52 protein-coding genes and 3 tRNA genes (1 of these 55 cut by a window edge) are annotated in these 56,392 nt (G+C 65.3%); 28 read left to right on the top strand and 27 right to left on the bottom strand.

Going from position 1 to position 56,392, the window contains the following annotated elements; translation table 11 throughout:
* The first annotated feature begins 47 nt into the window (after positions 1-47).
* Together FJQ54_RS06210 and FJQ54_RS06215 are read left to right on the top strand one after the other, a co-directional pair.
* Positions 48-2,126, top strand: a complete 2,079-nt coding sequence (locus tag FJQ54_RS06210) for a protein-disulfide reductase DsbD family protein (protein ID WP_140927554.1) — start codon at positions 48-50, stop codon at positions 2,124-2,126.
* Positions 2,127-2,155: 29 nt separating this feature from the next.
* Positions 2,156-2,752 carry a thioredoxin family protein gene (locus tag FJQ54_RS06215; RefSeq protein WP_207790376.1) on the top strand — a complete coding sequence of 199 codons (597 nt, stop codon included), beginning with the start codon at positions 2,156-2,158 and terminating at the stop codon, positions 2,750-2,752.
* Positions 2,753-3,084: 332 nt separating this feature from the next.
* On the opposite strand, the gene aspS is transcribed toward FJQ54_RS06215, so the two are convergent.
* The gene (gene aspS / locus FJQ54_RS06220) at positions 3,085-4,887 is read right to left on the bottom strand and encodes an aspartate--tRNA ligase (RefSeq protein WP_140927555.1); all 1,803 of its coding nucleotides are present in this window, start codon (positions 4,885-4,887) and stop codon (positions 3,085-3,087) included.
* Positions 4,888-4,954: 67 nt separating this feature from the next.
* Between aspS and rnd the strand changes: the two genes are divergently transcribed.
* Positions 4,955-6,274: a ribonuclease D gene (gene rnd / locus FJQ54_RS06225; RefSeq protein ID WP_140927556.1), complete on the top strand. Its 1,320-nt coding sequence runs from the start codon at positions 4,955-4,957 to the stop codon at positions 6,272-6,274.
* Here rnd and FJQ54_RS06230 read toward each other — a convergent pair.
* Positions 6,168-7,697, bottom strand: a complete 1,530-nt coding sequence (locus FJQ54_RS06230) for a Ppx/GppA family phosphatase (protein ID WP_140927557.1) — start codon at positions 7,695-7,697, stop codon at positions 6,168-6,170. The two genes, rnd and FJQ54_RS06230, sit on opposite strands and share 107 nt — an antisense overlap.
* Positions 7,698-7,699: 2 nt before the next feature.
* Positions 7,700-10,363: an alanine--tRNA ligase gene (gene alaS, locus FJQ54_RS06235; RefSeq protein ID WP_140927558.1), complete on the bottom strand. Its 2,664-nt coding sequence runs from the start codon at positions 10,361-10,363 to the stop codon at positions 7,700-7,702.
* A 243-nt stretch (positions 10,364-10,606) separates the two neighbouring features.
* Here alaS and FJQ54_RS06240 point away from each other — a divergent pair, with 243 nt between their 5' ends.
* Positions 10,607-11,071: an Hsp20 family protein gene (locus FJQ54_RS06240; RefSeq protein ID WP_140927559.1), complete on the top strand. Its 465-nt coding sequence runs from the start codon at positions 10,607-10,609 to the stop codon at positions 11,069-11,071.
* A 78-nt stretch (positions 11,072-11,149) separates the two neighbouring features.
* On the opposite strand, the gene FJQ54_RS06245 is transcribed toward FJQ54_RS06240, so the two are convergent.
* The gene (locus FJQ54_RS06245; protein WP_140927560.1) at positions 11,150-11,521 is read right to left on the bottom strand and encodes a SnoaL-like domain-containing protein; all 372 of its coding nucleotides are present in this window, start codon (positions 11,519-11,521) and stop codon (positions 11,150-11,152) included.
* A gap of 107 nt (positions 11,522-11,628) precedes the next feature.
* Here FJQ54_RS06245 and FJQ54_RS06250 point away from each other — a divergent pair, with 107 nt between their 5' ends.
* Entirely contained in the window at positions 11,629-12,690 is a 1,062-nt protein-coding gene (locus FJQ54_RS06250; protein ID WP_181160010.1) for a DUF2855 family protein, read from the top strand.
* Between the two features lie 210 nt (positions 12,691-12,900).
* On the opposite strand, the gene FJQ54_RS06255 is transcribed toward FJQ54_RS06250, so the two are convergent.
* The 5 genes from FJQ54_RS06255 to FJQ54_RS06275 are packed head-to-tail and all read right to left on the bottom strand — an operon-like array spanning position 12,901 to position 16,976.
* The gene (locus FJQ54_RS06255) at positions 12,901-13,491 is read right to left on the bottom strand and encodes a tetratricopeptide repeat protein (protein ID WP_140927562.1); all 591 of its coding nucleotides are present in this window, start codon (positions 13,489-13,491) and stop codon (positions 12,901-12,903) included.
* A gap of 46 nt (positions 13,492-13,537) precedes the next feature.
* Positions 13,538-14,611, bottom strand: a complete 1,074-nt coding sequence (locus FJQ54_RS06260) for a 5-(carboxyamino)imidazole ribonucleotide synthase (protein WP_140927563.1) — start codon at positions 14,609-14,611, stop codon at positions 13,538-13,540.
* Positions 14,611-15,090, bottom strand: a complete 480-nt coding sequence (gene purE / locus FJQ54_RS06265) for a 5-(carboxyamino)imidazole ribonucleotide mutase (RefSeq protein ID WP_140927564.1) — start codon at positions 15,088-15,090, stop codon at positions 14,611-14,613. Before purE ends, FJQ54_RS06260 begins: the two co-directional genes overlap by 1 nt.
* 56 nt (positions 15,091-15,146) lie before the next feature.
* Positions 15,147-15,830, bottom strand: a complete 684-nt coding sequence (gene gpmA, locus FJQ54_RS06270; RefSeq protein ID WP_140927565.1) for a 2,3-diphosphoglycerate-dependent phosphoglycerate mutase — start codon at positions 15,828-15,830, stop codon at positions 15,147-15,149.
* A gap of 9 nt (positions 15,831-15,839) precedes the next feature.
* Positions 15,840-16,976: a M14 family metallopeptidase gene (locus tag FJQ54_RS06275; RefSeq protein WP_140927566.1), complete on the bottom strand. Its 1,137-nt coding sequence runs from the start codon at positions 16,974-16,976 to the stop codon at positions 15,840-15,842.
* Positions 16,977-17,095: 119 nt separating this feature from the next.
* Here FJQ54_RS06275 and ykgO point away from each other — a divergent pair, with 119 nt between their 5' ends.
* On the top strand, positions 17,096-17,221 hold the full coding sequence (gene ykgO, locus FJQ54_RS06280) for a type B 50S ribosomal protein L36 (protein WP_004210176.1): 126 nt from the start codon (positions 17,096-17,098) through the stop codon (positions 17,219-17,221).
* 2 nt (positions 17,222-17,223) lie between these two features.
* Positions 17,224-17,835 (top strand): HAD family hydrolase, encoded by a 612-nt coding sequence (locus FJQ54_RS06285; RefSeq protein ID WP_140927567.1) that lies wholly within the window; start codon positions 17,224-17,226, stop codon positions 17,833-17,835.
* Positions 17,836-18,360: 525 nt separating this feature from the next.
* On the opposite strand, the gene pgi is transcribed toward FJQ54_RS06285, so the two are convergent.
* A complete protein-coding gene (gene pgi / locus FJQ54_RS06290; protein ID WP_140927568.1) occupies positions 18,361-19,884 on the bottom strand; it encodes a glucose-6-phosphate isomerase in 1,524 nt (507 codons plus the stop codon).
* Between the two features lie 123 nt (positions 19,885-20,007).
* Between pgi and lepB the strand changes: the two genes are divergently transcribed.
* Genes lepB through FJQ54_RS06335 form a run of 9 tightly spaced genes read left to right on the top strand, consistent with a single transcriptional unit; the run spans position 20,008 to position 29,757 of the window.
* Positions 20,008-20,748 (top strand): signal peptidase I, encoded by a 741-nt coding sequence (lepB, locus tag FJQ54_RS06295; protein ID WP_181160011.1) that lies wholly within the window; start codon positions 20,008-20,010, stop codon positions 20,746-20,748.
* Complete coding sequence (gene rnc, locus FJQ54_RS06300; protein ID WP_408006015.1) at positions 20,741-21,409, top strand: ribonuclease III; 669 nt, start codon at positions 20,741-20,743, stop codon at positions 21,407-21,409. Before lepB ends, rnc begins: the two co-directional genes overlap by 8 nt.
* The gene (era, locus tag FJQ54_RS06305) at positions 21,399-22,316 is read left to right on the top strand and encodes a GTPase Era (RefSeq protein WP_140927571.1); all 918 of its coding nucleotides are present in this window, start codon (positions 21,399-21,401) and stop codon (positions 22,314-22,316) included. The genes rnc and era overlap by 11 nt, the downstream gene beginning before the upstream one ends.
* A 13-nt stretch (positions 22,317-22,329) precedes the next feature.
* Positions 22,330-23,061 carry a DNA repair protein RecO gene (recO, locus tag FJQ54_RS06310; RefSeq protein ID WP_181160012.1) on the top strand — a complete coding sequence of 244 codons (732 nt, stop codon included), beginning with the start codon at positions 22,330-22,332 and terminating at the stop codon, positions 23,059-23,061.
* A gap of 9 nt (positions 23,062-23,070) precedes the next feature.
* Positions 23,071-25,311 carry a DNA topoisomerase IV subunit A gene (gene parC, locus FJQ54_RS06315; RefSeq protein ID WP_140927573.1) on the top strand — a complete coding sequence of 747 codons (2,241 nt, stop codon included), beginning with the start codon at positions 23,071-23,073 and terminating at the stop codon, positions 25,309-25,311.
* 42 nt (positions 25,312-25,353) lie between these two features.
* Positions 25,354-26,112 (top strand): hypothetical protein, encoded by a 759-nt coding sequence (locus FJQ54_RS06320; protein WP_140927574.1) that lies wholly within the window; start codon positions 25,354-25,356, stop codon positions 26,110-26,112.
* A 26-nt stretch (positions 26,113-26,138) separates the two neighbouring features.
* Positions 26,139-27,467 (top strand): metal-dependent hydrolase family protein, encoded by a 1,329-nt coding sequence (locus FJQ54_RS06325; RefSeq protein WP_207790377.1) that lies wholly within the window; start codon positions 26,139-26,141, stop codon positions 27,465-27,467.
* A complete protein-coding gene (locus FJQ54_RS06330) occupies positions 27,464-28,774 on the top strand; it encodes a metal-dependent hydrolase family protein (RefSeq protein ID WP_207790378.1) in 1,311 nt (436 codons plus the stop codon). Before FJQ54_RS06325 ends, FJQ54_RS06330 begins: the two co-directional genes overlap by 4 nt.
* The gene (locus FJQ54_RS06335; protein WP_140927576.1) at positions 28,771-29,757 is read left to right on the top strand and encodes an alpha/beta hydrolase; all 987 of its coding nucleotides are present in this window, start codon (positions 28,771-28,773) and stop codon (positions 29,755-29,757) included. Before FJQ54_RS06330 ends, FJQ54_RS06335 begins: the two co-directional genes overlap by 4 nt.
* 38 nt (positions 29,758-29,795) lie before the next feature.
* On the opposite strand, the gene FJQ54_RS06340 is transcribed toward FJQ54_RS06335, so the two are convergent.
* From FJQ54_RS06340 to FJQ54_RS06350, 3 genes are all read right to left on the bottom strand, one after another.
* Positions 29,796-29,869, bottom strand: a tRNA-Gly gene (locus FJQ54_RS06340).
* A gap of 128 nt (positions 29,870-29,997) precedes the next feature.
* Positions 29,998-30,083, bottom strand: a tRNA-Tyr gene (locus FJQ54_RS06345).
* 97 nt (positions 30,084-30,180) lie between these two features.
* On the bottom strand, positions 30,181-30,963 hold the full coding sequence (locus tag FJQ54_RS06350) for an acyl-CoA thioesterase (protein WP_181160013.1): 783 nt from the start codon (positions 30,961-30,963) through the stop codon (positions 30,181-30,183).
* An 83-nt stretch (positions 30,964-31,046) separates the two neighbouring features.
* On the opposite strand from FJQ54_RS06350, the gene rlmB reads away from it, so the two are divergent.
* Positions 31,047-31,802, top strand: coding sequence for a 23S rRNA (guanosine(2251)-2'-O)-methyltransferase RlmB (rlmB, locus tag FJQ54_RS06355; protein WP_140927578.1), 756 nt, complete (start codon positions 31,047-31,049; stop codon positions 31,800-31,802).
* Positions 31,803-31,825: 23 nt separating this feature from the next.
* Here the strand turns inward: rlmB and FJQ54_RS06360 are convergent, their stop codons facing one another.
* Genes FJQ54_RS06360 through FJQ54_RS06370 form a run of 3 tightly spaced genes read right to left on the bottom strand, consistent with a single transcriptional unit; the run spans position 31,826 to position 34,230 of the window.
* Positions 31,826-32,047, bottom strand: coding sequence for a DUF4287 domain-containing protein (locus FJQ54_RS06360; RefSeq protein ID WP_140927579.1), 222 nt, complete (start codon positions 32,045-32,047; stop codon positions 31,826-31,828).
* A 43-nt stretch (positions 32,048-32,090) separates the two neighbouring features.
* Positions 32,091-33,464 (bottom strand): glutamate--cysteine ligase, encoded by a 1,374-nt coding sequence (locus FJQ54_RS06365; protein ID WP_140927580.1) that lies wholly within the window; start codon positions 33,462-33,464, stop codon positions 32,091-32,093.
* 55 nt (positions 33,465-33,519) lie between these two features.
* Positions 33,520-34,230: a 16S rRNA (uracil(1498)-N(3))-methyltransferase gene (locus tag FJQ54_RS06370; protein ID WP_140927581.1), complete on the bottom strand. Its 711-nt coding sequence runs from the start codon at positions 34,228-34,230 to the stop codon at positions 33,520-33,522.
* A 34-nt stretch (positions 34,231-34,264) separates the two neighbouring features.
* Between FJQ54_RS06370 and FJQ54_RS06375 the strand changes: the two genes are divergently transcribed.
* The 10 genes from FJQ54_RS06375 (at position 34,265) to FJQ54_RS06420 (ending at position 43,561) form a co-directional block, all read left to right on the top strand.
* Positions 34,265-35,188 (top strand): NAD-dependent epimerase/dehydratase family protein, encoded by a 924-nt coding sequence (locus FJQ54_RS06375; RefSeq protein WP_140927582.1) that lies wholly within the window; start codon positions 34,265-34,267, stop codon positions 35,186-35,188.
* 72 nt (positions 35,189-35,260) lie between these two features.
* On the top strand, positions 35,261-35,503 hold the full coding sequence (locus FJQ54_RS06380; protein ID WP_181160014.1) for an acyl carrier protein: 243 nt from the start codon (positions 35,261-35,263) through the stop codon (positions 35,501-35,503).
* 5 nt (positions 35,504-35,508) lie between these two features.
* Positions 35,509-36,717, top strand: a complete 1,209-nt coding sequence (spt, locus tag FJQ54_RS06385) for a serine palmitoyltransferase (protein ID WP_140927583.1) — start codon at positions 35,509-35,511, stop codon at positions 36,715-36,717.
* Positions 36,718-36,809: 92 nt separating this feature from the next.
* Positions 36,810-37,211 carry an MAPEG family protein gene (locus FJQ54_RS06390; protein WP_140927584.1) on the top strand — a complete coding sequence of 134 codons (402 nt, stop codon included), beginning with the start codon at positions 36,810-36,812 and terminating at the stop codon, positions 37,209-37,211.
* Between the two features lie 7 nt (positions 37,212-37,218).
* The gene (locus FJQ54_RS06395; RefSeq protein WP_140927585.1) at positions 37,219-37,737 is read left to right on the top strand and encodes an HD domain-containing protein; all 519 of its coding nucleotides are present in this window, start codon (positions 37,219-37,221) and stop codon (positions 37,735-37,737) included.
* 64 nt (positions 37,738-37,801) lie between these two features.
* A complete protein-coding gene (locus FJQ54_RS06400) occupies positions 37,802-39,385 on the top strand; it encodes an MFS transporter (protein ID WP_140927586.1) in 1,584 nt (527 codons plus the stop codon).
* A 95-nt stretch (positions 39,386-39,480) separates the two neighbouring features.
* Entirely contained in the window at positions 39,481-41,889 is a 2,409-nt protein-coding gene (gene lon / locus FJQ54_RS06405) for an endopeptidase La (RefSeq protein WP_140927587.1), read from the top strand.
* A 54-nt stretch (positions 41,890-41,943) separates the two neighbouring features.
* Positions 41,944-42,018: transfer RNA gene (locus FJQ54_RS06410), tRNA-Val, on the top strand.
* A 296-nt stretch (positions 42,019-42,314) separates the two neighbouring features.
* Positions 42,315-42,827, top strand: coding sequence for a glycine cleavage system protein R (locus FJQ54_RS06415; protein ID WP_140927588.1), 513 nt, complete (start codon positions 42,315-42,317; stop codon positions 42,825-42,827).
* Between the two features lie 14 nt (positions 42,828-42,841).
* Complete coding sequence (locus FJQ54_RS06420; RefSeq protein ID WP_181160015.1) at positions 42,842-43,561, top strand: energy transducer TonB; 720 nt, start codon at positions 42,842-42,844, stop codon at positions 43,559-43,561.
* Here the strand turns inward: FJQ54_RS06420 and FJQ54_RS06425 are convergent.
* From FJQ54_RS06425 to groES, 7 genes are all read right to left on the bottom strand, one after another.
* Complete coding sequence (locus FJQ54_RS06425; RefSeq protein ID WP_140927590.1) at positions 43,558-44,208, bottom strand: DUF4386 domain-containing protein; 651 nt, start codon at positions 44,206-44,208, stop codon at positions 43,558-43,560. The genes FJQ54_RS06420 and FJQ54_RS06425 overlap by 4 nt on opposite strands.
* A complete protein-coding gene (locus FJQ54_RS06430; protein ID WP_140927591.1) occupies positions 44,205-46,220 on the bottom strand; it encodes a S9 family peptidase in 2,016 nt (671 codons plus the stop codon). Before FJQ54_RS06430 ends, FJQ54_RS06425 begins: the two co-directional genes overlap by 4 nt.
* Positions 46,221-46,311: 91 nt before the next feature.
* Positions 46,312-46,695 carry a VOC family protein gene (locus tag FJQ54_RS06435; RefSeq protein ID WP_235890341.1) on the bottom strand — a complete coding sequence of 128 codons (384 nt, stop codon included), beginning with the start codon at positions 46,693-46,695 and terminating at the stop codon, positions 46,312-46,314.
* 12 nt (positions 46,696-46,707) lie between these two features.
* Complete coding sequence (locus FJQ54_RS06440; protein WP_140927593.1) at positions 46,708-48,708, bottom strand: M13 family metallopeptidase; 2,001 nt, start codon at positions 48,706-48,708, stop codon at positions 46,708-46,710.
* A gap of 155 nt (positions 48,709-48,863) precedes the next feature.
* Positions 48,864-49,454: a PEPxxWA-CTERM sorting domain-containing protein gene (locus FJQ54_RS17765; RefSeq protein WP_235890342.1), complete on the bottom strand. Its 591-nt coding sequence runs from the start codon at positions 49,452-49,454 to the stop codon at positions 48,864-48,866.
* Positions 49,455-49,604: 150 nt separating this feature from the next.
* Positions 49,605-51,248: a chaperonin GroEL gene (gene groL, locus FJQ54_RS06450; RefSeq protein ID WP_140927594.1), complete on the bottom strand. Its 1,644-nt coding sequence runs from the start codon at positions 51,246-51,248 to the stop codon at positions 49,605-49,607.
* Positions 51,249-51,313: 65 nt separating this feature from the next.
* Positions 51,314-51,601 carry a co-chaperone GroES gene (gene groES, locus FJQ54_RS06455; RefSeq protein WP_140927743.1) on the bottom strand — a complete coding sequence of 96 codons (288 nt, stop codon included), beginning with the start codon at positions 51,599-51,601 and terminating at the stop codon, positions 51,314-51,316.
* A 273-nt stretch (positions 51,602-51,874) separates the two neighbouring features.
* Between groES and FJQ54_RS06460 the strand changes: the two genes are divergently transcribed.
* Complete coding sequence (locus tag FJQ54_RS06460; RefSeq protein ID WP_181160017.1) at positions 51,875-53,791, top strand: alpha/beta hydrolase family protein; 1,917 nt, start codon at positions 51,875-51,877, stop codon at positions 53,789-53,791.
* Positions 53,792-53,798: 7 nt separating this feature from the next.
* On the opposite strand, the gene FJQ54_RS06465 is transcribed toward FJQ54_RS06460, so the two are convergent.
* From FJQ54_RS06465 to pstB, 4 genes are all read right to left on the bottom strand, one after another.
* Positions 53,799-54,695: an SDR family NAD(P)-dependent oxidoreductase gene (locus FJQ54_RS06465; RefSeq protein WP_140927596.1), complete on the bottom strand. Its 897-nt coding sequence runs from the start codon at positions 54,693-54,695 to the stop codon at positions 53,799-53,801.
* Between the two features lie 70 nt (positions 54,696-54,765).
* Positions 54,766-55,473 (bottom strand): phosphate regulon transcriptional regulator PhoB, encoded by a 708-nt coding sequence (gene phoB, locus FJQ54_RS06470; RefSeq protein WP_140927597.1) that lies wholly within the window; start codon positions 55,471-55,473, stop codon positions 54,766-54,768.
* Positions 55,474-55,525: 52 nt separating this feature from the next.
* Complete coding sequence (gene phoU / locus FJQ54_RS06475) at positions 55,526-56,233, bottom strand: phosphate signaling complex protein PhoU (protein WP_140927598.1); 708 nt, start codon at positions 56,231-56,233, stop codon at positions 55,526-55,528.
* Positions 56,234-56,244: 11 nt separating this feature from the next.
* Positions 56,245-56,392: the final stretch of a phosphate ABC transporter ATP-binding protein PstB gene (gene pstB / locus FJQ54_RS06480; RefSeq protein WP_140927744.1), read on the bottom strand. Its footprint extends 599 nt past the window's final position; 148 of the gene's 747 nt are visible here — the last part of the coding sequence; the start codon falls outside the window, past its right edge; it ends in the stop codon at positions 56,245-56,247.

Raw genomic sequence — 56,392 nt, forward strand, 5'->3', positions numbered from 1 at the left:
CCGCAACACCCTTCCCCCACCGCGCCCCCTCCCCTAAACAGGCCCGGATGCTCACTCGCCTGTTCCTCGCGCTCTCCGCCCTGATCCTCGCCGGCCCGGCGCTCGCCGCCAGCAGCGCGAAACTCCCCAACACGGAAGTCGCGCTCATCAGCGAGGCGAAGGCCCCCGCCCCGGGCCAGCGCTTCACCATCGGCCTGATGATGACGCCGAAGCCCGGCTGGCATACCTATTGGGAAAACCCCGGCGACAGCGGCATGGCCACCCGTGCCCAATGGCAGCTGCCGAACGGCGTCAGCGTCTCCACCTTCCGCTATCCCGTGCCGAAAACCTATGTCGTCGCCGGGCTGATGAACCATGTTTATGGTGAGAAGAACATTCTCCTCGCCGATGTCACGGTGCCGCAGGGGGCCAGCGGAGAATTGCCGCTGAAGGCAAGGATCGACTGGCTGGTCTGCAACGACAAGATCTGTATCCCCGAGGGTGCCGATCTGGACCTTACTTTGCCCATCGGCGATGGCGCGGCAGACCCGGCGCAACGGGCGAATTTCGATGCCGCCCGCGCCGCCCTCCCCCGCGAACTGGCAGCGGGGGCCAGCTTCCAGACAGTCGGCCAGCGCATCCGCCTGAACGTGCCGCTGGCCGATCCGGAGAGCGTCACCGCCGCGCATTTCTTCGCCAGCCGCGATGACGGCGTGCTGTTCGCCAGCCCGCAGACGGTCAGCCGCACCGCCAATTCGCTGGTGATCGAAACAGACGCCGTCCCCGGCAGCAACCCCACCGCGCTTCCCGGCGTGCTGCGCATCGAACGCGGCGCGGATGTGATGGGGCTGGCCTTCAGCGCCAACCCCGGCACCGTCCCCACCGGGGAGCCGCTCAGCGCACAGGCGGGCAAAGGCTCGATGGCCGCCTTCTGGCCCGCGCTCGGCCTCGCCATCCTCGGCGGGCTGCTGCTGAACCTGATGCCCTGCGTGTTTCCCATTCTCAGCCTGAAGGCGCTCAGTCTTGCGAAATCCGGGGAATCAGAGGCGCATGCCCGCGCAGAGGGGCTGGCCTACACCGGTGGCGTCATGCTGGTCACCACCTTGCTGGGCATCGCGGCAATCGCCATCGCGGCGGCGGGCGCGGGTGCGGGCTGGGCCTTCCAGTTGCAGGATCCGCGCGTGATCCTGTTCCTGATGCTGCTCACGCTGGCGATCGGGCTGAACTTCTCTGGCCTCTATGAAGTGAATCTCGGCACCGCCAATGTCGGCTCCGGCCTCGCCTCGAAACCCGGCGCGAAGGGGGCCTTCTTCACCGGCGCGCTGGCGGCCTTCGTCGCCACGCCCTGCACCGGCCCCTTCATGGCGGGGGCATTGGGCGCAGCGCTGGTGCTGCCGCCCGCCGCAGGCGTCGCGGTGTTCGCCGGGCTGGGCCTCGGCCTCGCGCTGCCCTTCCTCGCCATCGGCTTTATCCCCGCGCTGCGCCGCCGCCTGCCCAAACCCGGCCCGTGGATGGCGAATTTCCGCCGCATCCTCGCCGTGCCGATGTTCCTCACCGCGCTGGCACTGGCGTGGGTGCTGGGGCGGCAAGCGGGCCTGAACGCGCTCACCACCGGCCTTTCGCTGGCGCTGATGCTCACCATCCTGTTGTGGATATTGGGCCTGCGCCAGCAAAAGCAGGCCTCCGTCGTCATCACCATCTCGCTGGCAGCGCTTTTGGCGCTGCTCTCGCCGCTGGCGCTCAGCGCCGTCTCCACAGACGATGGCGGCCTCACCGCAGACCCCGGCCCCGAAGACCTGTCCGCCGTCCCCTTCACGCCGGAAGCCATCGCCCGCGCGCAGGCGGATCGCAAACCCACCTTCCTCTATTTCACCGCGGACTGGTGCCTCACCTGCAAGGTGAACGAAAAGGGCGCGCTGTCAGACCCGGCCGTCGCCGTCGCATTCCAGCAGGCGGGCATACAAGTCATGGTGGGCGACTGGACCCGCCCGGACCCGGCCATCGCCCGCTTTCTGGAACAGCGCGGCCGCGCGGGCATCCCGCTCTACCTCTTCTATGATTCGAACGGCAGCATCACCGAACTGCCGCAAATCCTCACGGTGAAAACCCTCACCGGGCTTGCAAGCGCAGGTTCATCCGCAAGCTGATAAACAACCTGCCACAGAAGGAGACGACCATGATGAAGCCCCTGCTCGCAGCAGCCGCCCTAATCATCGCCGCCCCGGCGCTCGCAGCCGCCGTTGTCGGCCAGCCCGCCCCCGCCTTCACCGCGACGGATTCCAACGGCCGCACCGTCAGCCTCAGCGATTTCAAGGGCAAGCCGGTGGTGCTGGAATGGACCAACGCCGAATGCCCCTTCGTGCAGAAATATTATTCCGGCGGAGACATGCAGAAGCTGCAGGCAGACGCCCGCAAGGGCGGTGCCGTCTGGCTCACCATCAACTCCGGCGCCGAAGGCAATCAAGGCCATGTCACCGGCGCACAGGCCAACAGCCGGATGCGCCAGCAGGGCTTCCAATCCACCGCCTACCTGCTGGATACGGACGGCACCATCGGCCGCGCCTATGGCGCGCGCACCACGCCGCACATGTTCGTGATCGCCCCCGACGGCACACTGGCCTACACCGGCGGCATCGACAGCATCCCCAGCGCCAACCCGGCCGACATCGCCCGCGCCGAACCGCTGGTGACGCTGGCACTGGCAGACGTGAAGGCGGGCAAGCCAGTGGGCACGCCGACCAGCAAGCCTTATGGCTGCTCGGTGAAATACTGAGGTCGGGTTAGCGACAGGGAAGACCAAGGGCTCTGCCCTTGGAACCCGGCAGGGAAATGATTTCCCTGCACCCTCAACATTGGCGTTGCGCGCAAACTGGAACGGCGCGCGTGTGATCAGCTTCGATTGCCTGCGGCGCTACGAGACTCTCTCCCCCTGCAAGGGGGAGAGATGGAGAGGGGGTGTCAGCGGTTGGCCTGATCCACCAACCTCCCCACACCCACAACCGTCACTCCGGACTTGATCCGGGGTCCAGCTGTTCTTCGGCAACGCCGGAGCACAAAAGCGCGGCCCCGGATCAACTCCGGGGCGAAGGGTGGGGAACCCCCGCGTTACCCCACCTTCCGCGGCTGAATATGCAACTCCCGCAACTGCTTCTCGCTCACGGCTGACGGCGCGTTCATCATCAGATCCTCGGCCTTCTGGTTCAGCGGGAACAGCGTCACTTCGCGGATGTTCGGTTCATCCGCGATCAGCATCACGATCCGGTCCACCCCCGGCGCAGAGCCGCCGTGCGGCGGTGCGCCATATTTGAAGGCGTTGATCATGCCGGGGAAATTCGTGTCGACCTGATCCTGCGTGTAACCGGCGATTTCGAACGCCTTGTACATGATCTCAGGCTTGTGGTTGCGGATCGCGCCGGACGACAACTCCACCCCGTTGCAGACGATGTCATATTGGAACGCCAGAATATCCAGCGGGTCCATCGTTTCCAGCGCGCCCATCTCGCCCTGCGGCATGGAGAAGGGGTTGTGCGAGAAGTCAATCTTCCCCGTTTCCTCGTCCGCCTCGAACATCGGGAAATCGACGATCCAGCAGAATTTATAAGCGCCCTGCTCGATCAGCCCCAGCTGCTCGCCCACGCGGGTGCGGGCGAACCCGGCCAGCTTGGCGGCGGGCAATTCCTTGCCGGCGGCGAAGAAACAGCCATCGTCTGGCCCCAGCCCCAGCGCCGCATAGAGCGCCTCCATGCCCTCCGTGCCATGGTTCTTGGCGATCGGCCCACCGAATTCGCCGCCCTTGCGCGTCACATAGCCAAGCCCCGCATGGCCTTCGCTGCGCGCCCATTCGTTCATATCGTCGAAGAATTTGCGGCTCTTGTCTGCGGTGTTCGGCGCAGGGATCGCCCGCACCACGCCGCCGGACGCCACGATCTTCTCGAACAGGCCAAAACCCGATTGCCGGAAATGCTCAGACACGTCGGAAATCAGCAGCGGGTTGCGCAGATCGGGCTTGTCATTGCCATATTTCAGCATGGATTCGCGGTAGGGAATGCGCGGGAACGCGCCTTGCGTCACCGCCCATGGCGTCTCGCGATTCCAGCCCGCGAACTCCGCGAACACGCCCGCCAGCACGGGTTCAATGGCCTGAAACACATCTTCCTGCGTCACGAAGCTCATCTCGAAATCGAGCTGGTAGAATTCGCCCGGGGAACGATCCGCCCGCGCATCCTCGTCGCGGAAGCAGGGCGCAATCTGGAAATAGCGATCAAAGCCCGCCACCATCAGCAGCTGCTTGAACATCTGCGGTGCTTGCGGAAGCGCATAGAATTTGCCCGGATGCAGCCGCGAAGGCACCAGAAAGTCCCGCGCGCCTTCCGGGCTGGAGGCTGTCAGGATCGGCGTCTGATACTCGGTGAAGCCCTGTGCCTGCATCCGCTGGCGCAGGCTGGAAATCACCTTCGAACGCAGCACGATATTCTTGTGCAGCCGTTCCCGGCGCAGGTCGAGGAAGCGATAGCGCAGGCGGATATCTTCTGGGTATTCCGCTTCGCCAGCCACCGGCAGCGGCAGCTCGGCGGCTTCGGATTGCACCGTCACGCCGCGCACCCGCACTTCGATGGCCCCGGTCGGCAAGTTCGGGTTCACCGTGCCTTCGCTGCGCGCCACCACTTCGCCATCGATGGTCACCACCGATTCCAGCCGCAGCTTGTCCAGCGTTTCAAGGAAGGGCGAGCCGGTGGCCGCCACCAGCTGGGTCAGGCCATGATGGTCGCGCAAATCGATGAACAGCACACCGCCATGGTCGCGCTTGCGGTGAATCCAGCCGGACAGGCGAACGGTTTCGCCGACGTTGCCGGCCGTCAGCTCGGCGCAATGATGGGTGCGATACGCATGTGTGGTGTTGGTGCTCATGGGGCGGGGGTCAAGGGCAAAGCGGCCCCTTTTGTCAAGCGCGCATCCTCACGCTATCGGGTTGCCCATGAAGATTCACCCGCTCGTCACAGATACAGACACCCTCGCCCGGATGATCGGCCGCCTGAAGGCGCATGACATCGTCTGCGTCGATACCGAGTTCATGCGGGAAAACACTTATTATCCAGAGCTTTGCCTGATCCAGTTGGCATCTTCGGAAGATGCCTTCGCCATCGATCCGCTGGCAGACGGCCTTGATCTCGCGCCATTTCTGGAACTTCTGGGCGACGACTCGATCCTGAAAGTGCTGCACGCGGGCGGTCAGGACATCGAAATCTTCATGAATCTCACCGGAAAAGTGCCCTTCCCGCTGTTCGATACGCAGATCGCTGCCATGGCGATGGGGATGGGGGAGCAGGTAAGCTACGCCAACCTCGTCGCGCATTTTACCGGCCAGCAGATCGACAAGGGTGCCCGCTTCACGGACTGGGCGCGCCGCCCGCTGTCGGACCGGCAGATTCACTACGCCATCGGCGACGTCACCTATCTCTCGCAACTGTTCCCCAAGATGCTGAACAAGCTGCGCAAAACCGGGCGTGGCGAATGGCTGGACGAGGAAATGGCCCGGCTGTCAGACCCGTCCAACTATGCGGTGAACCCGGATACCGCATGGCTGCGCCTGAAGCTGCCCAACCGCAAGCCGGATGTGCTGGGCCGCCTGAAGGCGCTGGCGCGCTGGCGCGAACTGGAAGCGCAAGACAAGAATGTGCCACGCGGCCGCATCGTGAAGGATGAAACGCTGGCCGATCTGGCCGCCGCCCCGCCGCCGACGCAGGCCGATCTGGCGCGGGTGCGCGGGCTGTCCCCCACATGGGCGGGCAACGCCATCGGCCAGCGGCTGCTGGCGGCCATTGCCGGGGCGGAGCCTCTGCCGGAGGCCGAAATGCCCGCGAAGGAAAACCGCCCGGGCCTCTCCACCGATGCCTCGCTGATCGCGGACCTGTTGAAATTGCTGCTGAAAGTTCGCGCGAAGGAATCGGGCGTGGCCCCGCGCCTGATCGCGCGCTCGGATGAAATGGAGGCGCTGGCCGCCGGCGTGCGCGACGGCCTGCCGATCCTGCAGGGCTGGCGGCGCGGCCTGTTTGGCGAGGATGCGCTGGCGCTGGTGGAAGGCCGGCTGGGCTTCTCCGTGTCGGGCGGGAAGATGCGGATGCGGCAACTGGCCGGGTCGCCCCAACCCGATCAGCCGCAGCCGGAAGAGTCGTTCGATCCTGAGCCGTTCAGTTCAGACGAAGCTTCGGCTCCAGCCCCAGCGCCTGCGCCAGAAGCCGATGCCGCCGCTGCACCGGCTCGGCGTAGAGCGCCTCGGCGGCGCGCGGCAGGCTGAGCGCCAGCCAGCCCGGCTCGCGCACCAGCGCGCTGCCGCGCAATCCGTCAGCCGCGCCGCCGCCCAGCCGCTGCCCCAGCCGCAGCGTCAGGCCCCACAGCCGCGCCAGCGCCAGCTGCTCGATCGACGCCAACAGATAGAGTCGATCGGAATCCCCGCCGGGCATCGCGCCGCCGTTCAGCGTCCACAAGGCGGCCGCCATCATCGCCCGTTCGGATGCATCCACGCTCACCCAGTTTCCGTGCAGCGCGGTGTCCAGCGCATCTTCCGCCCGCATGTCCGGGTGGGCGCGCCAGGCGCTGTCCGCCAGCAGACAGGCGGCGTGGCGAATCCGGCGCAGGGCAGGCGCTTCGTCCGGGAACAGCGTGTCGCTGAACTCCAGCAGCGCCTCGCCCACATCGGCGTCGCTGCCGTCGGAAAAGCGCCCCATCCGGTCGGCCGCCTCGCGCGCGGCCGTCAACAGCGGGTCCTGCCGCCGCGCCGCCGGAGACAGCGCCTGATACAGCAGCCCCTCGCGCAGCCCATAGGCAGAGCTGATGATGCAGCTGCTGCCCAGCTTCTTCGTCACCGCGCTCAGCATCGCCGCCGCGCCCGGCAGTTGCGGTGCCCGCGACGACGAGATGTTGGGCACATCTTTCAAGGATTTCACAGAGATATGCGCCAGCGTGCGCACCAGCCTGTCCGGCGCGTCGGCGGGCATCACATGATGATGCGTCACCGGCAGCGGCCAGTCCGTCTGGTGCATGTACAGCTGTGTCAGCGCCCGCCAGCTGCCGCCCACCGCATAGAAGGGCTTGCCCTTGCCCAGCGCGGCCCAGTCCAGCCCTTTCAGGCCCTGACTGATCTTCTGCGTCAGCTCGCGCCGCCCCTTTTTCCGAAAGGCGTCCAGTCGCAGCGAGCCGAGCGGCAGGGACAAGCGCTCATGCACCTCGCCCTTCGAAATCCGCACCAGTTCCAGCGATCCGCCGCCCAGATCGCCCACAACGCCATCGGCCTGCGGAATTCCGGCGATCACCCCATAGGCCGCGCCGCGCGCCTCGGTCTCGCCGTCGATGATCTCCACCTGCAGGCCGGTGAACTGCTCGATCCGCGCCACGAACGCCGGGCCGTTGGCGGCATCGCGCACCGCCGCCGTCGCCACCGCGCGCAAACTGTCCACGCCCATGGAGTCCGCCAGCAGCGCGAAGCGCGCCAACGCCGCCAGCGTCACGTCCATCGCCTCTTCAGACAGCATCCCGCCCGGCGACAAACCCTTGCCCAGCCCGGCCATCACCTTCTCGTTGAACAGAACGGCAGGCGTCCGCGTCAGCCCCTTGTACACCACCAGACGCACGGAGTTGGACCCGATATCAACAATCGCGATGCGCGGGCTGGCATGGTTCAACAGCTGCACATCCGCCTGCGGCACCGCGACCGTCGCCACGCTCAGGCCGCAACAGTCTGGTTGATGGCGGCCTTCACCGCCTGAATCGCGTCGGCTGCCTTCGCCGCATCCGGCCCGCCGCCCTGCGCCATATCCGGCCGCCCGCCGCCGCCCTGACCGCCCAGCGCCGCAACGCCTGCGCGCACCAGCTCCACGGCATTGGCGCGAGCACCCAGATCAGCCGTCACGGAAACCGCGATAGAGGCCCGCCCGTCGCGCGTCGCGACGATGGCGAACACGCCCGAGCCATGGCGCTGCTTTTCCTCGTCCAGCAGACCGCGCAACTCCTTCGGGTCCAGATCGTCGATCACCCGGCCAAGGAAGGGCACGTCGCCCAGCTGCTCCAGCGCCACCTCGGCCGCCTGCCCCGGCCCGGCCAGCGCCAGCGCCTTCTTGGTATCCGCCAGTTCGCGCTCCAGCTTCTTCACCGTGTCGGCCAGCGCGGCCACCCGTTCGGGCACATCCTCCACCCGCGCCTTCACGCTGGCGGCAGCTGCCTTCAACAGATTTTCCTGCGCCACCAGATGCTTCAGTGCCTCCACCCCGGTCAGCGCCTCGATCCGCCGCACGCCGGACGACACCGCGCTTTCAGAGACGATGCGGAACAGGGCGATATCGCCGGTGGCGTTCACATGGGTGCCGCCGCACAGTTCCACCGAATAGCTGCGGCCCGTGTCGGCGGCGCGGCCCATGGACAGCACGCGAACCTCGTCGCCATATTTCTCGCCGAACAGCGCCAGCGCGCCCGCCTCGATGGCGGCATCCGGCGTCATCAGCCGCGTGCCCACCGGCAGGTTGGCGCGGATTTCCGCATTCACTTCCGCCTCCACCGCGGCGATTTCCTCGGCCGTCATCGGCTTCTGGTGCGAAAAGTCGAAGCGCAGCTTGTCCGGGGCGACCAGCGAACCCTTCTGGCTCACATGCCCGCCCAGCACCCGGCGCAGCGCCGCATGCATCAGGTGCGTGGCCGAATGGTTGGCCTTCACCTGCGCACGCCGCTCGGCATCCACCTTCAGCTGCACCGCGTCGCCAACCTTCAGCGTGCCGGACACCAGCTTGCCCGAATGGGCGTGCAGCTTGCCAAGCGGCTTTTGCGTGTCCGTCACCTCGAACAGCGCGTCGCCCAGCGCAATCGTGCCGGTATCGCCCACCTGTCCGCCGCTTTCGGCATAGAAAGGCGTCTGGTTGGTCAGGATCACCAGCTCGTCACCGGCTTTGGCCCCGGCAACCTCCACGCCATCCTTCACCAGCGCCACGATCGCGCCTTCCGCGCCCATGGTGGAATAACCGATGAAATCCGTCGCCCCCAGCTTCTCGACAAGGTCGAACCACAGGCTGTCGGTGGCGTTCGCGCCCGATCCCGCCCAGGCGGCACGCGCGCGCGCCTTCTGCTCGGCCATGCTGGCATCGAACCCGGTGCGGTCCACGCCCAGCCCCTGCGCCTTCAGCGCATCCTCCGTCAGGTCATAGGGGAAGCCATAGGTGTCATACAGGCGGAAGGCGACATCGCCCGGCAGCACCGCCCCCGGCTTCAACCCGGCGGTCGCATCGTCCAGCAGCTTCAGCCCGTTCTGCAACGTCTGGCGGAAACGGGTTTCCTCCAGCTTCAGCGTTTCCGCGATCAGCGGCTGCGCCCGCACCAGTTCCGGGAAGGCCCCGCCCATCGTGCTCACCAGCGCGGGCACCAGCCGGTGCATCAGCGGCTCGCTCGCGCCCAGCAGATGCGCGTGGCGCATGGCGCGGCGCATGATCCGCCGCAGCACATAACCTCGCCCTTCGTTGGCGGGCAGCACCCCGTCGGCCACAAGGAACCCGGCAGAACGCAGATGGTCCGCAATCACCCGGTGCGAGGCGCGGGTGGTGATCGCGTCCGTCGGCGTCTTCGTCAGCGCGGCGGATTCGCCGATCAGCTGCTTGAAGATGTCGATCTCGAAATTGTCATGCGTGCCTTGCAGCACGGCGGCGATCCGCTCCAGCCCCATGCCGGTGTCGATGGAAGGGCGCGGCAGGTTCAGCCTTGTGCCGTCCGGCTGCTGATCGAACTGCATGAACACAAGGTTCCACACTTCCACGAAGCGGTCGCCATCCTCGTCCGGCGAACCGGGCGGGCCGCCGGGGATGTGATCCCCATGATCGTAGAAGATTTCGGAGCACGGCCCGCAAGGCCCGGTGTCGCCCATGGACCAGAAATTGTCGCTGGTGGCGATGCGGATGATGCGCTCATCCGGCAGCCCTGCGATCGTCTTCCACAGGGCGAACGCCTCATCGTCCGTGTGATAAACGGTGACGGTCAGCTTGTCTTTCGGCAGGCCCCATGTGCCCGTCAGCAGATCCCAGGCCAGGGTGATCGCCTGTTCCTTGAAATAATCGCCAAAGGAAAAATTCCCCAACATTTCAAAGAAGGTATGGTGGCGGGCAGTATAGCCCACATTGTCCAGATCATTGTGCTTGCCACCGGCGCGCACGCATTTCTGGCTGGAGGTCGCCGTGCTGTAGGGCCGCTTTTCAAGGCCGGTGAACACATTTTTGAACGGCACCATCCCGGCGTTCACGAACATCAGCGTCGGATCGTTCTGCGGCACCAGCGGCGCAGACGGCACCAGCGCATGGCCCGCTTGTGCGAAATGGTCCAGAAAAGAGGCGCGGATGTCGGCGGTCGAAGTCATGGGTCTCGCTATTCTGAATACTCTGCCCGCGCGGGGCCACACGCTCCATTAGGGGGCCGTATGGCGCGCGCGCAAGTGCAGCCCCGCCGCACCGCGCCAGATTCAGCCCCCTTGAAACGCCTATTCCCTATCCCAGATTCAGCGTTGTGGACAGCGGCAGCCTTCGGGGGCCGCGCCCCACACCGGCCCGGCCGAAAGGCGGGCCACACACACAGACCATTGCTTTGAAAGGATGGCTATCCCATGCGTTCCAACTTCGATTTCGCCCCCCTGCTCCGCTCGTCCATCGGCTTTGAGAATCTCAACCGCCTGATCGACAGCGTGGCCCGCGCCGCCGAAACCGACACCAGCTTCCCGCCCTACAACATCGAGAAGCTCGGCTCCGACGCCTATCGCATCACCATGGCCGTCGCCGGGTTCGAGCGCTCGGAACTGGACATCACCGTGCAGGAAAACACCCTCGTCGTCACCGGCAAGGCGGCTGACGAAGCCCAGCCGGCCGAGCGCAGCTTCCTGCATCGCGGCATCGCCAAGCGCGCGTTCGAGCGCCGCTTCCAACTGGCCGACGTGATCAAGGTGACGGGCGCCAGCTTCGAAAACGGCCTGCTGAACATCGACCTGCAGCGCGAAGTGCCCGAGCACAAGAAGCCGCGCAAGGTCGAGATCGGCGCCAACGACACCCCGCTGATCGACGGTGAAGCGGCGTAAGCCGCAACGCAAGCGGCGTAAGCCGCAACGCAAGCGGCGTAAAAGCCAATCGAAGGGGCCGGGCAACCGGCCCCTTCTTCAATAATAATAACGTTCTTCCACAACCTTGTCGCCCGCCACCCGGTAGCCGACGATTTCGCGCATATGAGTGCGCACACCGCCTGCGGGCGTCACGTCCAGATCTATCACGATCAGAAAACTGTCCCCGTTCACGAACGGCCCTTCCGATCGGAAGCCGTGCACCTCGTGATTGGCGAACCACCATTCCGCCTTTGCCAGCGTTTCGGCCTTGCCATGCGTTTCGCCATGCTCGCCAGGCACTGCCTCGAAGGTCGCCACATCGTCGTGCCAATATTTCATCGCGGCCTCGTCCATCCGCCCGGCCGCCAACAACGCCGCATAATCAGCAGCAATCGTCCGCACATCGGCTGCTCTTGCACCCCTGCCCATCGCCCCGCTCCTGCAACAAGCCTTGACCCGGAATGCCCCTGCTGCATTCCGGGGGTGCAGTCTCTCGCATTTCCGCTATTCTCTCAAGTGGGGAGACAGGAAAGTTCATGAAAATGACCAGATACGCCATTGAAATCGACCGCGCGGACTTGTCCCGTCAAGAAAAAGTGTCACTCAACCTGACAGCAGGTGAAGGCGAAATCATCGCCGAAATCGAACTCGCGTCGATCACCTCCAACAATATCACCTATGCCGTCATGGGTGGAGAGCCGTTCAACTATTGGAATTTCTTCCCCGCATCTGATCCCGCGCGCGGGATCGTGCCGCTTTGGGGCTATGCCACCATCAGCGAAAGCCGCAGCCCGCATGTCGCCGAAGGCAGCCGCCTGTTCGGCTATTGGCCGTCCGCTACGCATCTGAAGCTGCTGCCCGGCCCGGCAAAGAGCGGCGGCTTCACCGATCTCGCCCCGCACCGGCAGGGCCTCGCCCCCGTCTACAACAGCTACCGCCCCACGCCGGGCATCACCCCGGAAACCGAGCCGCTGATCGCCCTGTTCCAGCCGCTCTACGGCACCGGCTTCGTGCTTGCGCAGAGCCTTGGCAGCGACATCGCCGCAGGCCGCAGCATCCTTCTCACCAGCGCATCGGCGAAAACGGCGCTGGCCACGGCCTTCAACCTGCAACGCGCGGGCGGCATGGCCATCGGCCTCACCTCCGCTGCCAACCGCGCCTTTGTCGAAAACACCGGCTTCTACGCGCAGGTCCTCACCTACGAGGAACTGGAATCGCTCGATCCCGCCACCCCATCCGTCCTCGTCGATTTTGCTGGCAACGGCGCACTGAAGGCCCGCATCCACCGCCATCTGAAATCGCTGTCCGCCAGCCACATCGTCGGCGACACAGACTGGGCCGCCCCCTCAGACGAGCCACTGGAAGGCCCGCCCCCAACCCTGTTCTTCGCCCCCACCCACTGGGCAGACCGCATCCGCGAGATCGGCCAGCAAGCCTTTGATCATGAACTGAACAGCAGTATGGCCGCCTTCCTCGCCACCACCCCGCACTGGCTGACGGTGGAAACCCACAGCGGCCCCAAAGGCTATATGGACAGCTTCAACCGCCTGCTGAGCAACAAGCTGCCGCCGAATATCGGGCTGGTGTGGAAACCCTGACCAACACCGCCCTCCCCCGCTCAGGCTGAGCTTGTCGAAGCCCCGGACGTAAAAGCTCAACGGCTGAGCCGGGGGGGCATGTTCCATGGGCTTCGACAAGCTCAGCCTGAGCGGGGGGATAGGTGAGTCTGAGCGGAGCGAATTGAGCGCGGCAAAGGCCGAAAAGCCGATGGGTTTGCAAAGATAAGGTCGCCAGAAAATATCGCCCCCCTACCCCCGCGCAGTCGATTTCCGCTCCACCGAGAACCGCTTCAGCTGCTCCGCCGGCTCCTTCCACTCCGGGGCCAGCGCGGCGGCGGCGGCGTAATCGTCATAGGCGGCGCGGGTGTTGCCGATCATCTCATAGGCAACCGCGCGCGTGTACAGCGCCACCTCCGGCCGCTCCGGCTTCATGTCCAGCGCGCGGGTCAATGCGTCGATGGCCGCCTGATCCTGCCCGCCCCGGTGCAGCAGGGCGATGCCCAGATTGATGTGCGCCTCGGCCAGCCCCGGCGACAGCTCGATGGCCGCCTTGTAATCGGCCACGGCATTCTCCAGATCGCGGGACTGCATGTGGATGATGCCCCGGTTCACCAGCGTCGCTGCCCGATCGCGCCGGGTGATCGAACCGACGTCCAGCGCCCGGTTGCACACGTCCAGGCTGGCGCGGGTTTCGCGCTTGAACTCCGCCGCCAGATAACAGTCCCGCCCGGCGGAACTGCCGCCGACGATGGACACCGCAGCGCTGGCGGGCACTGCGGCCACACAGGCCGCGCCCAGAAGCAATTTGCCCAACAGACCGCACATTGGCGAAATGGTCATGGCTCGATCCTCCCACCGGTGAGGATATCACAACTGGAAAAGCCCGCTAGGGCCGTTCCCGTAACAGCCTCGTCACATGCCCCATCTTGCGCCCCGGCGCGGCGTCCGCCTTGCCATAGAGGTGCAGATGCGCCGTCGGATCGGCCAGAATGCGCGGCCATTCCGCCGATGTGTCGCCCAGCAGGTTGCGCATCTCCACCAGCGGCGCTTTCAGCCCCACCGGCCCCAGCGGCAGGCCGCAGATCGCGCGCACATGCTGCTCGAACTGGGATGTCTCCGCCCCCTCGATGCTCCAATGGCCGCTGTTGTGCACGCGCGGGGCCATTTCATTGAACACAGGGCCGTCCGGCGTGGCGAAAAATTCGCAGGCGAGCACGCCGACATAGTCCAGCGCATCGGCGATCCGCACCACCAGCGCGGTGGCGGCATCCACATGCGCCGGATCGATCCCGGCGGGCACGCTGGTCAGCGCCAATATCCCGTCCTCATGCACGTTCAGGCAGGCCGGATAATGCACCTCCCGCCCGCGCGGGCAGCGTGCCACCAAAATGGAGAATTCGGCGGAAAAGCGCACAAAACCTTCCAGAATCAGCCCCTTGCTGCCCAGCGCCGCAAAGGCTTCCGCCGCTTCGCCCACAGAGCCGATACGAACCTGCCCCTTGCCGTCATAGCCGAAGCGCCGGGTTTTCAGGATCGCAGGCGCCCCCAGTTCGGCCAGCGCCGCTTCCAGCTCCGCCAGAGTCTCCACCGCGCGGAACGGCGCCGGGCGGCCACCCAGCTCCGTCACGAACTGCTTTTCCGAAAGCCTGTCCTGCGCCACATCCAGCGCCCGATGCCCCGGCCGCACCGGCTTCAGCCCCTCAAGAAAAGCCACGCTGGCAGAGGGCACATTCTCGAATTCGTAGGTGATCACGTCGCACGCGGCCGCGAAAGCCGCCAGCGCTGCCTCGTCGGTATATTCCGCCCGCGTCGCCCCGGCCGCCACGTCCAGCGCCACCGCCTCGCCCTCGGGCGCGAACACATGCACCTTATACCCCAGCGGCGCAGCCGCCAGCGCCAGCATCCGGCCCAGCTGGCCGCCGCCCAGTATTCCGATGGTCGCGCCCGGCAGGATCGGCATTACAGCGGCGAATCCGCAACCGCATCGGTCTGCGCCTGCCGCCACGCCTGCAAGCGCCCGGCCAGATCGCTGTCCGTCGTCGCCAGAATCGCCGCCGCCAGCAGCCCGGCATTGGTCGCCCCGGCCTTGCCGATCGCCAGCGTGCCCACGGGGATTCCAGCCGGCATCTGCACGATGGAGAGCAGCGAATCCTTGCCCGACAGCGCCGCCGATTGCACCGGCACGCCCAGCACCGGCAGCAAGGTCAGGCTCGCCACCATGCCCGGCAGATGCGCAGCACCACCCGCCCCCGCCACGATCACCTTCAACCCACGATCCGCCGCGCTTTCGGCATAGGCCACCATCCGGCGCGGCGTGCGGTGGGCAGACACCACCTTCACCTCGTGCGGCACGTTCAGCGCCTCCAGCACGTCGGCGGCGTGGCGCATCGTTTCCCAATCGGAAACGCTTCCCATGATGATCCCGACCACTGCAGTCATCAGCCCATCCCCGGCAAAAAGCGCGGACTAAGGATGCTTCGCACCCAATGCAAGGTTTAGAACTGAAGGAACCGCCGGTCCGTCGCCTTCAGATCGGCATCCAGCGTATAGAGAATCGGCACGCCCGTGGGGATTTCGAACTCCACGATATCAGTGTCGGAAATGCCGGAAAGGTGCTTCACCAGCGCCCGCAGCGAATTGCCATGGGCGGCGATCACCACCCGCCTGCCCGCCTTCAGCTGCGGCACCACCAGCTCGTCGAACGCGGGCAGCGCGCGGGCGATGGTGTCTTTCAGGCTCTCCGTCTGCGGGATCGGAATCCCGGCATAGCGGCGATCCGAGGAGACATCGAACTCGCTGCCCTTTTCCTGCACCGGTGGCGGAATATCAAAGCTGCGCCGCCAGATCTTCACCTGATCGTCGCCGTGCTTCGCCGCCGTCTCGGCCTTGTCCAGCCCCGTCAGCCCGCCATAATGGCGCTCATTGAAACGCCAGTCCTTCGTCACCGGCAGCCACAGCCGCCCCATTTCTTCCAGCACAAGGTTCAGCGTCTTGATGGCGCGCGTCTGCAGGCTGGTGAAGGCGACATCGAAATCATAGCCCTGCGCCGCCAGCGCCGCGCCCGCTGCCTTCGCTTCGGCCACGCCCTTCTCCGTCAGGTTCACGTCCCACCAGCCGGTGAAGCGGTTTTCCAGATTCCAGGCGGATTGTCCGTGGCGAATAAGAACCAGCTGAGCCATTAAAATCCCTTAACCAAGATCGTCGATAATATCGGCCAGCGCGGCCAGACAGGCACGCCCCAGATGTCGGCTCCGCGCCGGAGACCAGCCGACAGACGCGTCCGGCAGTTCCAGCACATCCTTGAACGGCATTTCCAGCGTCGCAGACACACAGCCGAAGCGATACGCCAGCTGGTTGGTGGACATCGCCAGATTGGCCTTGCCCGGCGGCGTGACGGGATAGCCGATCTTCGTCTGGAACTCCGGATTATGCCCCGCCAGAGAGGCCTTGTAACGCTCCAGCAGATCCAGCTGCCGGTTGGTCACGCCGGGCGCGCCCTCGAATCCGGCAATGAAATTGTGCGGCAGCGCTTCGTCGCCATGCACGTCCAGCGCGAAATCCACCCCCGTCTCGTCCATACGGTTCAGCACGCACAGCACTTCGGGCGACCGCTCGGCCGTCGGCTCGGCCCATTCGCGGTTCAGGTTCGCGCCCGCCGCATTGGTGCGCAGAAACCCACGAAACGCCCCATCGGGGTTCATGTTCGGCACGATGTGAAAACGCGCCTTCGCCCGCAACGTCCGCGCCAGCGGAGAGGCCGGATCGGTCAATTCCTCCAGCGCGCCTTCCATCCACCATTCGGCCATCGTCTCGCCCGGATGCTGGCGCGCATAGAGCCAGACCTGCTTCTCGCCCTCGCCCAGTTCGAGGCAATCCATCGGCCGCCCGTCCAGCGAATGGCCCAGCACCCGCGCCTCCACGCCCGGCTGCAACGCCATGCGCGCGATCAGGTCCAGATGCCGCTCGTTCGAATAGGGCGCGAAATAGGCGACCCACAGATAATCGCTTTCGGGCGTCACCCGGATGGTCAGCGTGCCGTCCGCCTCGCCTGCGTTATAGCTGGTTTCGGCCTGCACCCAATTCTGCCGGTCTGCCGACACCCGCGCCTGATAATCCGGCCAGCCGCCCGGATAGGCGGATTTCTGCAAGCCGGTGATATCCAGCGTCAGCGGCACGCCTTTCGCGCCCGCCACCCGGAAGTGGAACCACTGGAAAAATTCCCCGCCCGCATCAATGTTGATCGCCAACGCGAAATGGTGCGGGCCGGTCTGCCCCAGCACGCGGATATTGCCCGAATCGAAGGCACTGGAAATGCTGATCGTCATGGGCCAAGCCGCCTAGCAGCGCGGCGGCGGGATTGCCAACCGCGCGCCGTGCAAGATTGACTTTCCCCGGCCCTCCCCTTATGCGCGCCGCTCAATTTCGAATCCCCCGGGGAACAACAATGAAGATCCGCAACAGCCTGAAGTCGCTCAAGGGGCGGCACCGTGACAATCGTGTGATCCGCCGCCGCGGCCGCACCTATGTCATCAACAAGACGAACCGCCGCTTCAAGGCCCGCCAGGGCTGAACGTGCGGGGACCTAAGGCCGTCATCTGGGATGTCGGCCACGTCCTCTATGATTGGGATCCCCGCTTCCTCTACGCGAAGCTGATCCCCGATACGGATCGACTGGACTGGTTCCTGTCGAACGTCGTCACGCGCGCATGGCACTTCCAGCATGACGCCGGGCGCCCCTTCGCGGAAACCTCGGCCGAACTGATCGCCGAATACCCGGCCGAGGCAGAGCTGATCGCCGCCTACGGCCCGCGCTGGCTGGAAACCATCCCGGCCCCGATTCCCGGCACCCACGCGCTGATCGTTGCGCTCGCCGCCGCCGGGGTTCCGCAGTTCGGAATCACCAATTTCTCCGGCGAATTCTGGGACCGCTTCCGCCCCACCGCCCCCATCTTCGATCACTTCACAGACATTGTCGTCTCCGGCCACGAACGCCTAGTGAAGCCAGACCCGGCCATCTACGCGCTCGCCCGCCAACGCTTCGCGCTGGGCGACGGCGAAGCCATCTTCATCGACGACAATCCCGCCAACGTCGAAGCCGCCCGCAACGCCGGCTGGCTCGCCCACCATTTTGCCGGTGCCGAGCGGCTGAAGGCGGAGTTGTCGGCGCTGGGGTTTGCCGTTTAGCGGGGGTATTGCCTCCGGCGGGCAGGGCTCTGCCCTGCACCCGGCAGGGAAATGATTTCCCTGCACCCTCGACATTGGCGTTGTGCCGAACCTTCGATGCTGTGTGAGTGATCAGATTCGATTGCCTGCGGCGCTACCTTACTCTCTCCCCTGCAAGGGAGAGAGTTGGAGAGGGGGTGTCAGCGGTTGGCCTGATCCACTGACATCACAACAAACCCACCAACCCATCCACCCGCTCAGCCTGAGCTTGTCGAAGGCCCCGGAACTAACCCACCAACCTTGCCACACCCCCAACCGTCACCCGGATCAAGTCCGGGGTGACGGGTGGAGAGGTGGGTGGGGCATGCTCCAAAGCGCCGCAGGCTATAAATCCCAACCTCGCGCCCGGCGGATGGCCCCCACCCCAACCCCTCCCCTAAAGGAGGAGGGGCTAAAAAAAACGTCGGGGGTGCAGGGGCGTCACGCCCCTGCCGGGTGGCGGGCAGAGCCCGCCCCGCCGGAGGCAAAAACCGGCGGGAGGCTGAACTACAACCCGGCCGCCGCCATCAAAGCCTCGGTCGAAGGATCGAACCCGCCCGTCTCCCCGGCGGACAGTTTGTTTGCCACCTGCTTGCCCAGTTCCACTCCCCACTGGTCGAACGGGTTCACCCCCATCAGCACGGCGGCGGTGAATGTCCGCGCTTCGTAGAACGCCAGCAGCGCGCCCAGCCGATCGGGCGTCAGCCGGTCCACAAGGATCGTCGCCGATCCCCGGTTGCCGGGGAAGCTCTTGGCCCGCGCCAGCGCTTCGTCGCCCTTGGCTTCGGCCAGCGCCTCGGCATGGGTGCGCCCTTTCAGCAGCGCGGCCCCTTGCGCGAAGCAATTGGCCAGCAGCAGCTTGTGGTGGATGGGGGCCAGATCATGCCCCGGCGTGGCCACCGCCACGAACTCGATCGGATCGGTGTGCGTGCCTTGGTGCAGCAGCTGGAACACCGCATGTTGCGCGTCGGTGCCGGTGCCGCCCCAACTGATCGCGGCGGTGGGGAACGGCAGGGGCGTGCCATCGCGCGCCACGGATTTGCCGTTCGATTCCATCTCCAGCTGTTGCAGATAGGGCGGCAGCAGCCGCAGCCGCTCGTCATAGGCGAAGATGGCGCGGGTGGGCTTGTTCAGGAAACAGGCCTGCCACACGTCGGCCATGGCGGCCAGCACGGGCGCGTTCAGCAGCAGCGGCGTGCTCAGGAAATGCGCGTCCATCGCCGCCGCGCCATCCAGCAACGCCTCGAACGCCGCCGGGCCGCAGCGGATCGCCAGCGGCAACCCCACCGCAGACCAGAGCGAATAGCGCCCGCCCACGGATTCGGCGAAGGGCAGGATTTCCGAAATGCCGTGCGCCCGCGCCTTGTCGGGCGCGGCCGTCACCGCCACCACCCGGCTGATCGGGTTGGCCACGCCATTGGCCGTCAGCCAATCCAGCGCGGATGTCAGATTGGTCAGCGTTTCCTGCGTGGTGAAGGTCTTGGAAACGGCGATCAGCAGCGTTTCCGCCGGGTCGCAGGCGTCGAACGCGCGGGCCAGCGCCGCGCCGTCAATGTTGGCCGCCACATGCACCTCCGGCCCGTCCGCCCCGGTGCCCAGCGCGTCTACCAGCAGCTGCGGCCCCAACGCGGAGCCGCCGATGCCGATGTGGATCACGTGCCGCACCGTTCCCAGCGCCCCGGCACGGATGCGCGCCGCCGTCTCCAGCAGCGCCGCCTGTTCGCCGCGCTTCGCCGGATCGCGCAGCGCCATATGCGTCGCCGCCCGCCCCTCGCTGCCGTTCACAACCTCCCCGGCAGCCATTTTCGCCCGCCATCCCGGCAGGTCGGCTGCAGCCGCCAGCGCCGCCAGCGCCTGCAATTGCGCCGCCGTCACCGGCAGCTTGGAAAAATCGAAGCGGATGCCGCCCACTTCGGGCACCAGAGCCGCGATGCGCTCAGGCTCCTGTGCGAACAGGCTGGCGATGGAGGGGGTGGGGGCGGCCGCCAGTTCGGCGAGGCTGGCCCAGGCGTCTGTCTGATGTGGCAGCATGGCACCACCCCTAACGCAAAGCGAAGCCGCACGCGACTCCCCAGCGAAACGCCACCCCGCACAGGCCCGCCCGGCCTTCGCCGGGGTTGACACTCCCCCGCCCCCGGCCCAGCGATAATGCCAATGGAAAGCAGCGAAGCCATTGAAGCGGCCCGCGCCCGTCATCTGGCCGGCAGCGAGCGGCTGGCGCAGTGGCTGTGGCCGTTCACCCGGCTGCTGTTGCTGGCGCTGACGGCGGCCCTGTTGCTGCGGGTGCTGATCGTGCAGCCCTTCGCCATTCCCTCCAGCTCGATGGCCCCCACGCTTCAGGCGGGCGATTTCGTGCTGGTGGATAAAAAGGCCTATGGCTGGGCGCGCGCCTCGCTTCCGCTGGCGGCGGATTCGGGCATGGCGGGCGATGGCGGCGGCCGCCTGTTCGCCAGCGCCATTCCGCACGGCGATGTGATAGCCTTTGTCGGGCCGGACGGACGGGACTATGTAAAGCGCATGATCGCGCGAGGGGGGGAAACGGTGGAGTTGCGCAACGGGCTGGTGCTGCTGAACGGCGTTCCCCTTCCATGTGTGCCCCAAAATGCCGCAGCAGACGGGCAACTCTGCCGCGAAGCCATTCCCTCCGGCCGCACGCATCTGTCGCGCGATCACGCGCAAGGTCCGCGCGCCAGTTTCGGCCCCGTCACCGTGCCCGCCGGGCATCTGTTCGTGCTGGGGGATAACCGCGGCCATTCGGCAGACAGCCGGGTGCCTGCCGCCGAAGGCGGCATCGGCTTCGTGCCGGAAGACAAGGTGATCGGCCGCGCCGCCCGCATCTTCTTCGCCTATGATCGGGGCGTGCGCTGGAACCGGATCGGAACCCCCGTTGACTGATCCGCTCGCCGCATGGGCAGACGCCGAACTGGGTGCCGCGTTCCAGAATCCGAAGCTGTTGCACGCCGCGCTCACCCACAAGAGCGTCGGGGCAGACAATTACGAGCGGCTGGAGTTTCTGGGGGACCGCATCCTCGGCGCCGTCGTCGCAGACTGGCTCTATCAGGATTTCCCCGGAGAGCCTGAGGGCAAGCTGACGCGCCGCTTCCACCAGCTCGTCAGCCGGGAGGTCTGCGCCCGCGTCGCGCGCAGCGTGGGCGTGCCGACGGTGGTGCGGCTGGGCCAGCAGGCCCGGGCAGACGGCGGCTCCAACAGCGACAATATATTGGGGGATGTGATGGAGGCGCTGATCGGTGCCGTCTATCTGGATCGCGGCGTGGACGCCGCGCGCAGCATGATCCGCGCGCTTTGGGCGGCCGAGGTCAGTTCCGCCGCCGAAGCCCCCAAGCACCCGAAAATGCAGCTGCAGGAATGGGCGGCTGCGCAAAATCTGAAGGTGCCGGTCTACACCCTGCTGGGCCGTTCCGGCCCGCATCATTCCCCGCGCTTCCGGGTGGAACTGGCCATCGCCGGACGCCCCCCGGTGGAGGCCGAGGGCAACAGCAAGCAGGACGCCGAAACGGCGGCTGCGAAAGTCTTTCTGGAAACCCATGCCCGCTGACATCCCCCCTGCCGACTCCACCCGCTGCGGCGTCGTCGCGCTGATCGGCGCGCCCAACGCCGGGAAATCCACCCTTGTGAACGCGCTGGTCGGCCAGAAGGTCGCCATCGTCAGCCCCAAGGTGCAGACCACCCGCGTCCGCCTGACGGGCGTCGCGCTGGAAGGCGATGCGCAACTGCTGCTGGTGGATACGCCGGGCGTGTTCCAGCCGCGCCGCCGGCTGGATCGCGCCATGGTGCAGAACGCGTGGGAGGGCGCGGCCGACGCCGACGTGCTACTCGCCATCGTCGATGCCAAGGCGGGCCTGCGCGAAGAGGTGCGCCATGTGCTGGAAACCGTGGCCCAGCGCCGGGAGCCGCGCTGGCTGGTGCTGAACAAGGTGGATCAGGCGGATAAGGGCAAGCTGCTGGCGTTGGTGGCGGAAAGTAACGCCATCGCCCCCTTCGCCGAAACCTTCATGATCTCCGCGCTGACGGGCGATGGCGTGGCCGACCTGAAGCGCGCGCTGGCGGCGGCCGTGCCGCAAGGCCCATGGCTGTTCCCGGAAGATCAGCTGTCGGACGCGCCCGCGCGGATGATGGCGGCCGAACTGGTGCGCGAACAATTGTTCCTGCAACTGGGGCAGGAGCTGCCCTATTCCACCGCCGTCGTGATCGAGCAGTTCGAGGAACAGCCCGACGGCTCCACCGCCATCCACGCGCAGATATTGGTGGAGCGGGACAGCCAGAAGGCCATCGTTGTCGGCGCGCGCGGCAGCCGCATCAAGCAGATCGGCGAAGCGGCGCGCGCACAGGCGGCCGAACTGCTGGGCCGCAAGACGCATTTGTTCCTGCATGTGAAGGTGAAACCCGGCTGGGCGGATGACCGCCACACCTGGCGCGACCTCGGCATGGACTGGGTGGACTGACCAGGCAAACGCCATGCTGAGCTTCGACGACGAAGCGCTGGTTCTCACCACCCTGCCGCACGGCGAAAATGGCGCAGTGGTGCGCTTCCTTTCCCTGACCGGCGGCCTGCGCGCGGGCTATGTTCCGGGCGCGCGCGGCAAGGCGAAGCGGGCGCTGATCCACCCCGGCAACCGGGTGGCGCTGCACCTTTCCGCCCGCGCCGAAGGCCAGTTGCCGGGCGCGACGCTGGAGCTGCTGGAAAGCCGCGCGCTGCTCGCCTTCGAACCGCGCGCCGCCGCCATGCTGGCTTGGCTGGCCGAACTTACCGCCACGGCAACGGCAGAGGCCGTGCCGCACCCAAGGCTCGCCGCCGCGCTCGATGCGCTGCTGACGGGCCTTGGCGCGGGGATGGATGCCACGGCCGCGCAAGCCGCGCTCGCTCGCTATGAACTGCTGCTGCTGGCGGAGGAAGGCTTCGGCCTCGATCTCACCGCTTGCGCACTGGGCGGCCCCGCATCCGATCTCGCCTTCGTCAGCCCGCGCAGTGGCCGCGCCGTCAGCCGGGAAAAATCCAGCGGCCAGCCATGGGAAGCGCAACTGCTCCCCCTCCCCCGCTTCCTGCTGGACGGCGGCCCCGCCACCCCGGCGGACGTCGCGCAGGCGCTCACCCTCTCCGCCCATTTCCTGCGCGCGCACTGGCTGAACAACGATTTGCGCGAGGCCACCCGCAACCGGGCCATTGGCAGCGCCCGCCCGACCCCCTAAACCGCCCTCATGACCGAAACCATCGAGCCCGGAATCATCGAAGCGCCATTCGATGCGGCTCTCTCCGAACGCTATCTCGTCTATGCCCTGTCCACCATCACGGCGCGCTCGCTGCCCGATGTGCGCGACGGGCTGAAGCCCGTCCACCGCCGCCTGCTGTGGGCGATGCGGCTGCTGAAGCTCGATCCGGCCTCTGCGCCGAAGAAATGCGCCCGCGTGGTGGGCGATGTGATCGGCAAATATCACCCGCACGGCGACACTGCCGTTTATGATGCGCTGGTCCGTCTCGCGCAGGATTTCGCGCTGCGCTATCCGCTGGTCGAAGGTCAGGGGAATTTCGGCAATATCGACGGCGATAACGCCGCCGCCATGCGCTATACCGAGGCCCGGCTGACGCGCGCCGCCATCCTGTTGATGGAAGGCGTGGACGATGAAACCGTGCCCTTCCGCCCCACCTACAACGGCGAAGAGGAAGAGCCGGAGGTGTTCCCGGCCGCCTTCCCGCACCTGCTGGCGAACGGGGCGACGGGGATCGCGGTGGGCATGGCCACCAGCATCCCGCCGCACAATGTGGCGGAAATCGCCGCTGCCGCCACCCTGCTGATCGACGATCCGGCCACCAACTTGGCCGACCTGATGACGCAGATGCCCGGCCCGGATTTCCCCACCGGCGGCGTCATCGTGGAGCCGCGCGAAAGCCTGATCGAAGCCTATGCCACCGGCCGGGGCGGCGTCCGCCTGCGCGCCCGCTGGACTCAGGAGGAACTGGGGCGCGGCACATGGGCCATCGTCATCAGCGAAATCCCGTGGGGCGTGCAGAAATCCAAGCTGATCGAGCAGATCGCCCAGCTGATCGCAGACAAGAAGCTACCCATCCTTGAAGATGTCCGCGACGAATCCGACGCGCACATCCGCCTCGTGCTGGAACCGAAATCGCGCAACGTCGATCCGGTGCAGCTGATGGAAAGCCTGTTCCGGCTGACCGATCTGGAAACCCGCGTCTCCATCAACCTGAACGTGCTGTTGCCGGATCGCACGCCGCGCGTGCTGGGGCTGCGCGCGCTGCTGCAGGCATGGCTGGATCACCGGCAGGATGTGCTGGTGAAGGCCAGCCGCCACCGTCTGGCGGAAATCGCAGACCGGCTGGAACTGCTGGCGGGCTATATCATCGCCTATCTCGATCTGGATGAAGTGATCCGCATCATCCGCACAGAGGATGAGCCGAAACCGGTGCTGATCGCCCGCTTCCAGCTGACGGACCGGCAGGCCGAGGCCATCCTCAACATGCGGCTGCGATCCTTGCGGCGGCTGGAGGAAATGGAACTCCGCCGCGAACAGGACAAGCTCAGCGCCGAGCAGGCCGAACTCGATGCACTGGTGAATTCCGCCGCCCGCCAGCGAACCGTGCTGAAGAAGCAACTGGCGCAGCTGATGAAGGATTATGGCCGCGACACGCCGCTGGGCCATCGCCGTTCCATCTTCGCCAACGCGCCGCAAGCCGTGGCGCTCAGCCGCGAAGCGATGATCGAGCGCGAGCCTGTCACCATCATCATCTCGCAGCGCAACTGGGTGCGGGCGCAGAAAGGCCATGCCGATCTGAATGCGCTGGACGGGCTGAAGTTCAAGGAAGGCGACGGCCTCGCCCGCGCCTTCCACGCCGAAACGACGGACAAGATCCTGATCGCTGCCTCGGGCGGGCGCTTCTTCACCCTGCTCGCCAATGATCTGCCGGGCGGGCGCGGCTTTGGCGAACCCATCACGCTGATGGTGGATTTCCCCAGCGGCGAAGATGTGATCGCCGCCTTCCCCGCCAAACCCGGCCTGAAGCTACTGCTCGCAGCCTCAGACGGGCGCGGCTTCCTCGCCAACGCCGAGGAGCTGCTGGCCGAAACCCGAAAAGGCCGACAGGTGATGAACCTGAAAGATCAGGCGAAATTCACCCATATCCGCCCTGTGGGCGAAGGCCACACCCATGTTGCCATCATCGGGGAAAACCGCAAACTGCTGGTCTTCCCGCTGGATGGCCTGCCGGAAATGACGCGCGGGCAAGGCGTGGCGCTGCAGAAATACAAGGACGGCGGCCTGTCTGACCTCATCACCCTGAACCCGGCGGACGGCCTCAGCTGGAAACTGCAGGGCGAATCGGCGCGCACCCGCACCGAAACCGATCTCACCCCATGGCTGGGCAATCGCGCCGCCGCAGGCCGCCTGCCTCCGCAGGGCTTCCCGAAAGACAATAAGTTCCAGTAAGGTCGCCGTCTGCGGCCACAACGACGATCCGGGGAGGTTCAGATGCGAACTGCATGCGTTGCCAGCCTGATTCTGGGCCTGATCTCAGCGCCCGCCGCCGCCTCGGATGGCGGCTGGGAATTCAACGTCGCGCCCTATTTGTGGGGGGCCGGGATCGATGGCCGTCTCGCCCATCCCGCGCTTCCGCAAGATGTCAGCGTGGAGGTTCCCTTCAGCGACATCTGGAAGAACCTCGATATCGGCGGCATGGTCGCCTTCGAAGCGCGCAAGGGCCGCGTCGGCCTGCTGCTGGACGGGCTGTATGTGAAGACGTCGAACGACGCGACCATCCCGCAGCTGGGCCTGCCGGTTTCGCTGGGGGCCACCACCTTCACGGGAATGGCCGCCGGGCAATATCGCATCGTGGAGGATGGGATCGGCTCGCTCGATCTGCTGGCCGGCGCGCGTTACTGGTCCATGGATACGCGGATCAGCTATGATCTGCCCGCCGCCGTGCCCCTGCCGCCGGGCGTGCCCCATGCCTATGATCATTCGGAAAAGGCGCAGTGGGTCGATGGCATGGTGGGGGCCAAGGCTGTCGTCCATCTTTCGCGCCGGATCAGCATGAACGCCCATGGCATGCTGGGCGCGGGCGGGTCGCGCTTCAGTTCCGATGCGATGCTGGCACTTGGCTTCGGGCTGGGTTCCTCCACATCGCTGCTGCTGGGCTATCGCCATCTGGATGCGGATTATCGCGACGGCGGATTGCAGCTTAAAACGCGGATGCACGGCCCGGCCGCCGGAATGAGCATCCGCTTCTGATCAGAACCACCATGGGGGGTAACCAGATGCGCGCGTTCGGCCGAATTCTCGCAGGCTCCATTCTGGCCTTGCTGCCCGGCACCGCCTTTGCAGACACGCTGTTCCGGAATGTCCGCATCTATGACGGCAAGGCCAGCCAGCTATCCGCCCCCACCTCGGTGCTGGTGCGCGGCAACCAGATCGCCGCCATCGGCCCGGCCGCCGCGGCAGCCTCCGGGGCCACCGTGATCGAAGGCGGGGGCCGCACGCTGATGCCCGGCCTGATCGATGCCCACTGGCACAGCATGTTCGTGCGCTCCACGCCCGAGCAGATGCTGTTCGGGGACATCGGCTTCGTCAATCTGCAGGCAGGCGCAGAGGCCACTGCCACGCTGATGCGCGGCTTCACCACCGTGCGCGACGTCGGCGGCCCGTCGTTCGGGCTGAAGCAGGCGATCGATCGCAATGTGTTGCCCGGCCCGCGCATCTGGCCGTCCGGCGCGATGATCACCATCACCAGCGGCCATGGCGATTTCCGCCCGACGTCCGATTTGCCGAGGGACAGTTCAAAGCCGCTGTCCCGCATGGAAGTGCTGGGCGGCGCGCTGGTGGCAGACGGCCCCGATCTCGTCCGCCAGCGCGTGCGCGAACAACTGATGCAGGGGGCCAGCCAGATCAAGCTGACGGCAGGCGGCGGCGTCGCCTCCCCGCACAGCCCTTTGGATGTGTCCACCTTTACGCCAGACGAACTGAAAGCCGCTGTGGAGGCGGCGGACAATTGGGGCACCTATGTGATGGTGCACGCCTACACCCCCGCCGCCGTGCGCCGCGCCATCGATTCCGGCGTGAAGGTGATCGAACATGCGCATCTGATCGACGACGCCACTGCAAAATATATGGCGGAGAAGGGCATCTGGCTCTCCTCCCAGCCCATCACCGAAGCTGAGTTCGGCGGCGTCTTCCCACCCGGCACCGATCAGTATGACAAAATCCACGAAGTGTTCGCCGGCACGGACAATCTGTTCAAACTGGTGAAGAAATACCGGCTGAAGATGAGTTTCGGCACCGATATCCTATTCTCCCCGGCGATGGCCGGGCGGCAAGGCGCGATGCTGGCGGGGATGAGCCGCTGGTTCACCCCCGCCGAAGTGCTGCGGCAGGCCACCTCCACCAACGGCGAACTGCTGGCCTTCTCCGGCAAGCGCGCGCCCTATAAGGGCCGGTTGGGCGTGGTGGAGGAAGGCGCGCTGGCAGACCTGCTGCTGGTGGAAGGCGACCCGCTCGCCGACATCAACCTCGTCGCCGATCCGGAGCGCAACTTCCGGATCATCATGAAAGACGGCAAAATCTATAAGAACAGTCTGGAGGCCAAATGATGCGCACCCAACTCCTCATCGCCACCGCCCTCGTGCTCGCAACGCCCGCGCAGGCCGACACGCTCTTCCGCAATGTCCGCGTGTTCGACGGCCAGTCCCCCACGCTCTCCGCCCCCACGGATGTTCTGGTGCGCGGCAACCAGATCGCCGCCATCGGCGCGAAGCTGTCAGCCCCCGGCGTGCCCGTGGTGGAAGGCCGGGGCCGCACGCTGATGCCGGGCCTGATCGATGTGCACGTCCACCTCACCTTCTCCGCGCTCACCATGCCGCAACTGATGTCGCCCGATCTCACCCCCGCCAAGGCAGAGGCAGCCGCAGCCGCGGAAGCGAACGCGATGCTGCTGCGCGGCTTCACCGCCGTGCGAGACGTCGGCGGCCCCATCTTCAGCCTGAAAGCCGGGATCGACGCAGGCAAATATCAGGGCCCGCGCGTCTGGCCATCGGGCGCGACCATCAGCCAGACAGCCGGCCACGGCGATTTCCGCACGCCTGCCGAACGCTCCCGCCGCTATTTCGGCAAAGCCTCCCGTGCGGAGGAACTGGGGGCCACCTTCATCGCAGACGGCCGCGACGATGTGCTGGCGGCCACGCGGGAAAACCTCCGCTTCGGGGCCAGCCAGATCAAGCTGATGGCGGGCGGCGGCACCTCGTCTGAATATGATCCGGTGGACGTAACGCAATATACGCTGGATGAAATGAAAGCCGCCGTAGAAGCCGCGGATGACTGGAACACCTATGTCACCCTCCACGCCTACACGGATAAAGCCGTCCGCCGCGCGATCGAGGCGGGCGTAAAATGCGTCGAACATGGGCAGATGATGTCCGAAGAGACGCTGAAACTGATACGGGACAAGGGTGTCTGGCTGTCGTTGCAGGTTCTCAGGGCCAGCACGCCGGATATGACGCCCCAGCGCGCGGAAAAGCGCAAAGGCGTGATCGAAGGCCAGCCGCGTGTGTGGGAAAACGCCAAAAAATTGGGCGTGAAGCTGGCATGGGGCACGGATTTCCTGTTCGAACCCGCGCTGAACCCCACGCAGAACGCGAATCTGCTGGAACTGCGGCAATGGTTCACGCCCGCCGAAATCCTGAAACTCGCCACGCACGACAATGCGCAATTGCTCGCCCTCTCCGGCCCGCGCAGCCCCTATCAGGGCAAGCTGGGCGTGGTGGAACAGGGCGCGCTTGCAGACCTGATTCTGGTGAACGGCGATCCGATCGCCAACCTGAACTTGATCGCAGACCCCGATCGCAACTTCGCCGTCATCATGAAAGACGGCAAGATTTACAAAGGCGCACCTGCCCAATGAGAAGCCTGCTGCTGTCGCTTGCCCTGCTCGCCTCCCCTGCCCTCGCACAGGCACCCGGACAACAGGCGGACACCGCACCGCCCAAGCGCTATGAACTGCCCAACACGCAGGTGCTGACCCTGCACAGCGAGCGGCTGGGGCGCGATTATGAACTCTATGTCTGGCTGCCGCCCAGCTATGGCTCGCAGCCGGACCGCAAATATCCGGTGCTGTTCACCACCGATGCCCCGCAGAGCTTCCCGATGATCACCAACCTGCACCGCCGCCTGCGTGCGTCGGAACGCGGCATGCAGGATGCGATCATCGTCGGGCTGGGCTATGCCGTGGGCGACACCGGCGAATATAGCCGCCGCCGCGATTACACCCCCTCCATCTTCGGCGACATCGACGCCCGCTCCGACATGCCCGGCCGCCCGGTAAAATATGGCGAGGCGGAGCAATATCGCCTGCACCTGAAAGAGGAGGTGTTTCCCTTCCTCGAATCGCGCTTCCGCATCGATCCGTCACGCCGCATTTACGCGGGCCACAGTTATGGCGGGCTGTTCGGCAGCTATGTGCTGTTCGCAGACCCGGCGATGTTCCAGAAATATATCCTGATGAGCCCGTCGCTCTGGTATGGCCGCCGCCAGTTGCTGGGGCAGGAACGCGGCTATGCGGCAGGCCATAAGGATTTGCCGGCCGAAGTCTATTTCATGATCGGCGGCGAGGAAACCGTGGACGATCCCGATACCGAACCGTTCAGCAGCAGCCGTATGGCCATGGTGGAAGACATGGACGAGATGGTGAAGATGCTGAAATCAAGGCATTATCCATCCCTGAAGGTGCAATCCCGCATCTTCCCCGGCGAGGATCATGGCTCCGTCTACCCGGACGCCATCCGCGCCGGGATGGAATGGGCGCTGGCCGGTTCCGGCAAGCGCCCGCATGTGCCGTGCGAAACCCCGGGCTGCCGCTTGCCGTGGAAGGCCCCAACCAACCGGTAGGCGGCAAGCGGGGGCAGGCGGCGATTTCAGCTAAGTATTGGAGCGGGTAGCGGGAATCGAACCCGCGTATTCAGCTTGGAAGGCTGCTGCACTACCATTGTGCTATACCCGCCCACTCGCCAACGAAGCGCCCTTGTCCGGCGGCAAAGCCGCCGCGAGCGCGACTGCGCGCCCGCGCCAATGCGCGGAACCGGGCGAAGCCCGGCCCCTTACAAGGACTCCATCCTGCCTTGGGCAGGATGGTGGAGGGGGTTGGATTTGAACCAACGTAGGGAAAACCCGGCAGATTTACAGTCTGCTGCCATTGACCGCTCGGCCACCCCTCCGAACCCTTCGGTGCGGGAGGCGGGCAAATGGCCAATGGACCGGCGCTTGTCAATGCAGAAGCGTACGGAAACCAACCGAAGGTCGCCAATAACCACCTCAGCCAAAGATCGCGACAGACTGCCGCGCCAGCAGCACCGGGCGGCCAGCTTCATCCCACATCGCCATGGATTGCATGGAATAGCCCTGCCCCACACCATCGTCTTTCGCTTGCAGCAGATACCAGCCAGCCCCTTGCGCATGCCCCGGATCGAACAGTTCGAACCCCCATGTGATGGTGCTGATCGGCGCGGGCGCGGTGAATCGCGGATAGCTGGCGGGCGGCAGCGCATCGCCCAGCGCCACCAGTGCAGGCATCCCCGGTGCCACGGGCCGCGAATGCCGCACCCACGCCAGCAGTTCGCCCTTGTCCGCCCCGCTCAGCAGCCCATTGCCGCCAGCCAGCCGCTGATCGATGTTGGCGGTGAACCCCGGCCGCCCCTTCCCCCACAGCGGCTCCACCTCGTCTGGCCGGGCGCAGGCAGGCGGCGGCGGCGGAGTCGCGGCATAGGCGCTCTCCCGTTCGGCCCCGAACACGAACAGTGCCCGCAGCGCCACCGCCCCATCCGAAATCAGGTCGCACGCCATCGTCGTGACCGACCGGCCCCGGCGCAGCACGCCTGGCACCAGCCGCACATCCTGCGCCGCCGGCCCCACATAGGCGATCTGCCCGGCCCTCAGCGGCGGCAGATCGGGCACGGACAGTTCGCACGCCTTCAGCGCCAGCGCCGCCGACATGCCGCCATAGAGCGTCCGCCCCTGCAACCAATCCTCCGGGCCATGCGCGGTCCAGCCGTCGCCGTCTGCCTGCATGCCCGCCAGCACCGAATCAAATGTCGCCATGAAAGCTCCTTCGCTGTCCATGCTCGTCCGGGCTGTGCAACCGCGCCACCCATGCTAGTGGCAGGGCCCTGAAAGAGAGAGATATGGGACGAAGACCAGCCAAACGCCACGGCACTGCCAACCGCACCGATCCGAACCGCCCGCGCCTCTATGGACGGCACGCGGTTTATGCCGCGCTGGACAATCCCGCGCGCACGCTGCGCAAGCTGTATGGCACGCATGAGGAACTGGCCAAGATCGTGATCCCGGAAGGGCTGCAGGTGCAGTTCGGCGACGGCCACGATCTCGCGCGGCTGGTTCCCGCAGATGCCCCGCATCAGGGCCTCGTGCTGGAGGTGGAGCCGCTGGAAACCCCCTGGCTGGACGAAGTGCTGACGGATCCCGACCCGGCCGCGCCGCTGGTGCTGCTGGATCAGGTGACTGACCCGCACAATGTCGGCGCGATCATCCGCTCGGCCGCCGCGTTCGGCGCCCGCGCGATCATCACGCAGGATCGCCACAGCCCGCCCGAATCCGGCGCGCTGGCCCGCGCCGCCTCCGGCGCGCTGGAGGCTGTGCCATGGGTGCGCGTGGTCAACCTCGCCCGCGCGCTGGAGGAGATCGCCGAGGCGGGATATTGGCGCATCGGCCTCGCCGGAGACGCGCAAGTAACACTGTCCGAAGCGCTGACGCCGCAGCCGCAGGCCATCGTGCTGGGCGCGGAAGGCGAAGGCATGCGCCACAACACCCGCGAGCATGTGGACGTGCTGGCCAAGCTGCCCATCACCCGCGCAGTGGAAAGCCTGAACGTCTCCAACGCGGCGGCCATCGCCCTTTACGCCGTGGCCAGCCGGAGCTGATCCCTCGGCAGCCCGCCCGCGCCTTATCCTTGCCGCCCGGCATCCTCGGCCAGTGTGTAACCCACAATCGCATTGGCATGGCCGTGCCCCATCCCATGCTGCGCCTTCAGCATGGCGACAAGTTCCATATGCTTCGCAGGCATCGCCGCGCGGACGAGCGCCTGCCAGTCGGCAATCGGCCGACCATAGGTCTTCTCTATGGAGGGAAAGTAGGAGGCCGGGCCTTTGATCCTGTCTGCGCTCATAAGCGCCAACAGGTCATGAAACAGGCCCGTTCGTCAAGCCGGGCTAGAAGCGCGCTTCATCCCAGATGGGGTCGATTTTGCCGCCCCATTCGCCGTGGAAGCGTTCCAGCCAATGCTCGGCCAGCGTCTTGCCGCTGGTCGCGATTTCCCACAGCGGGGTCAGGAAACCGGCTTCGCTGTCGCCGCTGCCATTGTCGCGGGCGCGCCGTTCCAGCCCGCCCGCCGCGATGGCCAGCACTTCCTTCGCCAGCGCCTGCAGGCTCTTGCCATCGGGCGCGGTCGCCTTCAGCGCCAGCCTTGGCACCTCGTCGCGCATGCGCTGCTGGCCCTCGATGCTCCAGCCCTTCACCAGATCCCATGCCGCATCCAGCGCCGTGCCGTCATACAGCAGCCCCACCCACAGCGCGGGCAGCGCGCAGATGCGGCTTTGCGGCCCGGAATCGCTGCCGCGCATCTCCAGATAGCCCTTCAGCCGCACTTCGGGGAACGCCGTGGACAGATGGTCCTTCCAGTCGCCATAGGTCGCCCGTTCGCCCGGCAGGATATCCAGCCGCCCCGCGATGAAATCGCCGAAGCTCTTGCCCGCCGCATCCAGATACTCGCCGTCGCGATAGGCGAAATACATCGGCACCCGCAGCGCATAATCGGCATAGGATTCATAACCGAAGCCCTCGTCGAACACGAAGGGCAGCATCCCGGTGCGGGCCGGATCGGTGTCGGTCCAGATATGGCTGCGATAGCTGAGGTATCCGTTCGGCTTGCCCTCGGTGAAGGGCGAATTGGCGAACAGCGCGGTGCCCAGCGGCTGCAACGCCAGAGAAACGCGGAACTTTTTCACCATGTCCGCTTCAGAGCCATAGTCCAGATTGGTCTGCACGGTGCAGGTGCGCTGCATCATGTCCAGCCCCAGCGTGCCCACGCGCGGCATGTGGCGGCGCATGATGGCGTAGCGCCCCTTGGGCATCCACGGCAGCGCTTCGCGCGTGGCGACGGGATTGAACCCCAGCCCCAGAAAGCCCAGCCCCAGTTCTTCGCCGATCGCCAGACATTGCTCGCGGTGCCGCCCGGTTTCGGCGCAGGTCTGGTGCAGATTTTCCAGCGCCGCGCCGGACAACTCGAACTGCCCGGCAGGCTCAAGGCTCAGGCTGCCGTCCGCGCCGGTCGCGGCGATGATCTTGCCGCCTTCCAGCACAGGCGCCCAGCCATAGCGGCCGAACGCCGTCAGCAGGTCGCGGATGCCGTTCGGCTCTTCCCACGAGGGCTGCGCATGATCGCGCAGGCGGAACACGAATTTCTCATGCTCGGTGCCGATCCGCCAATCGGCTTTCGGCTTCTCCCCCGCTTCGAACAGCCGGATCAGGTCGGCCTTGCTCTCGATGGGGGCCGCGTCCCCGGCCGCTTCCTGCTTGTTGCTCATAGGCCCGCGCCTTAGCGAGTGGTTTGCCCCCGCGCCAGCCGGATTCGAGTATCGCTCAATGTCCACCAAACAACTGGAATTGCGCGATGGCTGCCACCACCGCGGTGTCTGCGCGCAGGATGCGCGGCCCCAGCGCCAGCCGCTTCGTGGCCGAAAGCGCCAGCAGCGCCGCGCGCTCCGCAGGCGAAAAACCGCCTTCCGGCCCGATCAGGATCGCCGCGGGTGTCGCAGGCTTCAGCGCCGCCATATCCGCCCCGCCCTCCTCGTCCGCAAACAGCAATGCCCGCCCCGCATCCCACCCGGCCAGCAGCGCGGGCAACTTCACCGCCTCGGCCAGTTCCGGCAGCGCCGTCCGCCCGCATTGTTCGGCGGCCTCCACCATGTGCGCGCGCAGGCGTTCGGGTTTCAGCCGGGCGTGATTGGTGCGCTCCGTCAGCACCGGCACGATCCGCCGCACACCCAGTTCGGTCGCCTTCTCCACGATCCATTCGAAGCGATCCGGCTTGATCGGCGCCGTCAGCAACCACAGGTCCGGCGTCTGCTCCCGCCCGCGGATCATCGCCCCCACCCGCACCAGCACCCGCCGCCGCCCCACATCGGAGACTTCAGCCGCCCATTCGCCGGTCGCATCGTCCAGCAGCCGCAACTCCGCGCCGCGATCCAGCCGCAGCACGGTGGCCAGATAATGCACCTGCGTGCCTTCCAGCTCGAACTCCGCCCCCGTGTCCAGCCGGGTCTCCACGAACAATCTTGGAATCTGCCGCATGGCGTGGCGCTAGCACGCAAGCTAAGGCGGTTCCATGGCGCTGATGCTTGCAATCACCGGCGGCACCGGCTTCGTCGGCGGCCACACCATTCACGCGGCGCTGGCGCGCGGCCACAAGGTGCTGGCGCTGGCCCGTAAGCCGCAGCCGCCAAGGGAGGGTGTCGGCTGGGTGCCGGGCCATCTCGCCGATGAAGCCGCGCTGGACCTGCTGACGGCCCGCGCCGACGCCGTGATCCACATCGCGGGCGTCACCAACGCGCCCGACCGCGCCGGGTTCGAACAGGGCAATATCCTCGGCACCGCCTACGTCCGCCGCGCGGCGCAGGGCCGCCCGCTGGTGCATGTCTCCTCGCTGTCCGCCCGCGAACCGCAGCTGTCCACCTATGGCTGGTCGAAGCTGATGGGCGAACAGATCGCGCGCGGCGCGGCAGGTCCGGTCGCCACCCTGCGCCCGCCCGCCGTCTATGGCCCCGGAGACCGGGAGTTTCTGGAACTGATGCGCACCGCCCGCAGCGGCTTCATCCCGATGCCGCGCGGCTCGCTCACCTCCATGGTCTATGGCGCAGACCTTGGCGAAGCCCTCGTCGCGCTGGCGGAAGAGCTGAGCGGCCCAGCCCGCAGCGAAGGCCAGATTTATGAAATCAACGACGGCAACCATGGCTACACCCCCGCACAGGTCGCAGACGCCATCGGTGCCGCCATCGGCCGCCGCGTCCGCGCCGTCCCCGTCTCTGCCGCAACCCTGCGCCTCGCCGCCATGGGGGACACCGCATGGGCGAAGCTGAAGGGCACGCAACCCCGCCTCACCCGTGATCGCGCCGGTTACATGGCCCACCCGGACTGGTCCTCGAACAGCGCCGCCCTCCTCGCGCTGAACATCTGGCAGCCCCGCACCGGCCTGATGGCAGGCATGGCCGAAACCGCCCGCAGCTATCGCGCGCAGGGGCTTCTGCCCTGATCATCCCATTTCCGTGCCGTTTTCCGCCACAATCTGCGTTAAAAGAGCGCCAAACCTGATGTCCCGGAGCTTATGATGGATCGTCCCGCAACCTACGCCCGCCTGATCGAGCTGATCGAGCCGTTCAACAAAAAGGGCATCGCGCTCGCTGAGAGCACCAGCTTCGCAGACGATCTGGAGCTGGACAGCCTGACGGTGATGGACCTCGTCGCCAATATCGAGGACGAGTGGGACATCAACATGCCGCTGAACATCCTGCCCGATCTGGAAACCGTCGGCCAGCTGGCAGACGCTGTCGTCAAGCTGAAGGGCTGAGCGCGATGACGGACCTGCTCTCGAAATTCGATCCCTATATCGCCGAGCACAAGGGCCTGCTGGAAACCGGCGTGCACGATCCCTTCGGCGTGGTGATGGAGCGTGTGATGTCGCCCACCCGCGCCATCATCAACGGGCGCGAAACCATCCTCGTCGGCACCTACAATTATATGGGCATGACGTTCGATCCGGACGTGATCGCCGCAGGCAAGGCCGCGCTGGACAATTTCGGTGCAGGCTCCACCGGCAGCCGGGTGCTGAACGGCACCTTCGCCCCGCATATCGCGGTGGAACAGGCGCTGAAGGATTTCTACGGCACCCGCTCTGCCATCGTGTTCAGCACGGGCTATCAAGCCAATCTCGGCATGGTCTCCACGCTGGCGGGCAAGGGCGATTACATCATCCTCGATGCCGACAGCCACGCCTCCATCTATGATGGCTGCAAGCTGGGCAACGCCGAAGTCGTGCGCTTCCGCCACAACAATGTCGAGGATCTGGACAAGCGCCTCGGCCGCCTGCCCGCCGAAGCCGGGAAACTGGTGATCCTGGAAGGCGTCTATTCCATGCTGGGCGATATCGCCCCGTTGCGGGAACTGGTGGCGGTGGCGAAAAAGCACAACGCCATGACGCTGGTGGACGAAGCCCATGCCATGGGTTTCTTCGGCAAGCACGGGCGCGGCGTGTATGAGGAACTGGGGCTGGAGGATCAGATCGACTTCGTCGTCGGCACCTTCTCCAAGTCGGTCGGCACGGTGGGCGGCTTTGCCGTGTCCAACCATCCGAAGTTCGAAATCCTGCGGCTGGTGTGCAACCCCTACCGCTTCACCGCCTCTTTGCCGCCAGCAGTCGCCGCCACGGCGGAAGCCTCCATCCGCAAGCTGATGGGCGCTGAGGCCAAGCGCGACAATCTGTGGGCGGTCTCAAGGAAGCTGCACGCGGGCCTGAAAGCCGCCGGGTTCCGCATGGCGACGGACACCCCCGAATCCGCCATCATCGCGGTGCTGCTGCCCGATCAGGAGAGCACGGTGGCCATGTGGCACCAGCTGCTGGAACATGGCATCTACTGCAACATGAGCCGCCCGCCCGCGACGCCGGCGGGTATCTTCCTGCTCCGCTGCTCCCTGTCGGCTGCCCACACGCTGGACGACGTCGACACCATCATCAGCCGCTTCATCGCCGCGAGAGACAGCCTCCCCGGCGCAAAAGCCGCGTGAAAATAAGCCCCTCCCCTTCAGGGGAGGGGTTGGGGTGGGGGCACGCCGCAAACACAACATCCGAACAGAAAAAACCAAGAGGGGAGACCAAAATGCACTTCGCCTACCCATACACCGCCCTCGTCACCGGCCTCGCCATCCTGATCTACATCTGGACGGGCATCGTCGTCGGCAAGGCGCGCAAAGTGCATGGCGTCGATTACCCCAACACCCACGGCTCAGACGATTTCAACCGCGTCTGGCGCGCGCACCAGAACACGCTGGAGCAGCTGGTGGTGTTCCTCCCCTCGCTCTGGCTGTTCGCCACCATCGTCTCCGATTGCTGGGCGGCTGTGCTGGGCCTCGTCTGGGCGCTGGGCCGCATCCTCTACGTCCGCGGCTACACCCTCGCCGCGCCGAAGCGCGCGCCGGGCTTCCTGATCGCCATCCTTTCCACCGCAGTCCTGCTGTTCGGCGCGCTCGGCGTGGTGATCTGGCAGTTGATTGCCGGATAAACCGCCGATGACAGCGCCCGCGCTGATCGAAAAGGCCCGCGCCTTCGCCACCGCCGCGCACGCGGGCCAGCAGCGCAAATACACCGGCGAGCCCTACATCAACCACCCGGAAGAGGTCGCCCGCATCGTTGCCGAAGCGGGCGGCGACTCCGCCATGATCTGCGCCGCCCTGCTGCATGATGTGGTGGAGGATTGCGGCGTCTTGCCCGAAACCATCCTCGCCGAATTCGGCGCAGAGGTGGCGGAGCTGGTTTACTGGCTCACCGATGTCTCCACCCCGGCGGACGGCAACCGTGCCGCGCGCAAGGCGCTGGATCATGCCCATATGGCAAACGCCAGCGCCGCCGCGCAGACGGTGAAGCTGGCGGACCTTATCTCCAACAGCCGGACGATCATCCCCCATGGCCGGGGCTTCGCCCGCGTCTATCTGGCGGAAATGGCCGCGCAACTGGCGGTGATGCACGAGGGCGACCCGGAGCTGCACCGCCGTGCCGTCGCTATCATTCAGGGCGCCAGCGAGTCCTAGCTTAAGCCAGCTTGTCCCCCGAAAGCCGCCAAGCTACCAACGGCCTCAGGGAGAGACATAAAATATGACCGAACAGACTGGCGCTCAGCCGAGCGACTTGAAGCGCGACCGCCTCGTCATCGTCGCATCGTCACTGGGCACCGTGTTCGAATGGTATGATTTCTTCCTTTACGGCATCCTCGCCGCGCTGATTGGCCGCCTGTTCTTCCCCATCGACAATCCCACTGCCGCCACGCTGGCCAGCCTTGCCACCTTTGGCGCGGGCTTTGGCGTGCGGCCGCTGGGCGCCATGCTGTTTGGCCATTACGGAGACAGGATCGGCCGCAAATACACCTTCCTCGTCACCATCACGCTGATGGGCGGGGCCACCGCGCTGATCGGCCTGCTGCCCACCTATGCCTCAGCCGGGCTGTGGGCCCCTGCCCTCCTCGTCGGCCTCCGGCTGTTGCAGGGCCTCGCGCTGGGCGGCGAATATGGCGGCGCGGCCATCTATGTCGGCGAACATGCCCCCAAGCATCGGCGCGGCGAATACACCAGCTGGATCCAGATCTCTGTCGTCGGCGGCTTCCTGCTGTGCCTGATCGTCGTGCTCGCCACCCGCGCCGCGATGACGCCGGAACAGTTCGACGCATGGGGCTGGCGCATCCCCTTCCTGCTCAGCCTGTTGATGCTGGCGATTTCCATCTATATCCGCATGCAGCTGTCCGAAAGCCCGGTGTTCCAGCAGATGAAGGCGGCGGGCAAAACCGCGAAAAACCCGCTGAAAGAGGCGTTTTCAGACAAGACGAATATCGGCAACGTCCTCGTCGCCCTGTTCGGCGTCGCGGCGGGCCTCACGGTCATCTATTACACCAGCCAGTTCGGCACGCTCTACTTTCTCACCGGCACGGCGGGCGTGGGGGAGCGGGAGGCGCTGATCTACCTCGCCATCGGCGCACTGGTGGCCGCGCCCTTCTATGTCGGCTTCGGTATGCTGAGTGATCGCATCGGCCGCAAAAAGCTGCTGCTGATCGGCTATGCGCTTTCGATGCTGCTGCTGTTCCCGCTGTTCCACCTGATGGCGAATGGCGCGAACCCGGCGCTGGCCCGCGCCACGGCGGCCAACCCCGTCACGCTGGAGCTGCCGGATTGCGAGTTCCGCATCTTCGCCCGCACCCAGACAGAGGAATGCGCCAAGGCGCTGGGTTTCCTGACGAAACGCGGCATCGCCTACACCAAGCAAGAGGCCCCCGCCGTCGCCCTTGTGGTGGGCGACACCCGCGTGGAGGGCTTCGACGAAGCCAAATTTGCCGCCGCGCTGAAAGCCGCAGGCTATCCGGAAAAGGCCGATCCGGCGGAAAAGCAGCGCTGGAAGATCATCCTCGCCGTGTTCGCAATGGTCGCGCTCTCCGCCATGACCTACGGGCAGGTCGCGGCTATTCTGGTGGAACTGTTCCCTGCGCGGGTGCGCTACACCAGCATGTCGGTGCCCTATCACATCGGCACCGGCTATTTCGGCGGCTTCCTGCCCTTCATTCAGCAGCTAATCGTGGTGAACACCGGCAACCCCTTCTCCGGCCTGTGGTACACCATCGGCGTGGTCGCCATGGCCTTTGTCGTGAGCGCGATCTGGCTGCCGGAAACCAAGGATCGCGACATAACCGCCTGATTAAGCGTTAACGCCGGGGGTGCCATCCAAGGAAAAAGGTGAACCCCCGCCATCCCGATTGCGCATCGCAGCAACCGCACCCATATTGCCTTTCTATGGCAAGCACAGAGCAACTCTCCCGCCCCGTCCTCCCCTTGCGCGACATCGTGGTGTTCCCGCAGATGATCGTGCCGCTGTTCGTCGGCCGCGACAAATCGGTGAAGGCGCTGGAAGCCGTGATGCAGGGGGATAAATCCATCTTCCTGCTCAGCCAGAAGAATCCGGCCGATGAGGATCCGGCTGCGGATGCCCTGTATGATGTCGGCACGCTCGCCACCGTGCTGCAACTGCTGAAGCTGCCGGACGGCACCGTGAAGGTGCTGGTGGAAGGCCAGCAGCGCGCGCGCCGCCTGCAACTGGACGAAAGCGGCGAGTTTCTCACCGCCGAGATCGAGTTGCTGAGCGACACCAATGTCGACTCCACCGAGGTGGAAGCGCTGGCCCGCTCTGCCAACAAGCAGTTCGAATCCTATGTGAAATCCGCCAAGCGCATTTCCCCGGAAGTCGCGCTGCAAGTCGGCCAGATTGAGGAACCGGGCCGCTTCGCCGACTCGGTCGCCGCCAATCTGACGCTGAAGATCGCCGACAAGCAATCGCTGCTGGCCGAAACCGATGTCGCCAAGCGGCTGGAAATGGTGTTCGGCTTCATGGAAGGCGAAATCGGCCTGCTGCAGGTGGAGAAGAAGATCAAAAGCCGGGTCAAGCGGCAGATGGAAAAGACCCAGCGCGAATATTACCTCAACGAGCAGTTGAAGGCGATCCAGCGCGAGCTGGGTGACGGCGACGAGGAAACGGATGAGGCGGCCGAATATGAAGCCCGCATCCGCAAGGCGAAGCTGACGAAGGAAGCGCGCGAAAAGGCGCTGGCCGAAGTGAAAAAGCTGAAGGCGATGAGCCCGATGTCAGCCGAAGCCACCGTGGTGCGCAACTGGCTGGACGTGCTGCTGTCGCTGCCGTGGGGCAAGGCCTCCAAGGTGAAGCGCGACATCGTCGAAGCGCAGAAGGTGCTCGACGCGGACCATTATGGCCTTGAAAAGGTGAAGGACCGGATCGTCGAATATCTGGCGGTTCAGGCCCGCACCAACAAGCTGAAGGGGCCGATCCTCTGCCTCGTCGGCCCGCCCGGCGTGGGGAAAACCTCGCTCGGCCGTTCCATCGCCAAGGCGACGGGCCGCGAATTCATCCGCCAGTCTTTGGGCGGCGTGCGCGATGAAGCCGAAATCCGCGGCCACCGCCGCACCTACATCGGCTCCATGCCGGGCAAGATCGTGCAGAATCTGCGCAAGGCGGGCACCAACAACCCGCTGTTCCTGCTGGATGAAATCGACAAGCTGGGCCAGGATTTCCGCGGCGACCCGGCATCCGCCCTGCTGGAGGTGCTGGACCCGGAACAGAACAACAAGTTCAACGATCATTATCTGGAAGTCGATTTCGACCTGTCCAACATCATGTTCGTCACCACGGCCAACAGCTACAACATGCCGTCTGCCCTGCTGGACCGGATGGAGATCATCCAGCTGTCCGGCTACACGGAAGACGAAAAGGTGGAGATCGCCAAGCGCCACCTGATCCCGAAACAATATGAGGCGCACGGCCTGAAGGCGGAGGAGTTCGCCGTCACCGACGAGGCGCTGCGCGACCTGATCCGCTACTACACCCGCGAAGCTGGCGTCCGCACGCTGGAGCGCGAACTGGCGAAGCTTGCCCGCAAGGCGCTGCGCCAGATTCTTGAGAAGAAGGCGGAATCAGTCACCGTCACGCCGGAAAACCTGAAGGATTTCGCGGGCGTGCAGAAATACCGTTTCGGCATGTCCGAAGCGGAAGACCAGATCGGCATGGTGACGGGCCTTGCGTGGACGTCTGTCGGCGGGGACTTGCTCACCATCGAATCGGTCACGGTGCCGGGCAAAGGCGTCATCCAGACGACCGGCAAGCTGGGCGACGTGATGAAGGAATCCATCACCGCCGCCTTCAGCTTCGTGAAGGCCCGCTCGGCCGCCTATGGCATCCACCCTACCACCTTCACGAAGAAGGATGTGCACGTCCATGTGCCGGAAGGCGCGACGCCCAAGGACGGCCCCTCGGCGGGCATCGCCATGGTCACCTCCATCGTCTCAACCCTCACCGGCATCCCGGTGAAGAAGGATGTCGCGATGACAGGCGAGGTCACGCTCCGCGGCCGGGTGCTGCCCATCGGCGGCCTGAAGGAAAAGCTGCTGGCAGCGCTGCGCGGCGGCATCACCACCGTGCTGATTCCGGCGGAAAATGAAAAGGATCTGGAGGACGTTCCCGCCAATGTGCGCGAGGGCCTCACCATCATCCCCGTCAGCCATGTGGACGAAGTGCTGAAGGTGGCCTTCAGCCGCCCGATCGAACCGATCGAGTGGAACGAGGCCGACGAAAAGGCCGCAGCCCCGGTTCCCCCGGCTGCCCCGACCACCCCGGCAGCACCGACCACTCACTAGCTGTTGACAGGCGGCGGGCGATCCCTTACCCGCCGCCCTCCAACCGCAACGGATGGGCGCGTAGCTCAGCGGTAGAGCACTGCTTTCACACGGCAGGGGTCACAGGTTCAATCCCTGTCGCGCCCACCATCCTTTTCTTGTTTGCTCACGGGCGAAGCCCTCCGCAAGGGGCGGCCCAATAAGGGCCGGCGCGCAGTCGCGCTTGCGGGCTGTCGCCCGGCTTTTGTTTGCTCACGGCGTAGCCTCCGCAACGGGCGGGCCACTTGGCCCGGCGCGCAGTCGCGCTTGCGGGCTGTCGCCCGGCTTTTGTTTGCTCACGGCGTAGCCTCCGCGGGGGCAGCCCATAAAAGCCGCCCCAACCAACCGCCCTTCCCGCCACCCGCTTCAGGGCCTATCCTGCGCCCAACCAGAACGGAGCGCGGCCCTTGATCCTTCACACCCGAGTCCTCCTCACCGTCGTCGGCGATGATCGCCCCGGCCTCACCCGCGCCTTGTCCGCCGCGATCTTCGAATCCGGCGGCAACTGGCTGGAAGGCAATCTCTCCCGCCTTGGCGGCAAGTTCGTCGGCGCGATTCTCGTCGATCTACCGGCAGAGCGCAGCGCCGATCTGCGCGCCCGCCTCGCGGCAGACAGCGCCGGGTTACAGGTGGAAATCCACCCCGTCGGCGAAGACAAGACTACTGCCGAAGCCGTCACCCTCTCCCTCACCAGCGCAGACCGACCCGGCATCGTCCACGAACTCAGCCTCGTCCTCGCCCGCCTCGGCGCGAACATCGTGGAACTGGAAACCAGCGCCGAAGACGGCGCATGGCAGGGCAACCCCATTTTCCGCGCCACCGCCCGCCTCACTTTGCCCGCAGGCCTCACCCACGCCGCCCTGCAAGAGGCGCTGGAACAACTCTCCGGAGACCTGATGGTCGAGCTGGAGCCAGCCTGAGCGCCCCCGTCGCGATGCGCCTCCACCCGTCAGACCGCAAGGCGATCGCGCTCACCGCCGTCATCCTGCTGCACATTGCCCTGTTCGCGCTGCTGCTGCGGCCGATTCTGGTGCAGATCGCGCCCCCCGAATCCGCGCTCATCCTGCTGGACATCCCCAACCCGCCGCCACCACCGCCCGAGCCCGAAGCCGAGAAACCCGGCACCCCGGAACCGGAAGCCGCCGCCGCCCCGCCAGCGCCGCGCGCAAAGCCCAAACCCGTCGCTGCGCCGCCGCCCATCGTCAAACCGGAACCCAAACCCTCCCCCGTCGCCCCCGCCCCCTCCACGGGCATGGAATCCCAATCCGGGGCCGCCACCGCAGGCCCCGGCACAGGGGCATCCGGCGCGGGATTCGGTGCAGGCGCAGGCGGCGCAGGCACCGGTCAGGGCGGCGGAGGCGGCACCCGCGCCCGCTGGAAATCCGGCAGCCTCACCCGCAAAGACCTTCCCGCAGACCTGCGCCGCACCGGCGTCACCGGCAGCGTCAGCGTCCACCTCGCCATCACGCCCGAAGGCCGCGCCACGGATTGCCGCATCACCCGGTCATCCGGCCTCCCCGCGCTCGATCAACTCACCTGCCGCCTGATCGAACAACGCTTCCGCTACACCCCCGCGAAAGACAGCGCAGGAAACCCCATCGCCAGCGTCGCAGGCTGGCGACAGGACTGGTGGCTGGAACCGCCGGTGGGTTAGATTCGCACCCGCCCGCCGAACAGCAGCAGCCACAGGCAGAAGCCGATCTCCCCCAGCATGGCCGGCAGGCGGACAACGGAATTCAGCGGGCCCGGCATATCCAGCGCCAGCATGTCATAGGCCACCTGCAGCAGATAACCGAAGCAGCCCAGCATCAGCAGCCCGGCCAGCCAGCGCGGGGCAACGCCGGATCGCCACACCAGCACCCCCAACGGCAGCAGCCACAGCCCCCAGAAGGTCATGCCGATCAGCATCCGGTTGCGCGCCGCATCCAACGCCAACGCGGCAGCGGCATGGTCCGGCAGCAGTGCCAGCGCATCCAGCCGGAACCCCAGCGCAGACAACACCACCGGCACCCCTGTCAGCGCGAACGCCACCATCAATGCAGCCAGCGTTGCGCCATGGCGCGCCAGCAGCCGCCACAACAGCAGCGGCAGCAGCACAAAGGCGACCTGGTTCGCCAGCAGCCCCAGCAACCCCAGCCGGTAAAAGCCCGGCCGTCCGGCGATCAGCAGGCTGTTCGCGCCATTGTCCACCCCCAGCCCCAGCGCAGAGGGAACATAGGCAAGCGCGAACATCCCCGTCAGCACCACCGCCAGATAGGCAAGCCCGGCGAGCCGGGCCTGCGATATCCTTGCGGGCCTCATTTGCTGCCCAGCGCCTCTTTCAACCCCGGCGCATAATCCGCCCCGTGCGGCACCTGCGCGGTGGAGGCTTTCACCGTGCCGCCGATCGGTTCCGCCCGGCCGCCGATGCACTTTTCCAGGAAATTCTCGGCCACCGCCATGAAGGCGATGTTGTTCACCGGCCGGGCGAAGCCATGGCCTTCATCCGGGAACAGCACATAGGTCACGGGGATACCCTTCGCTTCCATCGCCGCCACGATCTGGTCGCTTTCGGCCTGCTTCACGCGCGGGTCATTCGCCCCCTGCCCGATCAGCAGCGGCTTCACGATCCGATCCGCATAGGTCAGCGGAGAGCGCTCTTTCAGCCACTTCTGCCCCTCGGCCGTATCCGGGTCGCCCATCCGCGCAATCAGCTGCTTGCGGAAACTCTCCCAATAAGGCGGCACAGTGGAGAGCAGCGTGTTCAGGTTCGAAGGCCCCACGATATCCACCCCGCAGGCAAAGGTCTCCGGCGTGAAGGTCAGCCCGGCCAGCGTCGCATAACCACCATAGCTCCCGCCCATGATCGCCACCCGCTTCGGATCGGCAAAGCCGCCCTCCACCGCCCATTTCACGGCATCCAGCAGGTCATCGTGCATCTTCGCGCCCCATTCGCCGTTCCCGGCGTTGGTGAAGGCCTTGCCGAACCCGGTGGAGCCGCGGAAGTTCGGCTGCAACACGGCATAACCCCGGTTCGCAAGGAATTGCGCCTCGGTATCAAAGCCATAGCCGTCGCGTGCCCACGGCCCGCCATGCACCAGCAGCACCATCGGCAATGGCTTGGCAGGCTTCGCCGCCGTGCCCGCGGGCAGAGTCAGGTAAGACACCATCGTCTTGCCGTCGCGCGTTTTGATCTCCACCGGCTGCATCGGCGACAGCGCCGCGCCTTCCAGCACCGGGCGCGTATCGAACATCTTCGTCAGCGTTTTCGCCTTGCGATCATACAGATAGGTCGAGGATGCCTTGTCCGAATTCAGTGTCGCCACTGTCCATTTGTCGTCGGCGTGCGTCCGGCTGCCCACCGCCCATTCGCCCAGCTTCTCGTTCAGGAAGGCGATATCCGCCTTCACGCCCGGGTCCAGCACGGTCCAGTCCGGCTTCAGATAATCCACCTGCACCGCTTCCACCTTGCCGGAAACCGGATTCACCATCAGCCCGGAGACATCGGCGCGCGGGTCTTCCTTCAGCAAGGTCGTTTTGCCGGTGGCATAGTCCATCGCGTAAGCCGCCGCTGTGTCGCGCCCGCGCGCGTCGATCCAGTAGAGCGTCTTGCCGTCCGCTGAAAAGCCGATCGGCTGCGTCGTCTGGCTGTCGTCCAGCCCCCAGCTTGTGAAGGGCTTCCCCTCCACCTTGCCGTTCACGATGCGGAACAAATCCTCGCCGCCGCCCGCGTTCGGGCGCGACGCGATCCGCAGGTTCAGATCCTCGTCCGCCGTGAAGCCGCCGAAGCCTTCATTGCGAAACACTTCCGTCAGCTTGCCCGTCTTCAGATCAAGGCTGTGCACATCGTGCCACTTCGGGTCACGGTTGTTCAGCCCCACAAGGATGCGGTCGCTCACCTTGTCAGAGGTGCCCACGATCTGCACCCGCGTCTTGTCGAAGGGCGTCAGCACCCGCGCCGCGCCGCCGGTGGGCGAAACGCCATGCAACAGGAAATTCTCGTCCCCGCCCTTATCGTTGATGAACAGGATCATCGAACTGTCCGGCGCCCAGAAATGCTGGCGGATGGGCCGCCCGGCCTCGCTCGTCAGCAGCTTGGCCTTCGAAGGGTCGGCGGCCGGAGCAACCCAGATGTTCATCACCCCGTTGGAAGGGGCGAGCCAGCTGATCCACTTGCCATCCGGGCTGATCCGCCCCTGCGCCTTCTCCGGGTTTCCGAACAGCTTCGCGCGCTCGATAAGGGGCGTCTCGGTCATCATGTTTCCCTGTGCAAGAACGGGGGCCGCAGAGGCGCACAGCAGCGCGGCAAGCCCAACCCGAATGGCGGTGGTCATCAGTCCATCTCCTGTCATGGCAGCAGGCCGGTTCCCCTCAGCCCCGGCTGGCGATGGGCAGGAGTTTAACAGCAACTTCGCCCCCGGCAAGTCAGCCGATCAGCATCGCCTCGATCTTGTTGCCGTCAGGGTCGCGCACGAAAGCCCCGTAGTAATTGGCGTCATAATGCGGGCGCAGCCCCGGCGCGCCTTCATCGGTGCCGCCCGCCGCCAGCGCGGCGGCGTGAAACGCATCCACCGCCGCCCGGTCCGGCGCCAGAAAGGCCACATGCACGCCGTTGCCGGGCGCGCCCTGCCCTTCCAGCGCATGGCCGATCCAGAATTCCGGGAAGGCGCTGCCATAGGCCACGCCATGCGGCCCGGCATCCATCACCACGCCATAGCCCAGCGCGCCCAGCACTGCGTCATAAAAGCGCCGGGCCGCCGCAATGTCCGCCACCGGCACAGAGACATGGGAAATGATGCTGTCCGCCACGGCGATCCGCCCCTACCAGATTTTCACCCGCTCCTCCGGCTTCAGCACCAGCTTGCCGTCGGGCGCGGGCTTGAACGCCTCATACCATTGATCGAAGTTGCGCACGATATCCACGCGATACGGGTCCGGCGCGTGGGTATCCGTCAGCAGCCGCTGCCGCGCTGCCGCCTCGCGCATGTTGCGCCGCCAGATCTGCGCCCAGCCCAGGAAGAAGCGCTGCTCGCCCGTCATCCCGTCGATCACCGGCGCGGGCTTGCCGCCAAGGCTCGCCTTCCACGCGTCATAGGCGATGGCCAGCCCCGCCAGATCGCCGATATTCTCGCCCAGCGTCAGCGCGCCGTTCACCCGCTCGCCCGGTCGCGGCTCATAGGCGTTGTATTGCGTCACCAGCTTCTCGCCCAGCGCCTTGAAGCGGGCCATATCCTGCTCCGTCCACCAGTTCGCCAGCTTGCCGGTGGCGTCATATTTCGAACCCTGATCGTCGAAATGGTGGCTGATCTCATGCCCGATCACAGCGCCGATTGCGCCATAGTTCACCGCCGGATCGGCCTTCGGATCGAAGAAGGGCGGCTGCAGGATGGCGGCCGGGAACACGATCTCGTTCATGCCGGGGTTGGCATAGGCGTTGATCGTCATCGGCGTCATGAACCATTCCCAGCGGCGAACCGGGGTGCCCAGCTTGCCGCGATCATAGGCCATGTCGAACTGGTTCGACCGCCACGCATTGCCGAACAGATCGTCGGCGCGGATGTCCAGCCCGGCATAATCCTTCCAGCGATCCGGGTAGCCGATCTTGGTGGTGAAGCTCGCCAGCTTCTCGCGCGCCTTCGCCTTGGTTTCCGGCTGCATCCACGCCAGCCCGTCGATGCGATGCCCCATCGCCGTCAGCACATTCTTCACCAGCAGATCCATCGCCGCCTTGGTCTCGGGCGGGAAGTAACGCGCCACATACACCTGGCTCACATCGTCCGGCACGCTGCCCACGGTGAAGTCCACCGCCCGCTTCCAGCGCGCCTGCCGCGCGGGCGTGCCATTCAGTTCGGTGCCATAGAAAGCGAAATTCGCGTCCGCCACGCTGTCGGGCAGATAATTGGCAAAGGCCTCAAGGCTGCGCACGATCATCTGGTCACGCAAAACCCCGATGGGCGCGGCCTGAATGGCCTTCGCCGTCGCCGCAACCGCACTGGGCTGCGCCACCAGCAGCACGTCCGCCGTCTTGCCCGCGTTCGTCAGCAGCGGGGCGAAATCGAACCCCGCCGCTTCCGCCTGCAATTGCGTCAGCGTGCGCTTGTTATAGGTCTTGTCGGCATCGCGGCTGTCCACCCGCGTCCAGTGCGCCTTGGCGATGCCGGTTTCGAACGCCAGAACCGCCTGCGCCCGCGTGGCGGCATCTTTCTCGCCCGCGAATTCCAGCATCCGCGTCAGATGCGCCAGATAGGCCGCGCGCGTCTTCTGCATCTTCTCCGTGTCCAGCAGGTAATAGTCGCGGTCCGGCAAGCCGATCCCGCCCTGAGACAGGTTGATGATGTAGGTTTCCGGGTCCTTGTCGTCCTGATTCACATAATTGGGGAACGGCGTGCGGATGCCCGCCCGCCCGGCTTCCGCCACCATCGCGGCATAGCCTGCCTTGTCCGTCTTGCGGACCTGCGCCAGCCAGGGCTGAATGGGGGCCAGCCCCTTCGCCTCAACCGCCGCCTGATCCAGATAAGAGGCATAGGCCCGGCCCGAAATGCTGTCCGGCTTGCCCTTCAACTCGTCCAGAATGGCCTTGGTCCGCTCTTTGGAGAGATCGTCCAGCAGGGTGAACATACCATAGTTGGACCGATCCGCCGGGATCGGCGTGTCCTTCGCCCATGTGCCGTTGGCAAAGCCATAGAAATCGTCCCCCGGCTTTACAGCCTTGTCCATGCCCGGTGTGTCAAAGCCATAGCTGCCGAAGGTCGGCTTCGTCTGCGCATGGGCCACGGCAGTCAGCGAAACAGCGGCCAGCGCCGCGACGATCATGGATTTCATTTGCGTCCCGTATGTTTGAACCTATGTTTCGGGGTGGAACGCATGCGGGTATTTGTCCATCCGCTTCGTCGAGCGGAGATGCCGGTTTGTCGAAATGTGCGGCCGAAGCACAGGCAGGAAAAGGACAGGAACAGGCCCACCCTATCCTGCAGCCGTCAGGCGATGGCGGGCCGCCGGCGCCGCAACACCCCGCCAACCAGCCCGAAGCCCGCGATCATCATCGCCCAGCTCGCCGGTTCGGGAATTGCCGGAGTGCCCGCATCCGGGTCAGAGATGGTGAGCGTGTACTTGCCGGTTTGAGATAAATAAAAATCCTTGAGCTCGAACACGCCGGGCGCAAAGACGGGCGCCACCTGAGGATCCCCCGTGAAGAGTTGCGCCCCCACCGTCTCGAGCAGAACAATACCGCTCGGAACTTCGCCAAGGCGACTGGTAATGGTGAGGCCCCCGCCTTCAAACTCCGTCCAGAACCGCAAGATCACAACGTTGAAGGCAGAGCCCGGAAAGGACCCGAGCACAGGCTGAATCTCAAAATATCCTCCCGTGGCAAATGGATCGTATGGATTGGAATCCATCTCCCAACTCGCCGTATAGTCACCGGTCAGTTCGAACAGATAGGTAGCAGCCGCAGAAGGCGCTGCCAGCGCCAGCGAAAATCCTGCTACCGCAAACGAGACAAGTTTCAACATCGCAATTTCCCCCTGCAAAAGCCGGAAACGCCCCCGTTTCGGCAGTTCAATTGTCATCTTTTTGCAGATTTTGTCAGAATAGTGTCAAGAGGCCACGCCAAGAAGTCGATGCCGTTAACCAAATAAGCGACGAAACAGAAACATCGCGCAAAGAAAAAGGGGCGGAACCTTGCAGTCCCGCCCCTCTTCACGTCAGGTTGACTGAACTTAGAAGTCCATGCCGCCCATACCGCCCATGCCACCCGGCATGCCGCCGGCGGCAGGCTTGTCGTCCGGCAGTTCAGCGATAGTGGCTTCGGTCGTGATCAGCAGGCCAGCCACCGAAGCGGCATCCTGCAGCGCCGTGCGGACAACCTTGGTCGGGTCCACAACACCGGCGGCGACGAGGTTTTCATACACGTCGGTCGCAGCGTTGAAGCCGAAGGTGGTTTCCGTCTGCTCCAGCAGCTTGCCCGCAACCACCGCGCCGTCATGGCCGGCGTTGGCCGCGATCTGGCGAACCGGCGCCTGCAGCGCGCGGCGGACGATGTCCACACCGCGGGTCTGGTCGTCGTTCACGCCCTTCAGGCCGTCCAGCGAACGGGTGGCATAGAGCAGCGCCGTGCCGCCGCCGGGGACAATGCCTTCTTCCACGGCCGCGCGGGTGGCGTGCAGGGCATCGTCAACCCGATCCTTGCGCTCCTTCACTTCCACTTCCGTCGCGCCGCCAACCTTGATCACGGCAACACCGCCGGCGAGCTTCGCCAGACGTTCCTGCAGCTTTTCACGGTCATAATCGGACGAGGTGACTTCGATCTGCGCGCGGATCTGCTCCACACGGCCCTTGATCGCGTCGGCCGAACCGGCCCCATCGACGATGGTGGTGTTGTCCTTGTCGATCGTCACCTTCTTCGCCTGACCCAGCATCGGCAGGGAGACGTTTTCCAGCTTGATGCCCAGATCTTCAGAGATCAGCTCACCAGCGGTCAGCGTGGCGATGTCTTCCAGCATCGCCTTGCGGCGATCGCCGAAGCCCGGTGCCTTCACAGCCGCGACCTTCAGGCCACCGCGCAGCTTGTTCACCACGAGGGTGGCCAGCGCTTCGCCCTCCACGTCTTCGGCGATGATCAGCAGCGGACGGCCCGACTGCACCACAGCTTCCAGAACCGGCAGCAGCGCCTGCAGGTTGGACAGCTTCTTTTCGTGGATCAGGATGTAGGGGTTCTCAAGCTCCACCTGCATCTTTTCCGCGTTGGTGATGAAGTAGGGGGAGAGGTAGCCGCGGTCGAACTGCATGCCTTCCACGACGTCCAGCTCGAAGTCGAGGCCCTTGGCCTCTTCCACGGTGATCACGCCTTCCTTGCCGACCTTTTCCATGGCTTCGGCGATCTTCTCGCCGACTTCCTTGTCGCCATTGGCCGAAATGATGCCGACCTGGGCGATTTCCGCCGAGTTCGCCACCGGCTTGGAGCGGGACTTCAGATCTTCCACGATCTTTACGACCGCGAGGTCGATGCCGCGCTTCAGGTCCATCGGGTTCATGCCGGCCGCAACCGACTTCAGGCCTTCGCGCACGATCGCCTGCGTCAGAACGGTGGCCGTGGTGGTGCCGTCACCGGCAAGGTCGTTCGTCTTCGAAGCGACTTCGCGCACCATCTGCGCGCCGATGTTCTGATACTTGTCCTTGAGTTCGATTTCCTTGGCGACGGTGACGCCGTCCTTGGTGATGCGCGGCGCGCCGAAGCTTTTTTCGATCACCACGTTGCGGCCCTTCGGCCCCAGCGTCACCTTCACTGCGTCGGCGAGGATGTCCACGCCCTGCAGGATGCGTTCACGGGCGTCCCGCCCGAACTTCACGTCCTTGGCTGCCATAATCTCAAATCCTTCCCAAATCTTGTGTCCCGGCCAGCGCCGGGCTCAAACCGAATGAAAGCGCCTCAGCCGATGATGCCGAGGATGTCGCTTTCCTTCATGATGATCAGGTCCTTGCCGTCCAGCTTCACTTCCGTGCCGGACCATTTGCCGAACAGGATCTTGTCGCCGGCCTTCACGTCCAGCGGGATGCGGTCGCCATCGTCGTCCTTGGTGCCAAGGCCCACGGCGATCACTTCGCCTTCCTGCGGCTTTTCCTTGGCCGTATCCGGGATGATGATGCCGCCGGCCGTCTTTTCTTCGGCCTCGATGCGGCGAACCAGCACGCGATCGTGCAGCGGGGTGAATTCCACCATGTCGGTCCCTCTTTGCTTGTCACTTCAGAACGAAGTCGCTTCGGTTTAAACTCGAAAGAACGGCCCCCTCGGGCACCCCCCTTCCGCGTTTAGCACTCGCAATCGCAGAGTGCTAACACAGGGCCAGATATGGTCGCCCCCGCACCGGGTCAAGGGTGCGACAAGCGTGAAATTTCCATGTCGGCAGCCGATTCCGCCCGCAATTCCCCCTTGCCATTTCCGCCAGCCCCGCCATGCTCCCTACGTTTGCGTAGAGGGAGGTTCGTTTTGGTGCGTTTCCCGATCCTTGTGGCATTGTGTGGCTCCGCACTCGCAACTCTTCCGAATCAGCCAGTTGCGGCACAGGCAGCCATTGCCCCTGCCGACAAGCTGCAACTGTTCGGAAACCGCGCCGCGGTACTCTTCGCCAGCCTTTCACCGGATGGAAAGGAAGTAGCCTTCGTCATGGCCGAGGGCGACAGGGAAACGGCGATTCTGGTGCAGGCCACCGAACCGAATGCGCCGACCCGCCGCATCGCCGTATTTGACGGACAGCCGGAACGAGCCCGCAAATGTGGGTGGGTTTCGACGAAGAGGCTGCTCTGTCAGATTGTAGGCCGTGTGGGAGGAGGCCAGATTGCAGCCAGCTTCACCCGAAGCTTTGCAGTCGACAGCGATGGCTCCAACGCAAAGCTTATCGGAAATTCGGGATCATCCACGTTGCAGGGCGGCGACGTTCTCGATTGGCTCCCCGCAGAACAGGACAAGGTGCTCTTCGAAACGAACGGCGTCGACCGCGTGGACACACGTTCTGGCAAACGTATGCCGGCCATTAGCCCGCAACCCCGCACGTTCGGATACATGACTGACGGTGAAGGAGAAATTCGCTTACGCTATGTCTGGCAGGGACAGGGCGACGACCAAATTCTGCCAGTCGCAGATGTTTATTACACACTATCACAGGATAAAAGCTGGAAACGGCTGCAACAATATAACTGGTTCACAAGAGAGGGCTTCATCCCCGTAACCGTGAGCAAGTCTGAGAACGCGGTTTATGGCACCGAGCTGCTGAATGGGCGTAAAGCCGTCTCGCGCTACATGCTCGATGGCTCGCTCGCACAGGAATTCGTCTATGCACCGAAGGACTTCAGCATTGACTCGATCATCACCATAGGTCCGCATCGACGTGCCGTCGGCGCCTCCTATACCAGCGATGGCAGCCACAGATACTATTTCGATCCGGAAATCGCGAAGTTGGACGCCATGCTCCAAAAGGCGCTGCCCGGCTTCCAGGAAATCTGGATCGCGGATGCTACGCGTGACGAACAAGTCTTGCTCGTGCTGGCAACATCCGACAATCGCCCCGGCATATGGTATGTGCTTGATCGGAAGTCGCGCCGACTGCAACCGCTTGCAGAACAGCGTCCCAATCTTGCTGGCGTCCCCTTGCCGGCCGCCCGGCGCGTCGACATCCCGCTCTCCACTGGCAAATCTGATTGGGGCATGCTCACAGTGCCCGCTGGATCCCTGAAAAAGCCTGTCCCGCTACTGCTGTGGATCGATACCACCGAGCGGAACTCCCCTTGGGGATTCGACCCGGAAGTCCAGTATTTCGTGTCAAAAGGCTTTGCAGTCCTGAAGATCGCCTTTCAGCAACCCGACGGATATGGCGAACTCTGGTTCAACCAAAAGGGCTTCGCCGCTTGGCGGGAGGCCGTCGAGATCGCAACCTCGGCCGCTAACATGCTGGTCGCCCAAGGGGTCGCAGATCCGGCCAATATCGCCATCCTTGGCCGTGGTCATGGCGGCTATGTGGCTTTGCAAACGGCTGCATTACACCCTGAACTGATTGGAAAGGTGATAGCAATCGACCCTATCACCGATCTGAAAAGACTGCGTAGCAGCGTGGCAGGCAGCCCCTTCCGCAGCATCCAGCGAACGGCGATAGGCGCGACAACGTTGGAAAGCGACGCGTCGCCCGTCAACAATGCTGATCGCCTGAAAGCACCGCTCCTGCTCGTTCAGAGCGGGCTCGACGAAGAAAACATCAGCGAGCAGATTCGACTGATGGAAGCCAGTCTGAAGAAGGCTGGCAAGCCCTATCAGGTCCTCCGCTGGGTAAAACTCGACGACTATCTGAACGACAATCAGGCTCGACGTGAGTTGCTCAGGACCGGAGCCGACTTTCTGCAGACCCCGGCCCAATAGCCACAGATTAGTTGCCGCCGGACAGCGCCGCCTGCGCCTGTGCCGCACCGGTATCGGGCACGATCTCTCCGTCGCGGTCGCGGATGTCTGCGATCTTCGCCGCCACCGTTTCCGGCGTCATGGCATCGGCGGCCACATGCACGCCCTTCGTCAGCGTCACATGCGCCGCTTCGAAGCCGCCGCCGCCCGCGTTCAGGATCACGTTGGTCGGCGCATCCTCGCTGACGAGATACAGCGACGCGGGCGAAACCGTTTCCGGCCCCATCTTCGCCAGCAGTTCCGGCGGCATCAGATCTTCTGTCATTCGCGTCGCCGCCAGCGGGGCGACCGTGTTCACCTTCACATTATATTTCGCGCCTTCCAGCGCCAGCGTCTTCATCAGCCCCACCAGCCCCAGCTTGGCCGCGCCATAATTGGCCTGGCCGAAATTGCCGTACAGCCCGGTGGAAGATGTCGTCATCAGGATGCGGCCATAGGCCTGCTCGCGCATCAGGTCCCACACCGCCTTGGTGCAGATCACCCCGCCCATCAGATGCACGTCCAGCACCAGCCGGAAATCGTCCAGCGTCATCTTGGTGAAGGTCTTGTCGCGCAGGATACCGGCGTTGTTGATCAGGATGTCGATCCGGCCCCACTTCGCCTTCACCTCGTCCACCATGGCGAAGATGGCGTCAGCGTCGGTCACGCTCGCGCCGCTCGCCATCGCTTCGCCACCGGCAGCGACGATCTCGTCCACCACGGCCTGCGCTGCGGTCACGCTGCTGCCCGATCCGTCGCGCGCGCCGCCCAGATCGTTCACCACTACCTTCGCCCCGCGCGCGGCCAGATCCAGCGCATAGCGGCGGCCAAGGCCGTTGCCCGCGCCCGTCACGATGGCGACACGGTTATCGAAGCGAATGCTCATTTGTGGACTCCCTTGCTGCAAGTGCTCAGCGGCTCTCTAGAAGCCCGGCAACCCGCTTGGAAGCCCCGCCCTAGCTCGCCATTTTGAGGGATGCGTCGGAATCCAGCGCGTAACCGGCAGAGCGCACGGTGCGGACCAGATCTGGCAAGCCGTCACCGTTGATCGCCTTCCTCAGGCGGCGGATATGCACGTCCACCGTGCGCTGCTCCACATAGACGTCGCGGCCCCACACCGCATCCAGCAGCTGCTCGCGGCTGAACACCCGGCCCGGATGCTCAAGGAAATGGCGCAGCAGGCGGAATTCCGTCGGCCCCAGCTGCACGGATTGGCCATCGCGCGTCACCTTGTGCGCGCTGGTGTCCATCACGATACCCGAATACTCCAGATGCCCGCCAGACAGCGCCGGACGCAGCCGCCTCAGCAGCGCGCGCACCCGCGCCACCAGTTCGCGCGGGCTGAACGGCTTGGTCACATAATCGTCGGCCCCGGTTTCCAGCCCGCGCACCCGGTCGCTTTCCTCGGCGCGCGCCGTCAGCATGATGATGGGCAGCGATGTGGTTTCCGGCGCGCGGCGCAACCGGCGGCACACTTCGATGCCAGACAGATTGGCGATCATCCAATCCAGCACCACCACGTCCGGCCGCTCTTCCTCGGCCAGCACCAGCGCTTCCTCGCCATCGGGGGTCGACACGACATCGAACCCCTCCTTGTCGAGGTTGTAGCGGATCAGTTCCACCAGATTGACGTCGTCCTCGACCAGCAGGATCTTCGGGCGCATCTCAGACACTCCATTCGCCCGCCCGGCGCGGGCTTCTCAGTCGGTTGTCGGCTCAGTCGTTTTCGGGCGCGATGGTGGCCGTGTTGTCGGTTTTCGGCCGGTCGCCCAGCTGCTGACCCGTCACGGAAAAGAACACCATTTCGGCCAGATTGGTCGCATGGTCGCCGATCCGCTCAAGGTTCTTGGCGATGAACAGCAAATGCGTGGCCGGCGTGATATGATGGGGGTTTTCCATCATATAGGTCAGCAGGGATCGGAACAGCGAGTTGTAGAAATCGTCCACCTGCTGATCGCGATCGGCCACCGCACGCGCCAGTTCGGCGTCGCGGTCCACATAACAGTCCAGCGCGTCGCGGATCATGGTCGCGGCGGCGCGCGCCATTTCCGGGATGATCACCGCCGGGCCGATGGGCGCGGCCTGCGTCAGCACCGGCACCCGCTTGGCGATATTCTTGGCGTAATCGCCGATCCGCTCCAGCATGGCGGAAATCTTCAGCGCCGCCACAATCTCGCGCAGGTCGTCTGCCATGGGAGCCCGCAGCGCGATCATGGAAATCGCCAGCTGCTCGGCTTCGGTTTCCAGCGCGTCGATCTGCCCGTCACGCGCGACCACCTCCATCGCCGCGTCGGCATCGCGGCGCAGCAGCGCGTCCACCGCATCAGTCGTCTGCGCTTCGGCAAGCCCGCCCATCTGCCCGATCAACGAGCGAAGCTGATGAATCTCCTCGTCGAAAGATTTCACCGTATGTGCGCGATCCATAATCCGTCTCCTCAGCCGTAGCGGCCGGTAATATAGTCCTTGGTGCGGGTTTCCTTCGGGTTGGTGAAGATTTCCCGCGTGTCGCCATATTCCACCACGGTGCCCAGGTGGAAAAAGGCGGTCTTCTGGCTGACCCGTGCGGCCTGCTGCATGTTGTGC

This window comes from Sandaracinobacter neustonicus (assembly GCF_006385875.1).
Taxonomy (GTDB): Bacteria; Pseudomonadota; Alphaproteobacteria; order Sphingomonadales; family Sphingomonadaceae; genus Sandaracinobacteroides; species Sandaracinobacteroides neustonicus.

What these genes read in the sequence shown, in the direction of transcription:
- FJQ54_RS06215 (WP_207790376.1), top strand. Translation starts at nt 2,156, where the DNA reads ATGATGAAGCCCCTGCTCGCAGCAGCCGCCCTAATCATCGCCGCCCCG.
- alaS (WP_140927558.1), bottom strand. Translation starts at nt 10,363, where the DNA reads ATGACTTCGACCGCCGACATCCGCGCCTCTTTTCTGGACCATTTCGCA.
- phoU (WP_140927598.1), bottom strand. Translation starts at nt 56,233, where the DNA reads ATGGATCGCGCACATACGGTGAAATCTTTCGACGAGGAGATTCATCAG.
- FJQ54_RS06325 (WP_207790377.1), top strand. Translation starts at nt 26,139, where the DNA reads ATGCGCGCGTTCGGCCGAATTCTCGCAGGCTCCATTCTGGCCTTGCTG.
- parC (WP_140927573.1), top strand. Translation starts at nt 23,071, where the DNA reads ATGACCGAAACCATCGAGCCCGGAATCATCGAAGCGCCATTCGATGCG.
- FJQ54_RS06420 (WP_181160015.1), top strand. Translation starts at nt 42,842, where the DNA reads ATGCGCCTCCACCCGTCAGACCGCAAGGCGATCGCGCTCACCGCCGTC.
- FJQ54_RS06380 (WP_181160014.1), top strand. Translation starts at nt 35,261, where the DNA reads ATGATGGATCGTCCCGCAACCTACGCCCGCCTGATCGAGCTGATCGAG.
- FJQ54_RS06275 (WP_140927566.1), bottom strand. Translation starts at nt 16,976, where the DNA reads ATGACGATCAGCATTTCCAGTGCCTTCGATTCGGGCAATATCCGCGTG.
- FJQ54_RS06350 (WP_181160013.1), bottom strand. Translation starts at nt 30,963, where the DNA reads ATGGCGACATTTGATTCGGTGCTGGCGGGCATGCAGGCAGACGGCGAC.
- rnd (WP_140927556.1), top strand. Translation starts at nt 4,955, where the DNA reads ATGAAGATTCACCCGCTCGTCACAGATACAGACACCCTCGCCCGGATG.
- FJQ54_RS06440 (WP_140927593.1), bottom strand. Translation starts at nt 48,708, where the DNA reads ATGAAATCCATGATCGTCGCGGCGCTGGCCGCTGTTTCGCTGACTGCC.
- FJQ54_RS06370 (WP_140927581.1), bottom strand. Translation starts at nt 34,230, where the DNA reads ATGCGGCAGATTCCAAGATTGTTCGTGGAGACCCGGCTGGACACGGGG.
- FJQ54_RS06240 (WP_140927559.1), top strand. Translation starts at nt 10,607, where the DNA reads ATGCGTTCCAACTTCGATTTCGCCCCCCTGCTCCGCTCGTCCATCGGC.
- FJQ54_RS06425 (WP_140927590.1), bottom strand. Translation starts at nt 44,208, where the DNA reads ATGAGGCCCGCAAGGATATCGCAGGCCCGGCTCGCCGGGCTTGCCTAT.
- aspS (WP_140927555.1), bottom strand. Translation starts at nt 4,887, where the DNA reads ATGAGCACCAACACCACACATGCGTATCGCACCCATCATTGCGCCGAG.
- FJQ54_RS06320 (WP_140927574.1), top strand. Translation starts at nt 25,354, where the DNA reads ATGCGAACTGCATGCGTTGCCAGCCTGATTCTGGGCCTGATCTCAGCG.
- recO (WP_181160012.1), top strand. Translation starts at nt 22,330, where the DNA reads ATGCTGAGCTTCGACGACGAAGCGCTGGTTCTCACCACCCTGCCGCAC.
- FJQ54_RS06210 (WP_140927554.1), top strand. Translation starts at nt 48, where the DNA reads ATGCTCACTCGCCTGTTCCTCGCGCTCTCCGCCCTGATCCTCGCCGGC.
- ykgO (WP_004210176.1), top strand. Translation starts at nt 17,096, where the DNA reads ATGAAGATCCGCAACAGCCTGAAGTCGCTCAAGGGGCGGCACCGTGAC.
- groL (WP_140927594.1), bottom strand. Translation starts at nt 51,248, where the DNA reads ATGGCAGCCAAGGACGTGAAGTTCGGGCGGGACGCCCGTGAACGCATC.
- spt (WP_140927583.1), top strand. Translation starts at nt 35,509, where the DNA reads ATGACGGACCTGCTCTCGAAATTCGATCCCTATATCGCCGAGCACAAG.
- lepB (WP_181160011.1), top strand. Translation starts at nt 20,008, where the DNA reads ATGGAAAGCAGCGAAGCCATTGAAGCGGCCCGCGCCCGTCATCTGGCC.
- FJQ54_RS06430 (WP_140927591.1), bottom strand. Translation starts at nt 46,220, where the DNA reads ATGACCACCGCCATTCGGGTTGGGCTTGCCGCGCTGCTGTGCGCCTCT.
- rlmB (WP_140927578.1), top strand. Translation starts at nt 31,047, where the DNA reads ATGGGACGAAGACCAGCCAAACGCCACGGCACTGCCAACCGCACCGAT.
- FJQ54_RS06260 (WP_140927563.1), bottom strand. Translation starts at nt 14,611, where the DNA reads ATGCCGATCCTGCCGGGCGCGACCATCGGAATACTGGGCGGCGGCCAG.
- FJQ54_RS06365 (WP_140927580.1), bottom strand. Translation starts at nt 33,464, where the DNA reads ATGAGCAACAAGCAGGAAGCGGCCGGGGACGCGGCCCCCATCGAGAGC.
- gpmA (WP_140927565.1), bottom strand. Translation starts at nt 15,830, where the DNA reads ATGGCTCAGCTGGTTCTTATTCGCCACGGACAATCCGCCTGGAATCTG.
- FJQ54_RS17765 (WP_235890342.1), bottom strand. Translation starts at nt 49,454, where the DNA reads ATGACAATTGAACTGCCGAAACGGGGGCGTTTCCGGCTTTTGCAGGGG.
- pgi (WP_140927568.1), bottom strand. Translation starts at nt 19,884, where the DNA reads ATGCTGCCACATCAGACAGACGCCTGGGCCAGCCTCGCCGAACTGGCG.
- phoB (WP_140927597.1), bottom strand. Translation starts at nt 55,473, where the DNA reads ATGCGCCCGAAGATCCTGCTGGTCGAGGACGACGTCAATCTGGTGGAA.
- FJQ54_RS06360 (WP_140927579.1), bottom strand. Translation starts at nt 32,047, where the DNA reads ATGAGCGCAGACAGGATCAAAGGCCCGGCCTCCTACTTTCCCTCCATA.
- era (WP_140927571.1), top strand. Translation starts at nt 21,399, where the DNA reads ATGCCCGCTGACATCCCCCCTGCCGACTCCACCCGCTGCGGCGTCGTC.
- FJQ54_RS06255 (WP_140927562.1), bottom strand. Translation starts at nt 13,491, where the DNA reads ATGACCATTTCGCCAATGTGCGGTCTGTTGGGCAAATTGCTTCTGGGC.
- FJQ54_RS06390 (WP_140927584.1), top strand. Translation starts at nt 36,810, where the DNA reads ATGCACTTCGCCTACCCATACACCGCCCTCGTCACCGGCCTCGCCATC.
- FJQ54_RS06245 (WP_140927560.1), bottom strand. Translation starts at nt 11,521, where the DNA reads ATGGGCAGGGGTGCAAGAGCAGCCGATGTGCGGACGATTGCTGCTGAT.
- FJQ54_RS06250 (WP_181160010.1), top strand. Translation starts at nt 11,629, where the DNA reads ATGAAAATGACCAGATACGCCATTGAAATCGACCGCGCGGACTTGTCC.
- FJQ54_RS06395 (WP_140927585.1), top strand. Translation starts at nt 37,219, where the DNA reads ATGACAGCGCCCGCGCTGATCGAAAAGGCCCGCGCCTTCGCCACCGCC.
- FJQ54_RS06330 (WP_207790378.1), top strand. Translation starts at nt 27,464, where the DNA reads ATGATGCGCACCCAACTCCTCATCGCCACCGCCCTCGTGCTCGCAACG.
- purE (WP_140927564.1), bottom strand. Translation starts at nt 15,090, where the DNA reads ATGACTGCAGTGGTCGGGATCATCATGGGAAGCGTTTCCGATTGGGAA.
- FJQ54_RS06465 (WP_140927596.1), bottom strand. Translation starts at nt 54,695, where the DNA reads ATGAGCATTCGCTTCGATAACCGTGTCGCCATCGTGACGGGCGCGGGC.
- FJQ54_RS06400 (WP_140927586.1), top strand. Translation starts at nt 37,802, where the DNA reads ATGACCGAACAGACTGGCGCTCAGCCGAGCGACTTGAAGCGCGACCGC.
- lon (WP_140927587.1), top strand. Translation starts at nt 39,481, where the DNA reads ATGGCAAGCACAGAGCAACTCTCCCGCCCCGTCCTCCCCTTGCGCGAC.
- FJQ54_RS06335 (WP_140927576.1), top strand. Translation starts at nt 28,771, where the DNA reads ATGAGAAGCCTGCTGCTGTCGCTTGCCCTGCTCGCCTCCCCTGCCCTC.
- FJQ54_RS06375 (WP_140927582.1), top strand. Translation starts at nt 34,265, where the DNA reads ATGGCGCTGATGCTTGCAATCACCGGCGGCACCGGCTTCGTCGGCGGC.